48 protein-coding genes and 1 pseudogene are annotated in these 54,471 nt (G+C 33.7%); 23 read left to right on the plus strand and 26 right to left on the minus strand.

The features are described from left to right. Positions 1-269 precede the first annotated feature (269 nt). On the minus strand, positions 270-860 hold the full coding sequence (locus tag OK414_RS28805) for a recombinase family protein (protein ID WP_205664439.1): 591 nt from the start codon (positions 858-860) through the stop codon (positions 270-272). Between the two features lie 870 nt (positions 861-1,730). Between OK414_RS28805 and OK414_RS28810 the strand changes: the two genes are divergently transcribed. Further along, entirely contained in the window at positions 1,731-1,904 is a 174-nt protein-coding gene (locus OK414_RS28810; protein WP_205664438.1) for a hypothetical protein, read from the plus strand. A gap of 115 nt (positions 1,905-2,019) precedes the next feature. Here OK414_RS28810 and OK414_RS28815 read toward each other — a convergent pair whose 3' ends face one another. Beyond that, on the minus strand, positions 2,020-2,379 hold the full coding sequence (locus tag OK414_RS28815; protein WP_263046176.1) for a hypothetical protein: 360 nt from the start codon (positions 2,377-2,379) through the stop codon (positions 2,020-2,022). Between the two features lie 268 nt (positions 2,380-2,647). After that, complete coding sequence (locus OK414_RS28820; RefSeq protein ID WP_205664437.1) at positions 2,648-3,121, minus strand: stress protein; 474 nt, start codon at positions 3,119-3,121, stop codon at positions 2,648-2,650. A gap of 789 nt (positions 3,122-3,910) precedes the next feature. On the opposite strand from OK414_RS28820, the gene OK414_RS28825 reads away from it, so the two are divergent. Continuing rightward, positions 3,911-4,066: a hypothetical protein gene (locus OK414_RS28825; RefSeq protein ID WP_263046175.1), complete on the plus strand. Its 156-nt coding sequence runs from the start codon at positions 3,911-3,913 to the stop codon at positions 4,064-4,066. Between the two features lie 91 nt (positions 4,067-4,157). On the opposite strand, the gene OK414_RS28830 is transcribed toward OK414_RS28825, so the two are convergent. Both OK414_RS28830 and OK414_RS28835 read right to left on the minus strand, forming a co-directional pair. Then, positions 4,158-5,684, minus strand: a complete 1,527-nt coding sequence (locus tag OK414_RS28830; RefSeq protein ID WP_263046174.1) for a Ppx/GppA family phosphatase — start codon at positions 5,682-5,684, stop codon at positions 4,158-4,160. 61 nt (positions 5,685-5,745) lie between these two features. Further along, positions 5,746-5,898: a hypothetical protein gene (locus tag OK414_RS28835; protein ID WP_263046173.1), complete on the minus strand. Its 153-nt coding sequence runs from the start codon at positions 5,896-5,898 to the stop codon at positions 5,746-5,748. 266 nt (positions 5,899-6,164) lie between these two features. Here OK414_RS28835 and OK414_RS28840 point away from each other — a divergent pair, with 266 nt between their 5' ends. The 3 genes from OK414_RS28840 (at position 6,165) to OK414_RS28850 (ending at position 10,912) form a co-directional block, all read left to right on the plus strand. Then, a complete protein-coding gene (locus OK414_RS28840; RefSeq protein WP_263046172.1) occupies positions 6,165-8,387 on the plus strand; it encodes an RNA degradosome polyphosphate kinase in 2,223 nt (740 codons plus the stop codon). Between the two features lie 721 nt (positions 8,388-9,108). Further along, positions 9,109-9,513, plus strand: a complete 405-nt coding sequence (locus tag OK414_RS28845) for a GNAT family N-acetyltransferase (protein WP_263046171.1) — start codon at positions 9,109-9,111, stop codon at positions 9,511-9,513. 178 nt (positions 9,514-9,691) lie between these two features. Next, positions 9,692-10,912: an esterase-like activity of phytase family protein gene (locus tag OK414_RS28850; protein WP_263046170.1), complete on the plus strand. Its 1,221-nt coding sequence runs from the start codon at positions 9,692-9,694 to the stop codon at positions 10,910-10,912. 394 nt (positions 10,913-11,306) lie between these two features. On the opposite strand, the gene OK414_RS28855 is transcribed toward OK414_RS28850, so the two are convergent. Together OK414_RS28855 and OK414_RS28860 are read right to left on the minus strand one after the other, a co-directional pair. Next, complete coding sequence (locus OK414_RS28855; protein ID WP_209151433.1) at positions 11,307-11,519, minus strand: alpha/beta-type small acid-soluble spore protein; 213 nt, start codon at positions 11,517-11,519, stop codon at positions 11,307-11,309. Between the two features lie 200 nt (positions 11,520-11,719). Then, the gene (locus OK414_RS28860) at positions 11,720-11,872 is read right to left on the minus strand and encodes an FbpB family small basic protein (RefSeq protein ID WP_263046169.1); all 153 of its coding nucleotides are present in this window, start codon (positions 11,870-11,872) and stop codon (positions 11,720-11,722) included. 212 nt (positions 11,873-12,084) lie between these two features. Here OK414_RS28860 and OK414_RS28865 point away from each other — a divergent pair, with 212 nt between their 5' ends. The 3 genes and pseudogenes from OK414_RS28865 (at position 12,085) to OK414_RS28875 (ending at position 13,720) form a co-directional block, all read left to right on the plus strand. After that, positions 12,085-12,747, plus strand: a complete 663-nt coding sequence (locus OK414_RS28865) for a sigma-70 family RNA polymerase sigma factor (protein WP_263046168.1) — start codon at positions 12,085-12,087, stop codon at positions 12,745-12,747. Positions 12,748-13,167: 420 nt separating this feature from the next. Beyond that, a pseudogene (locus OK414_RS28870) lies at positions 13,168-13,487 on the plus strand (YbjQ family protein). Between the two features lie 2 nt (positions 13,488-13,489). Next, positions 13,490-13,720, plus strand: coding sequence for a hypothetical protein (locus tag OK414_RS28875; protein ID WP_263046167.1), 231 nt, complete (start codon positions 13,490-13,492; stop codon positions 13,718-13,720). A 709-nt stretch (positions 13,721-14,429) separates the two neighbouring features. Here the strand turns inward: OK414_RS28875 and OK414_RS28880 are convergent. Continuing rightward, complete coding sequence (locus OK414_RS28880) at positions 14,430-14,777, minus strand: winged helix-turn-helix transcriptional regulator (RefSeq protein WP_263046166.1); 348 nt, start codon at positions 14,775-14,777, stop codon at positions 14,430-14,432. A gap of 197 nt (positions 14,778-14,974) precedes the next feature. Here OK414_RS28880 and OK414_RS28885 point away from each other — a divergent pair, with 197 nt between their 5' ends. The 3 genes from OK414_RS28885 (at position 14,975) to OK414_RS28895 (ending at position 19,768) form a co-directional block, all read left to right on the plus strand. Beyond that, positions 14,975-15,838, plus strand: a complete 864-nt coding sequence (locus OK414_RS28885; protein WP_263046165.1) for an SDR family oxidoreductase — start codon at positions 14,975-14,977, stop codon at positions 15,836-15,838. Positions 15,839-16,565: 727 nt separating this feature from the next. Beyond that, positions 16,566-18,257: a M20/M25/M40 family metallo-hydrolase gene (locus tag OK414_RS28890; RefSeq protein WP_263046164.1), complete on the plus strand. Its 1,692-nt coding sequence runs from the start codon at positions 16,566-16,568 to the stop codon at positions 18,255-18,257. Positions 18,258-18,346: 89 nt separating this feature from the next. Beyond that, positions 18,347-19,768 (plus strand): amino acid permease, encoded by a 1,422-nt coding sequence (locus OK414_RS28895; protein ID WP_263046163.1) that lies wholly within the window; start codon positions 18,347-18,349, stop codon positions 19,766-19,768. Positions 19,769-19,937: 169 nt separating this feature from the next. Here OK414_RS28895 and OK414_RS28900 read toward each other — a convergent pair whose 3' ends face one another. Further along, positions 19,938-20,588 carry a GntR family transcriptional regulator gene (locus OK414_RS28900; protein ID WP_263046162.1) on the minus strand — a complete coding sequence of 217 codons (651 nt, stop codon included), beginning with the start codon at positions 20,586-20,588 and terminating at the stop codon, positions 19,938-19,940. A gap of 201 nt (positions 20,589-20,789) precedes the next feature. On the opposite strand from OK414_RS28900, the gene OK414_RS28905 reads away from it, so the two are divergent. The 3 genes from OK414_RS28905 to OK414_RS28915 all read left to right on the plus strand — a co-directional run bounded on the left by OK414_RS28905 (position 20,790) and on the right by OK414_RS28915 (position 24,100). Continuing rightward, positions 20,790-21,467, plus strand: a complete 678-nt coding sequence (locus tag OK414_RS28905; protein WP_263046161.1) for an RraA family protein — start codon at positions 20,790-20,792, stop codon at positions 21,465-21,467. A gap of 89 nt (positions 21,468-21,556) precedes the next feature. Then, positions 21,557-22,861: an MFS transporter gene (locus OK414_RS28910; protein WP_263046160.1), complete on the plus strand. Its 1,305-nt coding sequence runs from the start codon at positions 21,557-21,559 to the stop codon at positions 22,859-22,861. 54 nt (positions 22,862-22,915) lie between these two features. Continuing rightward, a complete protein-coding gene (locus tag OK414_RS28915; protein ID WP_263046159.1) occupies positions 22,916-24,100 on the plus strand; it encodes an aminotransferase A in 1,185 nt (394 codons plus the stop codon). A 419-nt stretch (positions 24,101-24,519) separates the two neighbouring features. On the opposite strand, the gene OK414_RS28920 is transcribed toward OK414_RS28915, so the two are convergent. The 7 genes from OK414_RS28920 to OK414_RS28950 form a co-directional block, all read right to left on the minus strand. Continuing rightward, positions 24,520-24,987, minus strand: coding sequence for a GNAT family N-acetyltransferase (locus OK414_RS28920; RefSeq protein ID WP_263046158.1), 468 nt, complete (start codon positions 24,985-24,987; stop codon positions 24,520-24,522). An 806-nt stretch (positions 24,988-25,793) separates the two neighbouring features. Next, positions 25,794-25,982: a hypothetical protein gene (locus tag OK414_RS28925; protein WP_263046156.1), complete on the minus strand. Its 189-nt coding sequence runs from the start codon at positions 25,980-25,982 to the stop codon at positions 25,794-25,796. Between the two features lie 114 nt (positions 25,983-26,096). Next, on the minus strand, positions 26,097-26,660 hold the full coding sequence (locus OK414_RS28930; RefSeq protein WP_263046155.1) for a hypothetical protein: 564 nt from the start codon (positions 26,658-26,660) through the stop codon (positions 26,097-26,099). A 72-nt stretch (positions 26,661-26,732) separates the two neighbouring features. Continuing rightward, positions 26,733-26,954, minus strand: a complete 222-nt coding sequence (locus tag OK414_RS28935; protein ID WP_263046154.1) for a helix-turn-helix domain-containing protein — start codon at positions 26,952-26,954, stop codon at positions 26,733-26,735. A gap of 10 nt (positions 26,955-26,964) precedes the next feature. Then, complete coding sequence (locus tag OK414_RS28940; RefSeq protein WP_263046153.1) at positions 26,965-27,444, minus strand: DUF2975 domain-containing protein; 480 nt, start codon at positions 27,442-27,444, stop codon at positions 26,965-26,967. A 608-nt stretch (positions 27,445-28,052) separates the two neighbouring features. Next, on the minus strand, positions 28,053-28,775 hold the full coding sequence (locus tag OK414_RS28945; protein ID WP_263046152.1) for a hypothetical protein: 723 nt from the start codon (positions 28,773-28,775) through the stop codon (positions 28,053-28,055). A 15-nt stretch (positions 28,776-28,790) separates the two neighbouring features. Then, on the minus strand, positions 28,791-35,408 hold the full coding sequence (locus tag OK414_RS28950; RefSeq protein ID WP_263046151.1) for a DNRLRE domain-containing protein: 6,618 nt from the start codon (positions 35,406-35,408) through the stop codon (positions 28,791-28,793). A 190-nt stretch (positions 35,409-35,598) separates the two neighbouring features. On the opposite strand from OK414_RS28950, the gene OK414_RS28955 reads away from it, so the two are divergent. The 6 genes from OK414_RS28955 to OK414_RS28980 all read left to right on the plus strand — a co-directional run bounded on the left by OK414_RS28955 (position 35,599) and on the right by OK414_RS28980 (position 42,432). Then, positions 35,599-36,795: a hypothetical protein gene (locus tag OK414_RS28955; RefSeq protein ID WP_263046150.1), complete on the plus strand. Its 1,197-nt coding sequence runs from the start codon at positions 35,599-35,601 to the stop codon at positions 36,793-36,795. Continuing rightward, complete coding sequence (locus tag OK414_RS28960; protein ID WP_263046149.1) at positions 36,792-37,733, plus strand: CPBP family intramembrane glutamic endopeptidase; 942 nt, start codon at positions 36,792-36,794, stop codon at positions 37,731-37,733. Before OK414_RS28955 ends, OK414_RS28960 begins: the two co-directional genes overlap by 4 nt. Before the next feature lie 22 nt (positions 37,734-37,755). Further along, positions 37,756-37,902, plus strand: coding sequence for a hypothetical protein (locus OK414_RS28965; RefSeq protein WP_263046148.1), 147 nt, complete (start codon positions 37,756-37,758; stop codon positions 37,900-37,902). Between the two features lie 490 nt (positions 37,903-38,392). Beyond that, entirely contained in the window at positions 38,393-39,352 is a 960-nt protein-coding gene (locus tag OK414_RS28970) for a glycosyltransferase family 2 protein (RefSeq protein WP_263046147.1), read from the plus strand. Then, positions 39,339-39,725, plus strand: a complete 387-nt coding sequence (locus OK414_RS28975) for a GtrA family protein (RefSeq protein ID WP_170943855.1) — start codon at positions 39,339-39,341, stop codon at positions 39,723-39,725. The genes OK414_RS28970 and OK414_RS28975 overlap by 14 nt, the downstream gene beginning before the upstream one ends. 91 nt (positions 39,726-39,816) lie before the next feature. Further along, a complete protein-coding gene (locus OK414_RS28980) occupies positions 39,817-42,432 on the plus strand; it encodes a YfhO family protein (RefSeq protein ID WP_263046146.1) in 2,616 nt (871 codons plus the stop codon). 122 nt (positions 42,433-42,554) lie between these two features. Here OK414_RS28980 and OK414_RS28985 read toward each other — a convergent pair whose 3' ends face one another. Beyond that, entirely contained in the window at positions 42,555-43,556 is a 1,002-nt protein-coding gene (locus OK414_RS28985) for an acyltransferase family protein (protein ID WP_263046145.1), read from the minus strand. Positions 43,557-43,957: 401 nt separating this feature from the next. Between OK414_RS28985 and OK414_RS28990 the strand changes: the two genes are divergently transcribed. The 3 genes from OK414_RS28990 to OK414_RS29000 are packed head-to-tail and all read left to right on the plus strand — an operon-like array spanning position 43,958 to position 46,094. Beyond that, positions 43,958-44,257 (plus strand): hypothetical protein, encoded by a 300-nt coding sequence (locus tag OK414_RS28990; protein ID WP_263046144.1) that lies wholly within the window; start codon positions 43,958-43,960, stop codon positions 44,255-44,257. A gap of 11 nt (positions 44,258-44,268) precedes the next feature. Then, positions 44,269-45,402: an FtsK/SpoIIIE domain-containing protein gene (locus tag OK414_RS28995; protein WP_263046143.1), complete on the plus strand. Its 1,134-nt coding sequence runs from the start codon at positions 44,269-44,271 to the stop codon at positions 45,400-45,402. Then, entirely contained in the window at positions 45,399-46,094 is a 696-nt protein-coding gene (locus tag OK414_RS29000) for a hypothetical protein (protein ID WP_263046142.1), read from the plus strand. The genes OK414_RS28995 and OK414_RS29000 overlap by 4 nt, the downstream gene beginning before the upstream one ends. 148 nt (positions 46,095-46,242) lie before the next feature. On the opposite strand, the gene OK414_RS29005 is transcribed toward OK414_RS29000, so the two are convergent. The 9 genes from OK414_RS29005 to OK414_RS29045 form a co-directional block, all read right to left on the minus strand. Next, positions 46,243-46,467, minus strand: a complete 225-nt coding sequence (locus OK414_RS29005) for a helix-turn-helix domain-containing protein (protein ID WP_047933701.1) — start codon at positions 46,465-46,467, stop codon at positions 46,243-46,245. Positions 46,468-47,314: 847 nt separating this feature from the next. After that, on the minus strand, positions 47,315-47,932 hold the full coding sequence (locus OK414_RS29010; protein WP_075422781.1) for a hypothetical protein: 618 nt from the start codon (positions 47,930-47,932) through the stop codon (positions 47,315-47,317). Positions 47,933-48,093: 161 nt separating this feature from the next. Further along, positions 48,094-48,963: a hypothetical protein gene (locus OK414_RS29015; RefSeq protein ID WP_263046141.1), complete on the minus strand. Its 870-nt coding sequence runs from the start codon at positions 48,961-48,963 to the stop codon at positions 48,094-48,096. A 71-nt stretch (positions 48,964-49,034) separates the two neighbouring features. Then, positions 49,035-49,754, minus strand: a complete 720-nt coding sequence (locus tag OK414_RS29020) for a hypothetical protein (protein ID WP_263046140.1) — start codon at positions 49,752-49,754, stop codon at positions 49,035-49,037. Between the two features lie 72 nt (positions 49,755-49,826). Further along, positions 49,827-50,594, minus strand: a complete 768-nt coding sequence (locus OK414_RS29025; protein WP_263046139.1) for a plasmid stabilization protein — start codon at positions 50,592-50,594, stop codon at positions 49,827-49,829. A 107-nt stretch (positions 50,595-50,701) separates the two neighbouring features. Then, positions 50,702-51,988 (minus strand): replication protein, encoded by a 1,287-nt coding sequence (locus tag OK414_RS29030; protein WP_263046138.1) that lies wholly within the window; start codon positions 51,986-51,988, stop codon positions 50,702-50,704. A 941-nt stretch (positions 51,989-52,929) separates the two neighbouring features. Continuing rightward, complete coding sequence (locus tag OK414_RS29035) at positions 52,930-53,421, minus strand: hypothetical protein (protein WP_047933794.1); 492 nt, start codon at positions 53,419-53,421, stop codon at positions 52,930-52,932. After that, positions 53,418-53,678, minus strand: coding sequence for a hypothetical protein (locus OK414_RS29040; RefSeq protein ID WP_263046137.1), 261 nt, complete (start codon positions 53,676-53,678; stop codon positions 53,418-53,420). Before OK414_RS29040 ends, OK414_RS29035 begins: the two co-directional genes overlap by 4 nt. Positions 53,679-53,937: 259 nt before the next feature. Beyond that, positions 53,938-54,288 carry a LuxR family transcriptional regulator gene (locus OK414_RS29045; protein ID WP_047933791.1) on the minus strand — a complete coding sequence of 117 codons (351 nt, stop codon included), beginning with the start codon at positions 54,286-54,288 and terminating at the stop codon, positions 53,938-53,940. Positions 54,289-54,471 lie beyond the last annotated feature (183 nt).

Consider the following 54,471-nt stretch of genomic DNA (forward strand, 5'->3'; position numbering starts at 1 on the left):
TTTTCCAGTAAATAACATTCGTTACTGGTCTAGTTTCGTGATGCTTTTTTTAAGTAAATTGCCCTTTGATAACTTTACGTTCTTTCATTTTTCAGTTGACATACTACCGCAGGTCTTACATAAATACTTTTTATCATTTACCGTTTGTTTTAAGCTTAATACTCTATTTTATAGTGACCATCCACTATATTACAACTAAATAGTTAATCCTCTTTACTTTAATCGACTATAGATAGCTGTTTATGTAGTGAAAAATAAAATTCTTTCTACTATTCTCCCGTAGACACCGCATTTTTTAGTTTCTGATATTCTCTCCACCGACGATAAAAAGTAGCTTCACTTATATTTGTGATTTTACAGATTTCCTTTACAGGCTTATTAGTGGTTTCATGTAGTTCGATAGCATGCCTTACTCCATCATGCTTTAACGTAAATTTCTGTTTCTTTCCTTTATATATACCTTTTCTTTTTGCAATGGCAATTCCAGCTTGTTGCTTTTCTTTAATCATTGTCCAATCAAGCTCACTAAATGCTGACATAACTGTTAAGATGAATTTTCCTGAAGGTGTTCGTGTATCGATACCTAAATTTAAAATCACTAAATGAATACCTCGTGCCTCTAATTCTTCAATAAGTTCCAATAATTGTTTCGTATTTCTTCCTAGACGATCCATTCTTGTCACCATCAACGTGTCACCTTTTACTAATTGATCAAGCAATTGTGTTAATTCTTCTTTTTGATGGTGAATACCAGATACTTTTTCTTGTACAATTCGATCGACGTTTGCCTCTCTCAATTGTTCAATCTGCGAATCTAAAAGTTGATCAAAGGCTGAAACACGTGCATACCCAAAAATCATAAAAAACCTCCTCAAAATCAATAATTAAAAGACAAGTCTATATGATAGTTAAATTATACAGTAAAATCAACCCTCTCCTCAACTATCATTTAGGCATACCCTATTGATTGGTTAATAACTAATTATCTCTTTATATTGAGGCACATTCTTATTTATACAAAATTATTGACGGTCTCGAGTACAATGAAATAAATGACTTCAAGATTTACTTTTAAAGCGTTAGGTTGTCTTTATATTTAATTTCGTTGTCACTCTAATTTATTCCTGTGCAAAAAAGAACCCTTAAAGTAGAACAGGGACTGACCGGTTCTACTAAGGATTCTTTTTCCGGAGTATGCAACTTGTTATACATTTTTAGTATACTAACGTCCTCTTCATAGGTGTATGAAAAATCCATGTATAAGAAGTGCACCCTTTATAATATGTTTGTATGGCAAAAAATAGTCTTTAGGAGAAAAACATGTTACGATTTACTTGCGGTTATACTTTGGTACTTTATAATTGTCAATCCTGATAAAAACTACCTCGCTTGCTGGAGCGTTCTATATCGAGGTAGTTTTTATTGTGTTATCCATTTCAATTATCTCTATATTTTTTAGTCTTCAAAATTTTCGTAGTGGCCCAAACTATAACTCCACCTACTAGTACACCTCCACTAAGAGCTAAAAGATGATAGATATAGTCCCCCCCAATACATACAAACTTCACCTCTACATTTTCAGTGGACTTAATTATATCTATCCTACTACTTTTCCAGTGAAATACTTGTAGTAATTTGGATAAGAAATAATAGTTAGTCATTTTTTCCTAAGGGTATATATAAAATATATTGTATTGTTATAAACTGCTTATGAGAAAAGAGGACTGGTTATGCTAGATGAATATGAAGTGCTCTTATTTACAAGGGAACTTTCAAATTTAACTAAAGACTATCCTACTTGTACAGATTCGTTAACGAAAGAAAGCATATATCAGCAAATCGAACTGTTACGTGAGGTTATTCGCTTACACTATCATAGTGAATTCAAATCACCTTTACAGTGATTGTTTATTTAATAACAGGATCTGCCATATATCGCTCTTTACTTAATTAGCCTAAGACTCTCTAATTCATTAGAGAGTCTTTTAGGCTAATCATGAATTGTATCTATAAGATGTATTATTGTTCTTTAAGATGAAGAATATAATCTTCTAAAACTTGCAATGAAAGGGATTCTTTGTAATCGAACTTGTTATCTTCATCTGCTATTTCATAATGAGACCAAGGAATGGCTTGATATACTTCATTTATGAAATCTTTAGATCCTGCTAGTACAATCTTAGCTGTACCAGGCTGGGTAACAGCGAGATAAGCTAGGCCACTTTTTTGACTAAGAGTTTGGAAAACTGTGTAGCTTTCTTCAGTTGCTAAGTCAGCCAACTTAGCAGGATAGTAGACAACATCATTACAGGGCGTAGGTAAAGCAACGAATTCTTTTGCGAGCGTAGATTGAGTTACACCTTTTGTTATAATTTTCATCACCTCTTCTATATTAGATTTAGCTTATGATTCTTTATACTATCATCTATTTAGTATTTGTAAAAATAGTATAGATACCATTCAATGCAATTATTACTCGTATAGTAGTGACTTCTACAGCCCCAGGCACCCGTCACAAAAACAATCATGTTTGTGATATTACATGGTAAAAACTTATTTAACAAGAAGATCCTTTACCATCAAGGTGAAGGCTCTTCTTATTATTTGCTCTAATAGATTCTTTTACTATCTTCATCTTTATATTAAATTAAGGTCTATGAAAATTGACGGTTTTCTCGTCATCTCCTGTGCGTTCAAACCATCCTCTAAAGGCCCAGTTATCATAGCCTCCATCACCTTCATTAATAAATGTTCCTTCTTCAAATATCCAGACTCCATACGTAATACCATCGTAATCTACGGTATCAAAGTATTGTACACCTTGTAATTGATCTGAATTATAACCTTGACTCAAATTCATCACCATTACATTATATTGCTGACCCGATTCAAAGAATGCTTTTTCCATCGCTCCCTTGACGAACCCACTTCGGTTATCAGCTGATTTTTTTGCGTCATCAATAGCCTGCCCAATCGCTACGGGATCAACGGTGACTTCTCCTCCAACCTCTGCTGCTTGTGCCGAACCAGTATCATCTCCTAAAGACGGTAGAGTTAGGGGTGTCGCTAACACAGCTAGCCTTAATGCAGAAGCCACAGCAGCTTGTTTCGCTTTTTTCATTCTATCTCCTCCTCATTTTTAGATGATCCTTAGAAAATTTACCCTATTCATCCAATGTTAAACAAAAAAATAAGGAAATGATAAGTAACGTACTGTACATGGTTCATATCAAAATAAATATTCATATAAATTTTGTTTACATAAAGTTATTTATGTATAGATCCACTTTCTACTATATCATTAAGTAATATCAAACGTACTCTATTAAAAATAGTTTTATTATTTATATACTTTGTAGAAAAACTTCTTATTTGTCGTCATCTAGAGTAAATGGTGAAACTTTAATTTTTATAATTGAGTTTATTCATTTGCTTTTTTATATAAAGTAAGTTAACTTTGTATTTTTTTATGGAATTCATCTTGTTAAAAATATATTAACATTGAATACTTATAGATTTTCTGTCGAATTATAGTTGATATGAAAATTTCTTAAAAGGAGAGTAGAAGATAGATTGGTATATGATAAGAAGCAAAATACGAGATTTTTCTACAGAGAATGTAATAGGTGTAACTTATTTTGAATAAAGGTATTAATCATTATATTTGCGCCTAGTATTGTCCTTATGTTAACTATAAATCAATATTGTGTAAATTTATAATTTATCCTTGGCGAAAACGCTTCCTGAATTATACAATAATCACAGGGGTGAATTTCTATTTTGTCGCCAAACCATTTGGAATCCTTTGCTCTTTGTAATGTTTTTAAGTCATCATGAGTAGTTAACCTATATTTAAGCGTTTTTTACTAGGATGATAAGATGAAAAAACATAGGAGGTTTAAGGATAGTTATGACAATTCGTAAAGATGACACAGAGGTTTTGTATATGAACAAACGCTTTAAAGTTATTCATGTTTATAATTCTGGTTATTGTGAAATTCGTAAAATTAGTAACTCTTATCAAGTAGAACTAGCTTTGTTAACTGATTTGGTTACCGTAAAATAAACATTTTTTATTATTTATAACCATACTTTCCGTAGAATTATGTAACCTCCACTGGTTTAGGTGGAGGTTTATTTAGAATACTATAGCAAAATTATCGATTGAAATTAGGAGTTAAGGAAATTTTTAATGCTTTTTCTAGGTGTTTTTTTTGCTTTTCCATTCGATGCTCTTCAGGCTTATAATCACCATGACATCGTATCTCCATGACCCAACCATCATTTTTAGAGGAAATTTTTATATCATCAACCACATTACGTTTAGTGATGTTTAAGCTCTGAGCTACTTTTAAGATAGAACCTAGTAAACACATCTTTTTTTGTTCTTCTTTTGTGTACCAATCTTTAAAAGGCTCTATATATTGGCGAAAGGTTCTCTTTCCTTTATACGAAGCTACAAGAGCGAGTTTCACACGCTCTCGATGAGATAAACCTAAAATTGATCGATTAGAAAGTAAATAGAAAGTATGATGGCTACTGGATTCTTCGTTCAAGTATTTTCCTAGGTGGAAAATACTTGCTGCTTGCTCTAACAACATTCTATCTTGTTTCGTTATGTACCCTTCCATCTTGTTTATTTTATTAACTTGTTCCACGATGACATTCGCTATTTTGAACATTTGTCTACTATTATCGATATTGATATGGAAATCATAAATAATTTCTTCAATACCTATGTCTACTAAGGATGTGGAGCTATCATCTTGTTTGTCGATTTTGTTGTATAGAATTCCTTCTCTTAACCCTTTTTTGCTTATGATAAATTGGGTCGCTTTAGATGAATTCAGTAATATATCAAATACTTCTATAGAGGGTAATATCGTGTCAGCACGCTCCTTAGACAGACCTTCTAACTTTTGCAATTCAGTCAATGTTAACGATTGAAGTTTTTCTTTTATTTCTTGAATAGTTAATACATTCATTTCATATTGATGGATACCGGATAGAGGATAATTAATTAAGTGTTGATGAAGTTGTGCAAGATTTCGTGCACTTCCTCCCATTCCAATAAGAGGGGCCGTTTTATTAAAAATCCATGGAAATCCTTCAAGTTGCGCTCGTACATATTGACGAAGTTGTTTTTTCTCCTCATCATTAGGAACCGAACCCTTCACAAAATCAAGTGTTAAAGACAAAGATCCAAATGGAAGGCTGCAATATTCAATTAGTTCACGATTGTGGAAATAGGTTATTTCTGTACTTCCTCCCCCCATGTCAACCGTGATTCCTTCTTTTATATCAGTAGAATGAGTAACAGCTGTATAACCATAAAAAGCTTCTTCATATTCGTTTAAAAGTGTGAGACTAAAGCCTGTCTTCTCTTGAACGATATGCAAGATCTCTTCCTTATTTTTTGCCTGACGAATGGTTGCAGTAGCTACGCAAGTTATATCTGTCACTTTATAATGATGAAGCAGTGACTGGAAACTATGAAGAGTGTCTATTAATAAAGAAATTCCTTCATCACTTACTATTTTTTCATCATTTAAATACGTTCGTAAACGCACACCCATTTTTATATTTTCTACCTCTTTGAAAGGTACCCCCTTCTGTGGCTGTACATATATAACTAGTCTTGTCGTATTAGAACCAATGTCGATAATTCCAACTTTTCTTTTCAATTTATCTATCACTCTTTTCATTAGAAGTTTATGTGTATCTTGCATGTGAAATGTGAATATTCTATTTGGTATAGTCTTTTAACTGAGAGTGATGAACCAGTTCCACTTTATAGTAACGTTCTTTTTGGGCATCTCTTACTTCCCAATAACCTGAAGAATATTTAAATAAAACAATGTATTCCGTTTCGTTATATAATACCCTCTCTCGTTTCATATAACCACTTCACCCCGCATTTTTTATTGTTATTAAGGATAATCAAAGACACCGTCTAATTGTTAAAATACACATATTATTAACATAAAATTTACAATAATACATGAACTGAACAATTGTTAACAGAAGTAACACTTATCCATTAATTGTAATTATAATTTACAAATTTACATTATCTTTACAAAAAAATCACTTTATATTCATATAATGGTGTTATTTTCTAAATATACACATAATGATACTTGGATAAGGGAGAGGTTTATATCATGGAAACATCAAGTACAGACAACAAATTAATGGATTTAGAGAGTCCTTCTTTTTATAATAACCGCGAACTAAGTTGGCTGGATTTTAATAAACGTGTATTAGAAGAAGCAATGGATGAGCGAAACGCTTTATTAGAACGATATAAATTTTTATCTATTTTCAGCTCGAATTTAGATGAGTTTTTTATGGTCCGTGTAGCTGGTTTACTGGATCAAGTAAAAGCTGGATTTAATCTACCTGAAAACAAGGCTGGGTTAACACCCAAAGAGCAACTAAATGCTATCTCTGAGATAACGCATACTCTTGTAGACAAGCAAGATGACGTATACATATATGAATTAGCCCCTATATTAGCGAAGGAACATGTGAAATTTGTATCAATTACAAAAATAACCTCTACAGCATTATCTTTTTTAGAAGCCTACTTTGATAAGCAGATTTTTCCTACTTTAACTCCTATGGCTATTGATGCCTACCGGCCTTTTCCTATGCTCTTAAATAAATCTTTGAATCTTGCCATTCGGATTGAAGAGAAGATGCAAGAGAGCACAGGCGATACAGCGTCTAAGATTGAAAAGTTAGCAATTGTACAAGTTCCTGCAGGACTAAATCGTTATATCGAGTTGCCTGGAGATGAGGGAACGAGAACCTTTGTTTTAATAGAACAAGTTATCACCCAATTTATTCACAAATTATTTAAAGGCTATCAGGTTAAATCTGTAACGCCTTTCCGTATTACGCGTAATGCAGACTTAACCATCCACGAAGATGAAGCAGAAGATCTTCTAAAAGAAATAGAAGAGGAACTAAAGAAACGTAAATGGGGAGCTGCTGTAAGATTAGAAGTACAAAAGCACTGCCACGATCAGCAAATGGTTAATTACTTAAAAGACGAACTAGAAATCCATGATAAAGATATTTATTACATTCAGGCACCTCTTGATTTGACGTTTCTTTTTTCATTCTATAAGTCTATTCAATCGACTCATGAACATTTAGTTGCCCCTTCATTTATCCCTCAACCCCCTCAAGACTTAGAAGGTGAGAAAGATATTTTTGAAAAAGTACTTAACGAAGATGTTTTACTTCATCATCCGTACGAGTCCTTTGAACCTGTCGTTAATTTTATTTCACAGGCTGCAGATGATCCAGACGTATTAGCTATCAAACAAACTCTTTACCGGGTAAGTGGAGATTCTCCTATTATTAAAAGTCTGGAACGAGCTGCAGAAAAGGGAAAACAGGTAACGGTTCTTGTAGAACTTAAGGCAAGGTTTGATGAAGAAAATAACGTACAATGGGCCAAGGAATTAGAAAAAGCAGGGTGCCATGTACTATATGGAATGACCGGTTTAAAAACGCATAGTAAAATCACCTTGGTTCTGCGCCAAAAAAAAGGGGTAATTCAACGATTTGTCCATCTAGGAACAGGTAATTACAATGATGCTACGGCAAGGGTTTACACAGATTTAGGTTTAATTACATCAGACGAACAGATAGGAATTGATGCAACCAACTTTTTTAATTACTTAAGTGGCTATACGGAGAAACCAGAGTATCATCATTTATCGGTTTCTCCATTTGACATAAGAGATACATTTTTAGACTTAATCAATGAAGAAATTGCTTATCATCATCAATATGGAAATGGTTATATTATTGCTAAAATGAATTCCCTAACAGATAAAAAAATTATCATAAAACTTTATGAGGCATCAAATGCAGGGGTGAAAGTTGATCTTATCATACGTGGAGTTTGTTGCTTACGTCCAGGAATCAAAGGGGTTAGTGAAAATATCAAAGTCCGAAGTATTGTAGGGACATTCTTAGAGCATACGCGAATCTACTGTTTTCACCATAACGGAGAACAAAAAGTATTTTTATCATCTGCGGATCTCATGACACGGAATATGGAAAATCGAGTAGAAATTCTCTTCCCTATTTTAAAAGATCATTTAAAGAAACGAATTTATACGTGGCTAGATCTCATGCTAAAAGATAATTCAAAGGCTCGTGAACAAGATTCACAGGGACAGTATCATTACGTGGAGCGAGGGGGTGAAACAGAGGTAGTTAACAGTCAAGAATTACTTTGTAAAATGGCTTATACAGCAAAGAACTCTAAGGAAATGAATAATCGATCAGTAAATGAATTTAAGCACAAGTTAGTTAAAATAGGTAGTGCCTCGTTAGGTAGCTTACGTAAATTAATGATTTTATAACTTTATAGCCCCTTTAGTCAAAAAAGGATTGCGATTCTCTAATCGTAATCCTTTTATTTTTTCTCCTTTTACACCCTACTAAAAATTCACATATATGTACAAATTATAAATTTGTATGACAAAAAGGCGAAAATATCTAGAAATATAATGTGAAATTGTATACAATATTGTAAAGAATGTGTAAATAACATGTAAATTTATTGTAAATTTGTACTTTCTAAGGGGATTGGTTATGAATTAATATAGAAAAGGTGTTATAAAATGGATGACTTTTTTAATGGAATTGAACTTTCGTTTCTTTTATTAATGGTACTTATTGTGTATATATTAGTTTGGCATCTCCCCCTTTATGGATCGCAAATCATGATGGTGTATTTTATAGCGATGTTTATATATACAGTCAGTAAGTTTCTTTTAAACCCCCAATTCAGGCAATTTCCTCTCATTAAAAGCTTGATTACCATTTTATTCGTTTTAATCTTTTCAGAATATCTTATAATCTATGATTATCATTCAATCCACATTTCTTTTCTCCGATCTCTCATTGAATACATAAGTAATTTAGATATGTATTTAATTTTCACCACTAAATAAGTTAGAGTAATTAATTCTTTCATATCATTAAGGATGCATAGTTGATTTAATTTATTGTTTATATGCATCTGCATAAGTATAGAGAATCCTAATTTTATAAAAAGCTAATAAAGGTAGAGGTGAGCATATGATTACTAAAGCTAATGAAAATGATTTAGAAGAGATTATAAGTAATGCTGTAGATGCGGTTCAAGAAGCGACTGCTTACACTTATAAACCTTTTCAGAGACAAGTAGAATACATCATTCGAACAACTTTAGATCGTGGGGGATATTACCTTATATTGAAAGAAAAGAGCTGTTTAAAAGGTTGGATATTAATAGATATCAGTAGGGATTACTTCAAAAAGCAAAATATTGGTTTTATTTATGAGGTATATGTTCTACCTAAGTATCGAGGAAAAGGTTATTCTAAAGAATTAATAAAAGCAGCCATAGATGAACTATCTATGCGAGGCTGTAATGAAGTCGAGAGAAATATTCGCAGCACAAACTTTTATAAAGAATTAGGGTTTGTACATCATCAGAGGTAAACAATTCTTTAATTATTTCTATAGTCAAATGAGGCTGTATTCTAAGGATGTATCACGAGATACATCCTTACTCAAACTAACTTTACAATGGATTAATGTTCCTTTAAACAAAAATTCACGTCTGATTGCTAACGTATTATATGTGTCTCATCTCATTTTAAAAATTCGGGAGGTTATTATGAATAAGCAAAAATCAGGCAATTGCTTTAAAGTCTTGAGTATTATGGCATTAGGTTCCTTTTTAGCTATATCTACTCCTGCGGATGCAGCTAAAAATAATAAAGAAAAAGCTGGTCAACCGTTCCAAAATAAAAAGTGGGAATACAATATAAAAGAAACACATAATATTGGAATCCTAAAAATGATTGGGGAGCAAAGGATCCCTTTTAAGAAAGAATTTCAAGGTACTGTTGTAGGAGGGCTATCAGGACTTTCCTATAACGCTAAGCAAGGTACATGGATGATGATAAGTGATGACAAATCGGATAACAGTCCTGCTCGTTTTTATACAGCTCAATTGAACTATGATAATAAGAATTTTAATTCGGTTACACTGACAGGAATGGACTTTTTAAAACAAGCCAATGGTACAAACTATCCTAATCAAACGCAATATGCCATAAAGGGAGGAGAAGTACCAGATTTTGAATCTATACGTCTAGATCCAAAAGACGGAAGTGTTTGGTATACAAGTGAGGGGAGCCGTTCTCTTGGGCTAAATCCTTTCATAAAGCATGCGAATGGGGAAGGGAAATATTTGGCTACTTTACCTTTAGCGAAACAATTTAACATGATACCAGAACACGAGATTGGACCACGTGATAATTTAACCTTTGAAGGAATGACCTTTGCAAACGACGGTAATTCCTTATGGGTTTCCATGGAAGCCCCTTTATATCAGGATGGGCCTGTACCTACAACAACTAATGGAGCGCTCTCACGAATTACACAATATGACCGTAAGGGAAAGCTATTAGCACAATATGCATATCCTATTGATGCCATCCCAGCGAAGCCTGGTCCTGGTAAGTATGCAGATAATGGAGTATCAGAAATTTTATCTGTAAACAAACACAAACTTCTAACTATTGAACGTTCTGGTGTACAAAGTGCGGATGGAACATTTAAAAATTATATTCGTATTTATGAATTAGATACGCGCGGGGCTAGTGACATTAGTAACATTCATTCATTACAAGGACAAAAATTTAAACCTGTGAAAAAGCGTCTTGTTCTGGATTTGACAACATTAGGTTTATCGGTACTGGACAATATTGAAGGGATATCTTGGGGACCAAAGCTCCCAAATGGACATGACAGTTTAGTTCTAGTTTCAGATGACAATTTCAATGGTAATCAAGTAACCCAATTCCTAGCATTTGAAGTATTGCCAAAATAGAGATTCTAGTGCAGAAAATACTCTCTAGAAACATAGGGTGTTAGTTTCATATGATAGATCTCACTAACTTCAAAGGGAGAGTTTCTCCCCCTGAGAACGAGGATGCTTCCTCTACGAAATCATACAATCTTTCTAACGAGAACTTAAAGGGTTTCTCATCAGTCTGAAAAGCAGGTTAATATTGGTTAACCTGTTTTTTTATTATTATTGATTATGACAATATATATGAGAATTACCTGATTGTTCTTCATGTTCTACTTTCTTTACTTTCACACAGGAAAAAGGAACATATTTTCTTTTATAAGTGAGAGTGAAGAGAAATGCGTAACAATAAGAAAAGAAGAAATGGAAACCCATTTCTTCTTTGTATACACATTTAGTTAGAAGAATCACATTATCGGTTACTATTGCCACCAAGCTGTTGTTCCGCCATTTGTACAAGGCGTTTTGTAATCTCTCCACCTACTGATCCATTTGCACGGGCAGTTGTATCAGGACCAAGATTGACACCAAACTCACTAGCGATTTCATATTTCATTTGGTCAATTGCTTGTTGAGCACCATATACTAACAGTTCATTTGTGTTGCTATTTTTATTGTTGGCCATTTTATGCAGCTCCTTTACATTTTATAAAGTTAAAATGTGTCAAAGAAGGGCTGTTTATTCATAAGATTAGAAATTACTTTTAAAAAGTAGTCTAGTTCATAAATTTTTATAGAAAGCACAAAAAACTACTATTTGCTCGTGAACTTCTTCTCAATCGTTTGACAAAAATTAATAATTGAAGCTTCAATTACAGGTGGCTTTTATTCTTTATGTTTTGTGTCTCTTTGTTTTATGGCATGCTCATGACGATAGTCAATACGTTCATCAATTTGATCCATTAACCTTTTGTCTTGTTGAATCTTGTTTTTATTTTCATTAATGAGATTTTGAAATGAGGGTTTTAGCTTTCGCATAAAGGCACTTCTCTCTTTTATATATTTGTTTGTAAGTCAGATGTAATTATAATGAATATATAAAATAAAGCAACATATGAGGTTTTGTGTAATGTCTCTCTTCTTTCTATCTACATATTCTTTTTACTCATTGCTTTTTCGACATTTTTTATACCTTCTCTTTTTTATAATATAAAGTGTACAGAAAGCATAAGAGAAGAGGAGGAACGCAAATGAACATATTAGCTGACGTAAAACCAAGAGAAGAAGAGACAATTTTAGGTGATGAAGAGATTGTTCAAGCGTTTCAACTGGGCGACGAGGTTGCTTTCAACTTACTAGTAAAGAAATATGAGTATTTAGTCTGTTCGAAGGTAAAAGTATACTTCCTATTAGGAGGAGATCGAGAGGATCTCTTACAGGAGGCAAAGTTAGGATTATATAAAGCTGCACGAGATTTTAGAATAGAAGGGAAGAGTTCATTTAGAGGCTTTGCGGATCTATGCATTACACGTCAGCTTATTACAGCTATAAAGGCAGGGAATCGTCAAAAACATTCGCCTTTAAATAATGCTCTTTCTTTAAACACATCTAGAAATTCAAAACGAGCAGAAGACGACATAACCCTTATGGAGATACTTCCTCATCCTTACGCAGTAAGTCCGGAAAAGGCGGCTGTAGAAAGCGAGAATAAAAAAGAGAGAGAATACATCCTGCAAGAAATGTTATCAGCCATCGAACAAGAAGTGTTTACCCTATATATGGAGGGTCTAACCTATATGCAAATCTCTAAAAACCTAGATATTCCTCAAAAAACAGTGGATAATGCACTTTGCCGAATTAAGAAAAAGATGAGGTATCAAATGAAATACCTTTATTTACAGGAATCATCCTGACAAACACGGAATAAAAGCATGAAGTTGCTACAAGTAATGATATCTAAAGGTGGAAAATACCTAGTACGTAGATATTTTTTTCTTTACGTGTTCTTTTTATTTATCATAAAGATACTATTGAGTAAGCTAACAGAAGGTTATGGGAATGAAAGAACAACAATGGAGTACAACGTTTAATTCCACCTTCCTAACAATGAAAGGTTAGAAGGGCAACCAATTGTTAAATAGGTTTTAGGAACAGTGGGTTTTCCTTCTTTAAATAGAGAATATATTAAGTGAAAAACCTGTAGAAAGAACAGCTTTTGTAGCAGTAAGTTCAGTAGAGCTAAAAGTTTATTATATTTAATTACTTATAATTATATCTAAAATGTTGATCTATCAAAAGGGAACAGGGAGCATGAATGATAGGAGGAATGGTTGATGATTATTGTTACAACTGAAAATGTCCCAAACTATAAAACAGTAGAAGTAAAGGGTCCTGTATTTGGATTAACTGTACGAGCAAGAGGAATTGGTAATGATATTCTTGCTGGATTAAAGGGACTCATTGGGGCGAAATTAGTCAATATACAGAAATGCTTGAGGACGCAAGGAAGCATGCGTTAGACCGTATGGTGAAAAATGCCCAAGTGATGGGTGCCAATGCAATAATTATGATGCGATTTGATTCTGGTGAAATTGGCAACAACATGAGTGAAATCGTGGCATACGGAACCGCAGTTATTGTAGAAGAGATGTAAAAATGATGAATTTAATCATTATTTATTATATAGTGATGAGTGTTGGTATTTTGATTTTAGCTATATTATCATGGCTTATTTGGGATAAACGCTTTCGAAACCGACATGGCCAGGATATACCGAATGGATTTATCCACACAGATGAAGTTACGGTTGATCCAACGACAAATAAAAAATTGCGCGTATACTACAATCGTCATACGGGAGAACGGTTTTATAAGGAAGAAAAATGAACTCTATTTCTACTTCACATAATGGATTTTCTAGAATGATCCAAAGGTTTTTGAGATAGCCTATGAGAGTGGGAAAACTAATGTTGTATGATTTTATCAGTTTCAGTATATTCACCTTCTTTGTTTTAAGTAACTTGCCTATTTAGAATAAAGATTTTATATGATGAGCAAACTACTCAAGATGCCTGAACGGCGTCTTCCACTGCAACCTTATGAAAAAGAAAGCTGTCCTCCCTGACAGCTTTCTTTTTTTTTGATTATTTAAGAATAAAATTCATTAGTTTAAGCAAACTACCCAAGACGCCGTGAGGCATCTACGAAAATCCTTTAGCAATAGAGCAGAAAAAACCTACCTCTTTGGATTGGGAAGAGATAGGTTTTTTTCTGTTTTCAGCCTGTATATAGTATACATAAGTAGTTAACATAATGTCTCTTTCCGGAACACACACCAAAAAAGAACCCTTGTCGCAGAACGGTTCCGCCGAGGGTTCTTTTTCCGAAGTATGCAGCTTTTTATACATCCTTGATAGACCAACGTTTTTTCAGTAAGCGATTAGTGAAAGAATGAATAAAAAGTGCACCTTTTATTCATATGCTATTCCTTATAAAAATAGTATTTTTTAGAATTTACGCTATGCTATATAGTGGAACAAATTTCATATTAAGTTTCCTTTGTAAGCTAACTCACCTGACGACCTGAGGTAACTTTTTAAATTTGGTTCTTTAAATATTTTTTGCTCCATTCTCCCATACTATGCAGGATAGGAATGAAACTTTGTCCTAACGATGTTAGCGAGTATTCTACTTTTGGAGGAACTTCTTTATATACTTCTCTGTGAACCATTTGATCTTCTTCCAGTTCTCTTAACTGACGTGTCAAAATCCCTTTTGAAATATCAGGTAGAAGTTTTTGAAGTTCATTAAACCTCCTAGTTTCTATGCTTAAATGCCATAGAAGAATGATCTTCCATTTTCCAGCAATAATTTCTTGTGTTTGTGTAACAGGACAAACTTCTTTATGCTGCTCTGGAGGTTCACCGATCCAATTTCTTGCCATAATAAATGCCTCTCTTTCTTAATGGTTCTATTTTTGTGACTATGTCATAAAAAAATGACTACTTTTAAAAAAACAGTTAAGACTATAGTATTATATTATCCCGTATAAATAAAATCTCTTTCAATAGACCTTATTTTATACATTAGTTGTAACCGAATTGGTTATAACGGAAAAATATAAAAATGGAGGAATTATTCATGAAAATGTTAGTAACAGGTGCAACAGGGAAATTAGGAACAAAAGTGGTAGACACTTTATTGAAAACTGTACCAGCGAACCAACTAGCTGTCAGCGTCCGAAATCCTGAGAAAGCTGAAGGACTTCAAGTTCAGGGAGTAGACGTTCGTCAAGGTGATTTTGATCGTCCAGAAACATTGGATGCTGCTTTTAAAGGCATCGATCGCTTATTACTCATTTCTGCGGATGGAGATAATGAAACAAGAATTCGTCAACACACCAATGCAGTAGCTGCCGCAGAGCGTGCTGGAGTTAAATTTATTGCTTATACTAGCATAGTAAACGCACAGGAAAGTAAAAACTTCCTTGCTCCAACGCATCAGGCAACTGAAGAAGCTATCTTGAAAACAGGTATTTCCTACTCCTTCTTACGTAACAACTGGTACTTGGAGAATGAAATTTCAAGCATTCAAGGTGTACTAGCAGGAGCCCCATGGGTAACTTCTGCAGGAAATGGCAAAGTAGGTTGGGCACTTCAACAAGATTATGCAGAGGCTGCTGCTACAGTACTGTCTGGAAATGGTCATGAAAATACAATCTATGAACTTTCAGGTAAGCTATTGAGTCAAGACGAACTTGCTTCTGCTCTTAGCAGTGTATTAAGGAAAGAAGTGTCTGTACAGCTGGTTGATGACGCTACTTATGCCGATATTATGAAAGGTGCTGGCGTACCTGATTTCCTTATTCCTATGCTTGTTGACATCCAGAAAGGGATTCGAGAAGGCACACTAGAAATCGAAAGCAACGATTTTGAAAAACTTCTTGGACGTCCAGCTACACCAATTAATGAGGGGTTAACTCAAATCTTTAAAGCTATTTCTTAAACAGCATAATCGAACTTAATTAAAAACCGACCTCTCAAAATGAAACAGAGGTCGGTTTTTAAATTCAAGAATTATTAAAAATATCAGAAGTCTATAGAAGAGAATCAACTATAAAACAATGCCCCACAAATTCGTTGTCCAATGAACATGTTAAGGACATGCAAATTATATGCTACTAAAAGCCCTCCAAATAAGGCTACTCAGCATTTAATTTCCTTTAAATTACATCACATTAACTAAAATTAATATAGGATTTTACATACTTTGAATGTATTATAAGCAATGTAATTAAATTATGCTAGTATCGACATTTATAAAAGCTCCTTTACTCATAAAAGTAAGGGAGTTTTTATGTGCCTAAATTTACTATATAGAGTCAATATTACGCAAAAAAATTTGCGCTAACCTGCCAAAAAAATAAAAAATAATAAATTTTTTGGCAGGTTTTACACTTAAATATTTCTAGTGAATAGAAATATTCATCATATATTTTTCTTGTTTTATTAATATTTATACCTTCTCTTTAACATAAAAATTTAGATTATCTTAAATTGGCATAATATTTGCATTAGAAGTAACAAACAGTGTTGTATACTTACATGTATACAACAAAAGTATTTTATTGTTTCAAAATATTTCCCAATTTTACTGAACAAGATAACATATTCAATTTAGATTACGTTATTTTGACTTAACTAACTATCTAATTACGAGTGGAGGAACAACAATGTATAACCAAATTAAAGACATGTCAATGGACGAGAGAATAGAAAATATCACAAAAGCTCTCATTCAGATTAAAAGCATTAATGGAACATCAGGAGAAGTGGAAGTAGCTACTTTTATTAAAGATACACTTTTAAGCTTTCCTTATTTTCAAAAGCATCCTTTCTATGTATGGGAACAAATAATTCCCAATGACCCACTTAATCGAAAAAATATCTTTTGTTTTATAAAAGGAAAAAGTGATATAAAAGAAACTATTCTCTATCATGCACACTTAGATACTGTAGGTATTGAAGACTTTGGACCTTTAAAAGACAATGCATTAGATTCAGATAAATTAGTAGACTATTTCTCCGCGTATACATTTAATAAAGAGGTGCAAGAAGACGCTCAGTCAGGTGAATGGATGTTTGGACGAGGATCCGTAGATATGCAAAGTGGTATCGCAGTACATATAGCAAACGTTTTACATTTTTCTGAACATCTGGATGAGTTACCTGGCAATATATTATTTATGGCTAATCCTGACGAAGAAAGCCAGCATGCCGGCATCCTATCTGCTATATCAGAATTAAAGCTTCTAAAAGAGGAGCAACATTTAAATTATGTAGCAGCAATTAACACAGATTTTATTACACCTTTATATGATGGAGACTCCACTCGCTATATTTATACAGGGGCCGCAGGGAAGCTTCTGCCTTGTTTTTATATTTATGGCCGCGAGGTACATGTAGGAGATACATTAGCAGGTATAGACCCAAATTTAATCGCCTCCGAATTGACGAGAAGAATTCATAATAATATTAGCTTAGCTGAAAATATTGACGGAGAATTAATTTTACCTCCATCTTGTTTGTATCAACGTGATAATAAAGAAGCTTACAATGTTCAGACAGCTGTGAGCAGTTATTTATATTTTAATTATTTTATTTATGAAAAAACAGCTAAAGAGGTAATGAATCAGCTAATTGATATTTCAGTAAGTGCTTGTAAGGATGTAGAAAAGAAACTTTCTAATTATTATGAAGAGTTTTTAAATCGCACAAGCTTACCTAGAAAGGAGTTGTCATGGAATATTGAAGTTATTAGTCTGGAAAATTACATGGAGGAGCTAGCACACAAAGGGATTGACCCTTCTAAATGTATAGCAGAAACCTTTCAACAATATAAACATCTTGAGTTACGAATGAGATGTTTTAAGGCTATAGAAGAATTACAAAAATTAGACCCTCAACAACGAGCAAGGGTAATTGTTTTTTATGCGCCACCTTACTTGCCTCATAATTATTTAAAAGAAGATAGTCTACGTGATCAAGAGTTATTAGGCGTAGTGAAACAGGCAGTAGAAGCAGTAGCAATGACAACGGGAGAGACCTTTTCGTTCAAGAAATTTTTCCCATACTTAGCCGATGGAAGCTTTTTATCACTACACGAGACTGATCAAGAAATAGAAGCTTTTACTCGTAATTTCCCTGGTTGGGATACTATTGGAACAATTCCTTTTCAGGAAATACGTGAGCTAAATATTCCTTCTATTAATATGGGTGTCTACGGAAAAGATGGACATAAATGGACAGAGCGAGTATATAAGCCTTATTCATTCAACGTTTTACCTATGCTTATTCAGCAAACCACTATTCATTTATTGAAAAGCTATTATTCAGCTTCAACAGATACACACTCTATGTGTTAAGAACTAAAAGTGAAATTAAGAATATATAAGGTTATTTTAATGTTATAGCTATTCTTGATTACGAAGGATTAAGACAAGGTGGGGAGTTTATGGGCACAGATAATAAACAGAATGAATTACAGCGTACCATGAAAAGTAGACATCTTTTTATGATTGCGTTGGGTGGGGTCATTGGAACAGGTCTATTTCTAGGTTCTGGTATTACAATTAGTCAGGCTGGACCAGTAGGTGCTATTTTAGCCTATTTACTTGGCGGTTTTTTAATGTATTTAGTTATGTTATGTATGGGAGAACTTGCAGTTGCCATGCCTGAATCTGGATCATTCCAATCCTACGCAACAAGGTACTTAGGCCCGTCTACAGGCTTTATGATTGGCTGGCTGTATTGGTTTAGTTGGGCTAATACCGTAGGTTTAGAGTTTACTTCTGCAGGACTTTTAATGCAAAGGTGGTTCCCTCATATTCCTATATGGGCGTGGTGTCTAATTTTCGGTGTCGTTACATTTTCAATAAATGCATTGTCCGCACGAAGCTATGCTGAAACAGAATTTTGGTTTTCAAGTATTAAAGTAACGGCAATTGTGTTGTTTATCGCAATAGGTGGAGCTGCTGTGTTTGGCTTAATTGATCTTCAAGGAAATCATCCAGCACCATTCTTTTCAAATTTCACGACAAGTGAAGGCTTGTTTCCAAACGGCATCCTCTCCGTTCTGTTTACTTTAGTATTGGTTAATTTTTCATTTCAAGGAACAGAGCTTGTAGGAATAGCTGCAGGAGAAAGTGAAAATCCTGGTGAAACCCTTCCGCGTTCCATTCGTAACGTTGTTTGGAGAACGTTATTTTTCTTTGTGTTAGCTATGTTTATACTAGTAGCTATTCTTCCTTATCAAACAGCTGGTGTTCTCGAAAGTCCTTTTGTATCTGTATTAGACAAAATCGGAATTCCTTACGCAGCAGATATTATGAACTTTGTTATTCTAACAGCTATCTTATCGGTTGCTAATTCAGGTTTATATGCTGCATCTAGGATGATGTGGTCACTTTCAAGAAGTGGTATGGGACCAGTACGCTTAACGAAGTTATCTAAAAATGGGGTTCCTATCAATGCATTATTAGCTACCATAGTAATTTCAGGTGGTTCATTAATTACGGGTGTAGTAGCTGCAGAAACCGTATATCTATGGCTTATTTCTATCTCTGGAATGGTCACGATTGTTGTATGGATGTCTATTTGTGCCTCTCAATTTTTCTTTCGAAGAAAATTTATTGCTCAGGGAGGCGACCTAAAAGAGTTAAAGTTTAAAACGCCCTTATATCCTATTGTTCCAATCTTAGGGTTTGGGATATATGGACTTATTTTAATTAGCTTAATCTTTATTCCTGACCAACGTATCGGTTTGTATTGTGGTATACCACTTATCGTGTTTTGTTATGTGTATTATCATCTTGTTGTAAAAAAGAACCTTAAGAACAAAACATTTAATAATAATATAATCGACAAAGCACAATGATACATGAAGAAGTAGTTTCCATTAATTGATTTAACAAGAAATTGAAAGAAATCATTGAGAGTATTTGAACGGAGAAAAAACTAAATTATTAAGGTGAATAAGCTTACATATGCTTGATTTATAAAGCATATGTAAGCTTATTACATTGAAAAAAAATAGCCAGAATACATTATAAATCTAAAAGGATTCGTCTTCCTTTTTCCAAGTGTTCTTCCATATAGTGAACAGCTGATTCCACATTACCTTTTTCTAATTCGGTCACGATTAAAAGGTGTTCTTCATAAGTTTGTAAAAGTCTATCTATTTTTTTAGTTAATACTTTTTGTCCATAAAAACTAAGTTTTGCTTCAATGCTTTTAAACATCTCGTACATTTCTTTGTTTTCTGCTAGTTCCATAATTTTAAGATGAAATTCTGTATCATATTTTAAGGATAAATAAATGTCTTGCTTTTGAATTTCTTCAAATTGAAGCGTTAATATATCTTGCAATGCCTGTATCTGATGCTGTTTGATAGCATGAGATAGTTTTCGTATTGCAAATGTCTCTAATACAGATCTAGCTTCGTAAATTTCATTTACTTGTTGTATAGAGATATCACAGATGTAGATTCCTTGTTTGGGATGAATTCGAACAATCCCCTCATGCTCAAATCTTTGAATGGCTGATCGAATAGGAGTTCGGCTCATTCCTAATTCTTCACTTAAATATCCTTCAGAAAGAAATTCTCCGGGGGATAGTTCGCCTCTTGTTAATAACTCTTTAATTTTATTATAAGCTTGATCTTTTAAAAATTCCTTTTTAGGTAGTGTTTTTTTCATTTTATCTATCCTTTAGGTTTTTAGTATTTAGACTCATTTAAAGTAGTTTCTATTTTAACATCTTAGGTTTTTATTTCAAAAAGAAATAATTTTCAGAATATATTGACTTTTAAATGGAATAATTGTTTAATTATGTTGTATACATGTTGTATACAACATAATTATAAAAATATTTATTATTAATTAAAGGAGCGAAAAGGCATGGTGAAAATTAATTCAGTAATACAAAGACCAAACCCGGAACTTTTAAAAAAATTGGGAGGCGTATCACCAAGCGATTATGGACATCGTTTAAATTTCCAGTTAATTCATTCCAGAAAAATTAAACCTCTTTTCCCATTTAAAGAAAATTTTGCAGGCCCAGCTATAACAGTTAGGATTCCACCAAATGATGGTTCATTAGTGTATAAGACCCTTGAACTTGTTATGCCTGGTGATGTAGTAGTAATTGACATGAATGAAGAAGAACGGTTTGCATGTTGGGGAGAAATTACAACAAGAGTTGCTATGGAAAAAGGAGCATTAGCTGTCATAATAAACGGGCCAGTTACAGACACAGATATAATTAAAGAACTAGGGTTTAAAGTATTCTCATATGCTATATCGCCTCTAACGACAAAAATGTACAATCTTGATGGTGATGTTAATGTACCAATATCAATTTCAGGCTGTATTATAAAACCTGGTGATATTGTTGTTGGGAGTATGGATGGCTTACTAGTAGTACCACAAGAAGATATTTCAACTTATTTAGAAATAGGTGAGGAGGAAGCAAAAGCTGATCAAGAACGACGCGATGATTTAAAAAGGTTAGGGGTAGAAACATATTTAGATCGCTTTAATCCTTTATGGAACGACATAGTGGAAAAAACTAAGTGAAAAATCCCACAAAAAGGCGTTATTAAACTATATTCTATACCTTTGAACAGTTTATCTATTTTCTATCCTACAAAGGAAGTGAATGAACAATGGAAAAGTTAAACGCTGAAAAACAAGGAAAGATAGATGTATCTTCACAAGTAACAGAAAAACGAATAGGTCTACGCTGGGGACTAGCCGTAATTTTCTTTATTGTAGGGTTAGTGGCTTATATGGACCGAGCTAACATTTCTGTAGTAGCGCAACCCATGATGGAAGATTTACATATGAATAAAGTCGAATTTGGTCTTCTATCATCTCTATTTTATTTAGGTTATTGTTTTGCTCAAATTCCCGGAGGAATTCTATCTGAAAGATTTGGGTCTAGAAAAATAATTACTCTTGCCGTTACATGGTGGTCTATATTTACTGCGATGACAGCCGCGGCAAGCTCTTACATTTTTTTATGTATTGTTAGATTCTTATTTGGGATGGGGGAAGGACCGATGTATCCGGGGAATGCAGTATTTAATTCATACTGGTTCCAAAAACATGAAAAAGGACGCGCGGCAAGTGCATTATTAGCCGGTTCTTTTTTTGGACCAATTATTGCACCCGGTATTTCGGTTGCAATAATGGCTGCTTTCGGGTGGCATGGAGTCTTTTATAGTTTTGCATTCATTGGTATTATCATCGCTGTTGCTTGGTATATTATAGGGCGAGATAAACCTGAACATCACCCATGGATTTCTGAAAAAGAAAAAATTCTTATTATAGAAAATCGTAGTGTGACCAGTGCTGAAAAAAGGTCTGCTCCATGGAAACAGTACTTAAGAAATATTCAATTCTGGGCAGTCGGAATACAATATCTTGTTGTTATTTACATGAATACATTTTTCTTAACCTGGTTACCTACGTATTTAATGGAGGCACGGAATTTTTCTTTGAAAGAAATGGGATTTGCAGCTAGTTTTCCGTGGATAGCCATTTGCTTCAGCGTTTTAGCTGGTGGGGCCATTTCAGATGTGATATTACAAAAAACAAACTCTCGTATGATGGCCCGTGGTACCTTGGCTATTCTAGGGTTCATCTTTTTTATAATAGGGCTATATTTCGCAGCTTACTCCACAAGTTCATGGTTAAACGTCCTATGGTTAACGGTAGCTCTTGGTGCGCTTGGTCTTCCTATCGTTGCTTCTTGGGCTATTGCTAATGATCTAGGTCAAGAATTTTCAGGTTCTGTAAGTGGTTGGATGAACTTGTGGGGAAGTATAGGAGGCGTCACATCTCCTATTCTTTGTGGATGGTTTGCACAAGAACTCGGTTGGAATACTACACTACTAATTAATATTATACCAATTGGACTTGCTATATTATTATGGTTCCTTATTAAACCAGACCGTCCATTGGTTTAATAAAATAAGGGATCGCAATTTAGATAATTTAATCTTTATAAAGGGGAAGTAAAAATGCAAAAATTGATAAATAGAGAGGTTTCAGCCATTCAGGTTCCCGGCATAAGAAAATTTTCTAATATGGTTGTCAATTATCCTAAAGCAATCAATCTTACTCTCGGTCAACCTGACTTTCCAACACCAGAACATATAAAAGAAGCTGCTATTTTAGCTATAAAAAGAAATCAAACTACTTATACACATAATGCTGGGCTATTATCTCTTCGAAAAGCAGCTAGTAATTTTGTTTATGAAAAATATAACCTCTTCTATAATCCAGAAGATGAAGTTATTGTTACTAATGGGGCTACTGAAGCAATTGATATTGCATTACGAACCATTTTGAAGAAAGGAGACGAGGTAATTCTTCCTGTACCTATCTATCCTGGATATGAACCTCTTATACAGCTATGTGGAGCTATTCCAGTTCATATTGATACTTCACAAAATGAATTTAAAATTAATGCAGAGATGATTGAACGAAAACTAACAAAGAAAACACGCTGTATTATTCTTTGTTCACCATCTAACCCAACTGGAAGCATGTTAAATAAAGAAGAGATAATTGAAATTGCTAAAATGTTGAGGGATAAAAATATTTTTGTTATATCCGATGAAATATACAGCGAGTTAGCATATGAACAAAAGCATTATTCAATTGCCTCTGTTCAAGAGATGAGGGATAAAACGATTGTTGTTAATGGACTCGCTAAATCTCATTCAATGACAGGGTGGAGAATTGGCTTTACATTTGCTCCTAGTTTTTTATCTAAAGAAATGCTTAAAGTCCACCTTTATAATTCAGTTTGTGCAACTACTATCAGTCAGTATGCTGCAATTGAGGCTTTAACACAAGGTATCAATGATCCAGCTCTAATGATGCGAGAATATAGGAAGAGAAGAGATTACGTATGCAAAAGACTTAATAGCATGGGGCTAGATGTAGTGAAACCAGAGGGAGCTTTTTATGTATTTCCTTCAATTAAAAATACAAAAATGTCATCATTTGATTTCTCACTAAAATTGCTTCGTGAAAAAAGTGTTGCGGTTGTACCAGGTGATGCATTCTCTAAATACGGGGAAGGGTTTATAAGAATATCCTATGCGGCCTCAATCGATTTAATAGAAGAGAGTTTAAATCGAATAGAACAGTTTCTTGATTTCACAGATAAAGAACGACGTATTAAAGCTAAAAATTAAATGTACTCTGAAATTTAGTCTGAATAATGTCTAATTTTGCTTCCAATAATCTTAAAGAACTGTTAAAATACAACTTGTATACAACCGTTTTGTTTTTATTCATTTTTTCGAAGGAAGAGCGATGTAATTTATTACTCTTCTTTTTTTATGATGCAAGATACTTTTTACTACCTAGATAAGTGCGGTTGATGTAATCAGGAAGAAGAAACGGTAAAACTCCCCTTAGATAAACAGATTTTTATTTTTTATCTGTCTACCTAACGGGGAGCATATCAGCCGAGGTAGCTTTTTATTTTGCTTACCTTTTGACTGGACAAATTATAATCTAATACTATATTTTAGATATGTACATGTATATATTTCACTTTTATCAACTATTAAAAGCAGCTATGATCAACCACACATGTAAGAAAAAGACCTTAAACTTTAAGGTCTTTTTCATTTTTAATAATTTGTTTGTCTAATGGCTTTGAAAAGCCCGTACTTTTGTCTTTATAGCCCCTATTAAGATAGAACTTATGAGCTATCTTTCTCTCATCTCTATTTCCACTGTTTAATATGATATAAGTTGCTTCTTGTCCTATCGCCCATTTTTCTGCCTCGTTCATTAATTTCTCGCCAATTCCTTTACGCCTATGGTCAGCGTCTACAATAAAAGCGACAATTCTTACATAGGAACTATCATACTCATAAAACAAGTTATGACATAACCCAACCATTCCAACTACCTTGTTATTCAGTTCAGCTACTAATGTATGATAATTAGGTTGAGACTGGATATTGCTAAATCTACTCTCTAGCTTTTCCAAAGAAGTTGGATAGCCAAGCTGATCCATTAAATGTACTAATTGAGGCATGTCTTCTGTTTGAAACTCCCTTACTCTCATAATTTTCTCCTTTAACACTTTAGTCTTTGTCCGTAATAAATTCTATAGTCTTAATTAGAATCCTCTGAGACTGACCTATAGGATATACAAGGTTAGTTACCATAATTCATTTTATCGGAAACCTGAGGAACAAACATTTTATAAAAACTTAATATCTAATTTAATATACTTTGAGCATTTGTAAGAACAATATAAAAAAATATAGGATAGACGATTACAAATGAGAGAGTTAAAATTAAATGTCTAATGTAAAATTTATCTTTTACATTTCTGCAAACACGAATAACTAACCAAATTAAACACAAAAAATTAAAGAAAAATAAAATACCTCCTATTCCCCAGCCTAAAAAACCTAAAATAAAGAAAAACGGAAATATGTACCCGATAATAAAAAGGAAAACAAATATCCAACCAGCTATTGCAAAATTACGTGTGATTGTTCCTATAGTTTTTTCATCCACTATTTATTTCACCGCATTTCTAATGAGTATTAATTTATTTTTAATTATAATGGAGTTAGTATAACCTTCATTATAATTAGCGAAAACGACTCAATCGATTAACGAATGAGTCCCCTTGTTTAAAGTAAATATGAATCTTTAATTACTTTCAGATTCTCTATAAAAGGCGTTAGCAGCATAGTCAACATCTTTTGAGTGCTTACCTTCAGCAAAATGTGAATAAATACTTTTCCCTTTCTGTTGTGTATGACCGTTCATAATATCCTCTATATTCTGTAGAATACCCTGGGCATCAGATAGTTTTTCACCCTCTAGGCCTTTAAATAGAATTCTTTTAGGTGGTTCTTATCTAATATGGTTAGCATAGGGGTCATATATTCCGGTTAGCAATAGAATACTGATGGTTAAAGTTATTGCACCTGCTAATAACAAGATATTACTTATGATTTTTTTCTTTCGTTTGTATAAGAATAACCCTGATAAAGTAAAAATAATTGCTACAAATATTAACATGACTCCTAAACCAATATTCAACGTCTTATCCTCCTGTAATATTGTGGTATATATTCAAATTTAACAAAACAATTCCTTTAGAAAGAATAAATTTAAAAATCATTAAATTAGATAAGACCTTGCCAAAGGATAATCTTATTTCAACTCTATTTTTTTAAACCAAAACTCTAGCGCATCCATTGGTTCCTCTCTTGTATGAGCGTAATAAATTCTTACATCGTCTCCACTCACGCCATTGGGAAGGATAAATGAAAAACTGAACTTTTTTGACGTCTCTATATCAAAGATTTGTGCGGAGGATTTAGGAGGTTTCTCTTTTTTTATCCATTCCTTAATTGATTCTTCTAGGAAATTCTGGTTCATGTTCTTATAGTCTTTGACTCTATTACGTTTCACATAAGTTATTTCTGCATTATCAGGAACATAGAAGATGATAAAATCAGTAGGAAATCTATAGGCATCCAAAGGCTTTTCCCAAACTCCCTTCACTATATATACCTGATTTTCTTTTTGAACTGAAAACTTTAATGAATTTGGATCAGTGTGATACCAAGAATTAAAAACTACATACCCTATAGAGAGTAACATTAAAAATCCAGGAATTAGTAAGACGAGTGATATCCCTCGTCTTGTATTCCACCATCTAATTCCTAGTATGAAAAAGCCGATAAATATAATGATTACAAGGATAATTGACATTTAATTGCTCCTTCTAAATCTTTAGCTATTTACATAGCTTTTTTTCTCAGCAAATAGCCGAAGCCTTTAGTGTTATTCTTGTTTATCTTCATCACATTTGTATTCTAAAATATCTCCAGGCTGACATTCCAAAGCCTTACAAATTGCTTCTAAAGTCGAGAATCGAATGGCTTTTGCCTTAGCATTTTTCAATATAGAAAGGTTAGCCATTGTGATTCCTACTCTCTCCGAAAGTTCTGTTACGCTCATTTTTCTTTTAGCTAACATCACATCGATATTAATTATTATCGCCACATTACTCACCTCAGACCGTTAAGTCATTTTCTGATTTTATATCAATCGCCTCTTTTAACAGTTTTTGAAGAACAGCAGCAAAAACCGCGATAACCAATGAAGCAAAAATGATGATGAGTTCCACTAATCCAATAGGAGGGTCAATTTTTTTCGCTATAAAATGAAATAGTGGCCAACCTAGTACATACAGGCCACTAATTGTAATCGCACAGTACTTTATATTCTTTAACGCCATTACAGATAATTCTGAGAATGCTTTGCTTCCGTCAATGTACCGTAAAAGATTGAAAGCCTGATAGAGAGCAAAGTAAAAAGGCAGAGCTGCTCCATACATCACGATAAAAACGAGAGATTTCATATAAGTCATATCTGGATACAATTCTCCAGCAAAATTCCCAATCTTAGGCACCAAGAAGATACACAAAGCAAGAACTGGGATTCCAATAAGAATTAAAGCTATCTTTAAAAAGAGGGTTGTTCCTTGTTTCATAAAAAGCACCTCACCTATTTATTATCTGTTTGAATTTACCATAACATTTATTGTTTTACAATAAATTTTTATTCTTTTTATTCATATTTTTATCGTTGATTAACACTTTTAAAAGAGCATTCCTCATTATAGAGAAATGCTCTTTTAAACTTAAAACTATCTAATTTACGACTGGTCCAATCGGATAAAAGTTCGTAAAAGTATACCTTTATGAACTTTTATTTTATGCAAGAACTCTATAATTTTTATCGTTTGTTTAAGTTAGGAAATAAATTACGAACGAACACTTGAATTCAATCACTTTTACGAACGTTTTTAATAGAATAATAGAAAGAAGATACAAAAATACTTTACGACAAAAATTTGAACATATAAACATGATTTATCAAGGGGATAAACGAGCAGAGGTCCTTTAAAATAATTTATGTTTTATCGGCAAACTTACTAAATGAAATATGAGTTGTCTATACGAGAACACGTATACTAACTTCAAGTAAAATATTTTTCTAGGGACTATTATTTCAATAAAGTCCTTACACACAATAATGAATTTATATAAAGTTAAAAGGCTGCCTTTTGTAAAGGCAGCCTTTTAACTTTATATAATTTTATTCTTCCTCTCCACAACAAACATAATCTACTTGCTTTACCTCTTCTATAGCAAAGATATTCTTTATCTTATTAAGAAAATCGCCTGTTTTAGAGTAATCTTCTTTCTCAAAAACTTGAATATTGTCTGCATCATAAGAGATTGATATAACGTATTCTTTAGCACCTAAGACTACAGGCAAAGAGTAATTCTTTATCATCCTTGTTGACATAGTTGGTAAAGTAAAACAAGGCATGCTGTCTAGCCATATTGTAACTAACTGATTATCCGTTGCAATATGAAATATAAAATTCTCAAATAACGAAGAGAACTTTCTTATATCTTCAAACTTTATCATTATAAAAGAAAGTTGCTCGTATTCTGACTTAGTCGACAGCTGAACATAGCCTTTTTCATTTATTACTTGATATTTTACTTTTTGTGTATCAAGTTCTTGTATAAACATTTCATATCCATTAAGGTTTGTTATTGATACCAAACAATAACATGAGTAATCCGAACTTAATCCTTCTAATAGCTTAGGAAGAAACTCAACATTATATTCAACAGGATTATTATTACTCAGAGTGTATTCCTTGTTTATATTACTTTCAAGAAAATAGCGATCATCAGTTTGCATACAACATTCACTTTGGAAATTGTTATATAAAACAGCCTCATTTATTTCTTTTTTTAAAAAGGAATTCCTACAATGAGCATACTCAATAGAAATTTTATTCATGTTTCTCCTCCAATCCTAAACTAATTTATAATTTTTATCTCCTTTAGGTAAATACCATCCATGAGGCACTGACCAACGAAATACATAGTGAACTGCTGGATTTTTAATATGATAATGCCAAACTTTTGGTTTGTATCTCTTTCCTTTTTTATTATATAAAGTTATTGGATGATGATCTAAAGAAAATATTCTACGATCTCCTTTTCCTTTTTTCTTTCTAACTTTTACAATACTATTACCTACATTCGTCTCGATAATATAGTTTTTACTAAAGCGATTTAATTGATTTTTAGCAAATCTAGCAATAGATCTTGCCGCACCCCATCCATATTTTCTAAGGAGTGGGCCAGCAAATCTAACTATTGCCATACAAACGGCAATAATAGCTGGGTTATTTCCATCTGGATCACTATACATTACAGGATTATTATTAGTGTATGTGTATCCATTTTGTGAAATTGGATTATCATTTTCACCAGGCTGAGGATCTTTAGATAAGAATACACCTTGGTTAGGTTGATAATAACGAGCAATTAAATAATACATTCCTGTTTCTTCATCTTGCATATAACCTGCATAAGTAAACGGACTGTTTGGATCATTTTCACCAGGTGTAAGATATTTAGTTGAATTCCCCCATGCATCGTAAGTATATTTAACCACGATTTTCCCGGTCTCATCTGTTAGAGCTATAACATCTCCATGAGAATTGTAATGGTAATAGTAATTCGCTCCATTTGTTTCCATGGATAATCTCATGCCATTGTCTGAATAAACATAAGATCTAATTACATTTCCATTTTCATCAGTTTCATATAAAGGGTTTATATCTTCTCCATCATAGAAGAAATGTGTAACCTTATCATTGACTTTCTTTTCAATACGCCTATCATTGTTGTCATATTTATAAGTAGCAAATGCTTTAGTCTCGCCTATTTTCGTAATACTTGTCAACTGGTTTGCTGCATTCCAAGTATATTTATACTTTCCATCGGTCAAGCGATTACCATTCTTGTCATAAGTAATTTCCTCTAATCCATACTTGACAAGTTCATTTGCTGTATTGAATTCTGCATTTGTTTGCTGGGCAGCTTTCCCAGTCTCTTTTACTGTAACGGACGTTCTATTACCAAATCCATCATAAGTATACTCTTTCGTTACTCCATTAGATAAAGTTTCCTTAATCAATTGATCAATAGAATCATATTCGTAAGACAAGGTGCTATCTAATGTTCCATCATTTTTATAGGTGTTAACTTCCGTTTTATTATTATTTTCGTCGTACTTATAGCTTTCAGAAAGTATATTGTCATTATTAGCTGTCCCTATATCTAAGCTAATTAATTTTCCAGCTGCGTCATAAGAATAGGTAGAGCCTGAATCATTTCCTGTTGAGTAAGTACGAACATTTCCCTTCTCATCATAATTAAAACGATAATGTTTGTTCTTTGAATCAACCACTTCAATGTTTTGATCTAGAGAATTATAATAATAATTAGTTTTCTTAGATATCCCACTGTGACTAAAAGATAACTCTACTAATTTATCTGACCCACTCTTATATTTCCATTCAAAAGAGCCACCACGATCTTTCATTCCCACTAATTGTCCTGACTGATCATAGGACTTGGTTCGGTTGGTATTATTAATTACATCAGATACTTTTGTTTCTTGACCATTAGCATCATATTCATATGTGAATGCTAATGCTCCATCTCGTTTTTCATTGGTAACACGATCTGCAGTATCATAGCCCCACTCTATACTATGATTATCTGGAGTTACCATTTTCACTTGGTTTCCATTATTATCATATGAATAGCTTGTTTTATTATTTAAAGCATCTATAGAGGCTACTAGATTATTTTCTAAATCATATTCATAGTTTAAAATTTGTGTCTTAGTTCCTGATTTTATAATCTTTTTGGCCATCTCTCCATCTGGATTATATTCATACTCTATAGAAGTATTAGACGAATTAACTTTAGTGAGTTGATTATCTAAATTATATTGATAATTTTTTATTTGGCCTTTTGGATTTATTTCTGCAGTTTTATTACCATACTCATCATAACTAAATTGTTGAGTGTTTCCCTTTTCATCCGTTATCTTGTTCAAATAGTTTTTATTAGAATCATAGGTATAACGAGTTAGTTGATTATCTTCCAGAAGACGAATGTCATCAAAATAAACTTTTCCCGTAAACGCATTTCTAAAAATAGCATGTATACGAATTTTTTGTATTGATTTATTTAAATCACCACTATTAATAGTAACTGCGCTCCGACTCCAATCATGGGTTCCCAAAGGAAACATAGCCTTATAGTTTCCTGTTGAACCATCCTTAAAAGTGACATATGCCCACAAGGAGTAGTCTTGGCTTAATTTGTTATCTGAATTCTTCACATTTTCGGCTTTTGACAAACCTGTTAAGGTAATGTTACGCGCTGTGGTTTGATTTAACGTAATGTCTTGTTGAATATTAACTGTTGCTTGTCCTGTAGATGTACGCTCTAAAGAGATGCTTTGTTCTCCACCAAAACCTTCATTCTCAATAGCCCACTTAGTTGGCCCCTCTGCTGAAGAACCTATTGACTTTACCCAACCAGCATCGTTTTGTTCAAATCCACTGTTTGTCACTACATTAAAGTTTGAAGAAACAGGACCCTCTTCTACTTGGATGTTATCAAATAAAGCTGCTCCACTTACAGGACCTTTATGGCTTTCTACTTCTAAATAAATAACAGCCTTAGTTGTACCAGGATCTGTTTTAAACGTGAATTGTCTTTCTTTCCATTTCGTATTTCCAGTAATTTTGTTAAAACGACTAGACTCTGAACCTGCAAATTCAGTTCCTTTATATTTATACACATTGAAAAAGGCATAAGCATTTTTTAACTGATCGCCTTTTACTAAAGCACTTAACGTATAAGTCTTTCCACCTTCTAAGCCTGTAATTGTTTGAGTAGCTGCAATGTAAGAATGTGTACCTTCAGCTGCATCTGTTTTACGCTGAGGTTGAATACTTAGGACTTTGTCTCCTGAAAAACTTCCTGGAGCTGAGTCTGTTACAGCACTAAATGAACCATCGTCTGCACTACTCTTCTTTATCCATTCTGTATCTAATGATGCTTCAAACCCTGGATTTGTCACAAGATTGTTTGCTGTACTTAAATCATCACTAGTCTCAATAATATTTCCAAAGGAGTCATAATTAGATATTGAAGATGTTTTTGCTCCTTGATCCGTTTCAGAAATTGCATTTACATTATCATATGCAATAGTGGACTCCTTTTTGTCTTCAGGACTATCACTATTTGGATCGCCTTCTTGAGAAGTGATTTTTACAATATCATTATTCTTATTATACTCATATCTTTCCGTTCCATAAGCATCAGTTGAAGTTAGAACATTCCCACTATTATCATAAGTATATGACGTAGTTGGGCTCGACTCTTGTTGATCCTTTGGATCAATTTGCTTTATAAGGTTATTATTATCATAATCGTAAGTAGTAGTTAATTTTAAATTATTAGAGTCAATAATTGTACTAAGTGGATTACCGTCTTCATTGTACGCATAAATATCTTTACTACCTTTAGGATTAGTTACTGTTGTCTTGCGTGCGTCAGTGTCGTAAGACACAGATGTTACCCTTTTTAAGGTATCCGTAACCTTAATAAGTTTGCCAACATTATCGTACTCATACTCTGTAACAGAAGGTTTATCTACTGTATGTTTAGGATCGTAAATGAAACGTAATTTCCCATCTTCGTATCCATATTTATATGTCCTGCCATTAGGTGTTTTTGATTCTATTAACTCATCCCCATTATATGTGAATGTTGTAACTTGATTTTCATAAGTGATTTTAGAAACAAAATTTCCTGTATAGCTAAGAGAGACAGAACGAGCAGATGCATCCGTAATACTTGCTATTTTCCCATTCACGTAGCTGAATGTGGTTTTATTTCCGTTTGCATCTTTTTGGTAGTCTAGTTTACCATCAGACCTAAATGCAATAATATCTTGATTCGTGCTTTCGAAATAAAAACCATTACTATCCTTAGTCAAAGTTAAGTAAATCCCTGTAGGTGCCTGGTATTCATCTGCTTGCTTTCTAAATCGATGAATTCGCTTATCCTGCTCAATTAGAAGAACATCTCCATTACTCTCTTCTTTGACTTTGATATCTAATGAACTGTTCCATCCTTTTCCAAATATACCTATATCCTTATCTAGACTATTATAAAAACGAGAAATATTAATTCCTGGCCCTCTGCCACTTAATGAAAAATCTGTTTCGTCGAATACAAAGTTTCCATTAAAAGCATTAACAGTACCACCTAATATTTCAAACGAAGCCCAAAAATCTTCCATACCTAGATAGTTAGCTTCTAAACCTGGCATTTTAGGCATAGCAGGACTAGATAGTACACTTTCACCTTGGGATCCATAAGCAGTTACACGAAACCAATAGTTTGTGTTATCTGGGTATCTCCCACCAGAGTTTTTATAAACCTGGGAAGGATCTTTTGCTAATTCCGTACCTTTTCCATCCGTATGAAGAAGGTAGCGTCCAGAAGTAATTTCATCAGCAGTTGGCCAGATTCCTTTTCCCTGTGTTGTCCACGTAGTAATATTTCCTACATCAAACGATTCATAATTTTTACCGTTATAAATCCATACTTTATAACCTGCTGCATTTGGATCTTCATCCCAAGATAATTTTACGTATCCATTATCTCCGCCAGTAGAGTTAGCAAATGGTGTAGCTTTTGGCTGATTTAACGGCATAATTGGTGTGTAAGCTTCGGAATTATCTGATTCTCCTCCCGGGAAAATCGCACTTACACGAAAATAGTATAAACGGGAATTAGCATATTTTGTACCAGCATTACTATATACCCCACTTGGATATGTAGATAATTCTGTCCCTTTTCCATCACTATGCAGTTGATACTTACCTGCTGCAATTTCATCAGCTGTTGGCCAGATTCCTTTTCCTTTTGTAGACCAGCTTGTAACGTTCCCTACATTAAACGTCTGATAGGTAGCACCATTAAACATTTTGATACGGTAACCCGTTGCACCTTTAACAGCATTCCAACTAAGGTTTGCGTAGCCTGACCCATCATTATTTGAAGTTACTGTTCCTGTTGGAGCACTTAGTGTTGGATAATGATAATCAACAGCTAAATAAGGTTTATTTACACTGTTCTCTGAAGCATAAAACTTCTTCCAATAAGATTGACCATTTCCGTTCTCGTGTAGCTTAAATCCATAGTTTGGCTTTGTACCAGCTACCCAGTCTTTTACTGTGTTTAATACATCAAAACTCGCCATTTGATCTTTAGCCGTAGACGTTGTAGCAATGTTAGTTGAACCAGGCTTCGTATTCCATGTAACAGAACCTGGTGACCAATTTCCATCTACACGATCTAACCATACATTCGTTGCTGCTGAAGAATATGAATGAGCTGTATAAATATTAAATTTAGCTGAATCAACTATGGATCCTTGTAGTTTCGAAATATCTGGCTTTACATACGAATAGTTGGTGCCAGATGAACTATCATATTTACCTACTTTTAATGAATAATAACCAGAAGCTGACTCCCAGAACTTATCATAGTTTGTGGTAGGGTACGCATCAGATACAAATGTATCATCACTTGCACCTAAGGTAAGCGTAGGATCGATATAAACCGGGTATGTACGATCATTAGATGTTAACCAATCTTTATTTGCCACCACAGTTAATTGATAACCGTTGTCTTGTTTCTTAAGTTCATAATGAACATCGTAAGAAATTTGAGGCTCTCCTGAAGCTTTATCAACTTTTGAATCAGTCATATAAGGCTTTGGAACGCTAAATACTGTACTTCCTTCTTTATTTTTAAACGAGATACTCCCATTTTCATTAATTATTGCTTCTAAACTTGTAGCAACTTGAAAACGGAACTTATAAAAGCCCTCATATTTTTGAAGAATGATATCCTCTTTAATTGATTGATCAAAAACTGTATTTCGTAATTCAACACTAGGTAGAACATTTTGATAGAACACTTGATTCTCTTTATGTTCAGCTACTACATCGGTTGAATTAGTAAAAGGTTGATCTCCTTCTCCACCCTCTAGCTTATATTCCACTTTACTTGTATCATCTTGTACAGTTACATATGAACCTTCATCGGTTTTTTGCTCAAAGGCAACGTCAATAGCTGCATTTTGAGGTTCAATTGTTTGTTCCTTTTGATTAATTTCTAGATTGGTAGAAATATCTTGCCATTTATTTTGTTCGTCTTTTCGTTGAACAGGATCTAGATATACTTTTTTAGTGTAATCTCCTGCTGCATTTTGAGTAACCTGAATGTTTTCTTCTTGTTGAGTAGGTACTGTACCCTTCTCAACTGGATCAACCGGAGGTGCTTGTACATCAGGTTGTTTTTTTTCGATTTCTTGATTAATACGTTTTGCATCTTGTCCCTCAGTTAATGGACTTGTTTGTTCTTTGTTCTGCTCTGTAGTTGTTTCAGCCCAATCTTTCATTGGAAAGCAACTGACTACTAACGTAAAAACAATGAGCCAACATATCCATTTAGACGTTGATGTTAGTACTTTTTTACTCATGAAAATCCTCCTTATATTCTAGTGACTTTGTAATCTTAATGTAATATTTCTCACATTTCAACACATTTTTATAGTACTATATAGGTTGTTCAGGGAAAATATCGTAAAGGTAGCAGGTATCGAAATCGCTCAGAGACACTACTGTTACAACGATAAGAACGAATTAAAATCTGGTAAAAGGTGAAGAAAAATGAAGAAAAAAATATTTATTTGGGGAATGATAGGATACTTTTCAGTACTCTTTCAACTGCTTTCAGTGCAGAATGCCCAGGCTTTAACACAAGAACGAAAAGTAGATTCTACCGATAATTTTAGTTCTTCTTCATCAGAAGAACTGAAATTGAAATTTAATAGTGTTTATGAGGAGGCATATAAACTAGGTGAGGAAGACGGATATAAAGGGAAGATATATGAAATCCTTTATGCTAATCAATTTTCCAAATATACTTCTCAAGAAATAGATTGGTTTAATATAGGATATATAGTTGGATATGAAAAAGGTAAGAGAAAAAGGAAGGAAGAGATAACTTTCCTAAATGAACAGGAGAAAACTGCAGGTGAGCAAGGAGGCTATCAGCAAGGACTAGAGGACTATAAGCATGCTACAGTTGCTTATAGTCCTCCTCAAACACCTGCCAAATCAAAGGATTGGAATAAAGGTTTTTCCCTTGGCTATACGAAAGCAATTGAGATTATGAACCTATCCGTCAAAGCGAAAAAGGATGGGCATCTACAAGGCTTAGAAGGAGAATCACTGAATATGCCAGAACTCTATAGCGCAGATGAGATCACAAGAAAAGCATATGAAGAAGGATTCCAAAGTGGGCTACAAGAACAGGTAGAACAATTAAAGAAAGAATATAAGCAAGAAGGATATAAACAAGGTTATGCCTTACAGGCTTTATCAGTCCCTTCAGGCTTATCTCCAGAAGTAGCAGCAGCATTTGAAAAGGGCTACTCCCAAGGTGAAAAGCAAAAACAAAAAGATGTGAAACAAGAAGGGTTCAATGCAGCTTTTACATATCTAACTTATCATTCACCTTCAGCATATCGTACAAATACAAGGTTACTAGAATGCTATAAGGAAGGGTTCCAATCCAATAAAGCAGCAAGTCGTTTAAGAAAAGAGGCTTATGAAGAAGGATGGAAACTCGGAGATAAAATCACCATTCCGACTACATATAAGCATAATAAATCAGCCATAGCAATGTATAAAGACTACTATGAACTAGGACAGAAAGAGCAAAAACAAACGGTACTTGAAATATTTGTAGGGCTACTCGTCCTAATAAGTGGAGTAGGTGCTTATACATTGTTTCGACGGAAACGAAGCAGAGAAGAAGTATTTGATTTAGAAGAGAACGCTGAAGGAGTAGGGGTAAAATGAAGAACTATCTAGATGTGGAAGAAGGAAAAAATGGCTGGAAGCGTTATTTAAGCACAACAATACTTGCTTCCGCGTTCATGTTATTAGGATCCATTATTTATATTGTAGCTGAAATGGTTATGGTTGCAGCAGATGAAAGTGGAAAAGCATACTTTGATTTTGATAGTGGAATGGCTGTAGGCGTCAATGCTAACCTTGACTTTCTTTTATCCCATATTGTTCATCTGTTTTGGATTTTTGGTCTATGGATTGGAATTCGCTTTATTCATAAAAGAAGGATGAAATCCTTAGTAACAGCGAATAAAAGGGTCAATTGGAAACGAATAGTATGGTCCTTTGGTATGTTTTCAGCTATATTAATTGTTACACAACTCATTGATGTGATATTTAACCATGGTGATTATGCATGGAACCATGTAAGTTTGAAAGAATATATTCCTTTAGTTCTTATTACATTCCTATTGGTACCTATACAAACCACAACAGAAGAACTGTTTTTTAGGGGGCTTCTTCTTCAATGGGTGAGTAAGAAAGTAAAAAAAACTATTCTACTTGCCATTATCGTTGGACTAATGTTCTCGGTGGGACATTTTGCTAATCCTGAAATGAATAAATCAATTGTATTAGTCGGGCTAGATTATATCGTAGCTGGCTTTGCTCTTACATATATCGCAATTAAAACGAAAAGTTTAGAGATTACCATTGGGGCACATGCAGCAAATAACATGTTTTTGGCCCTTTTCCTTACAACTGACGATTCTGTTTATGGGTCTATCCCAAGTTTATTTAAGGCATCTAACCCTGAACCAGGAGCTAACCTTATCTGGACGACTATTACATTTATTGTTTTTTATATCTTATGTAGAAGGAAAATAAAAAAAGAAGAAGTAACTAACGAAAATCAGCTTATTGCGTTAATGATGAGAATATATAATTAAATCAGATGGGAGATGTAACATAGTGAGTGGAAATAACGATGAAAAGCAATCATTAACTCGTGCAGAAATGAAGCGAGGCCACTTATCTACTCAACATCGCATTTTAAACGTGCTCATAGTCCTTGCATCTATTGCTGCAGTGTATCTAACTATAAAAACAATATTTTAAAGGAGCAACCCTTAAGGGTTGCTCCTTTATATTTGTATTTACTTTTAACAAAAATAGAGATCTTTAGATTTTATAATTTCATTATAAATATCTAGGGATTATTGAGGTGAAAGATTTCATAAGTAATAAAATACCTTAAATTTCATTATTTTACCATATAAAATTTATTTTTAGTAAATTTATAACCGTAAATTGTAATAAAATGTATAATTAAGCATTTTTTTATATTGAATAATAATAAATAAATAGTAAAATGATAACAGGCTTTCAAAAATAGTTCTTTTCATACATACATTGGGGTTAAAAGATCTATATAGCTTATTTGTAATTTTGTGTAATAAGTATGAAAAAATCCATAAAATTTGTATGGTAATCATAATAATTATTCTTTTGTGGACTATAGATTAGAAAATATTAAAACTCCGAATGAGTGTATTATCTTTATCTGTGATTTAGTGGTGATTCAAATAAGTACGTTAGGTGGAATGGTATGCTTTTGTCAGTTGTGGTTCCTTGCTTTAATGAAGAGAAAAATGTTCATTCTTTTTATGAATATACAACTAAAATTTTAGCAATGGAAAATTTCAATTATGAATTAATCTTTGTAAACGATGGAAGTTCTGATAATACAATTGATTGTTTGAAAGAACTCTCCGAAAAACATGAAGAAGTTTCTTATATTTCTTTCAGCAGGAATTTTGGTAAAGAATCAGCCATGTTAGCTGGTTTAAGTTATGCAGGAGGAGACGCTGTGATTTTAATGGATGGAGACTTACAGCATCCACCAGAATTAATTCCCCAAATGGTTCATTATTATCATCTTGGATACCATCAAGTAATCGCAAAGCGAAATCGAAAAGGTGATGCAATCGTAAAATCATCTTTATCTAAGCTTTATTATAAGCTTATGAATAAGTTCGTAGATGTTTCCTTAGTAAATGGTGTAGGAGATTTTCGTTTATTAAGTAGAAAAGCACTTAACGCTTTGCTTTCCCTAAACGAGTATAATCGCTTTTCAAAAGGATTATTTTCTTGGATTGGCTTTAAAGAATATACGATTAACTATGATAACGTTGTACGTGAAGAGGGAGAGAGTAAGTGGACACTCGGTAAGCTGTTTAACTACGGAATAGATGGTGTTATCTCATTTAATAATAAACCTTTACGTATATCAATTTATATGGGGTTAAGTGTTACACTGTTAGGCTTTATATATATACTTACAATGCTTATTCAAATTTGCTTTGCCGGTATAGATGTTCCGGGCTACTTTACTCTAATTTCTGCAGTTTTAATTATTGGTGGTTTGCAGTTGACCTTTTTAGGAATTATTGGTGAGTATATTGGACGTATCTATTATGAATCCAAAAAACGTCCGCATTATGTTATTGAAGAGGAGAGTTTGACATCTAAACATGAAATACATCAAAAGTGGCATACCCATGCTTAATACTCAGTTTGTACGTTTTGTAATTGTAGGATTTCTTAACACATTTAATTACTATGTTATTTATTTAATTTGCAATTATCTTTTTCATTTAGAATACTTAGTTTCTCATATTATTGGTTTTTTAATTAGCATGGTTGGTTCTTTCTTTTTAAACTCTTACTTTACTTACAAAGTTAAACCAACTCTTCGGCAATTCTTTCAATTCCCTTTGACATATGTAGTAAATATAACAGTGTCAACGAGCGCTCTTTACCTATTAGTAGATCTAATGCATATGAATGAAACGATATCCCCTATCCTAGCGTCTGTAATTGCGATTCCTTTTACTTTCGTTATTTCAAAAAAGATCTTGGTTAATAAAGCAGCAAACTAATATAAGTAAATGTAGAATCTGACAATTCACCATTTTGTCAGATTTTTACATTTTGATCAATTGAGAAAAGTTAAAGGCAGGTAACGTATTTATGTTTGATTATAAGAAAAAAGGGATGCATTTTTTTGCAGCGCTGATTTTTATCTTAGCAATATTTAGCGTTCATTTTTATTTCTATTTATCAGGTGGCTACATGACCACGAGAAATACAGATGCAACTGTACAGCTATTATTTTTTCGTTATTTTTTACATCATCAATTCTTGAATGGAGATTTCTTTTGGTCCTGGAAATATGGATTAGGCGGAGATGTTTTTTCAAACTTCAGCTATTATTACTCAACGTCTATATTTTTCCTTATTACTTTATTCTTAAAGTTTGACACATTACAAGAGGTACTACACCTAAATATTATTATCAGTTCTTTAAAACTATTTAGTGCCATGATTTTTATGTATGCTTTACTCCAATATAATAAGCGTTCATATACTGCATCTATTCTAGGTGCATTAATTTACGGAGGGTCTACCTTTTTTGCAGGTTACTCAGAGCGATTTGATTTTATGGCTGAAGCATTTGTATGGCTTCCCTTGTTAATTTTAGCCTATGATCGTTTTGTAGATGAAAATAAGAAAGGTTTCTTTATTTTCATGGTGTTTATAGTAATCACCACTAATTTTTATTTCGGTTTTATGAGTAGTGTATACTTAAATATTTATGCCGTTTTCAAGTATTTTCTTACTTCTCAGCCGTATTCACTTAAAAGTTTTATAACTTATTATATAAGGTTAATTAAATATTATATTGCAGGATTTTTATTATCTGCATTTGCGTTCTTTCCTACAGTTTATTCTTTTCTTCATGCTGGAAGATTCGATAAAGATTATGATATTCCATTACTTTATACAAATATTTTTTATCATAATGTCGTTTATAACTTTTTTTATCCATATTCGGCTTCACAAACGCTTGGTATGTCAATTGTAGGGTTAGTAGCTATTTTATTAAGCGTGCTTTATATTAAGCAAAAAGAAATGCTTGTAAGGTTATGCCTATTAATTTTCATGATCTGTCTATATTTCTTTCCATTTGCTTATTCCTTCTTTAACGGCTTATCTGCTATGCAACCTAGATGGATTTACATGCTCATCTTTACGTGTGGAATGGTTGCTGCATACGCAATTGATTTCGATAAAAAGGATTCAAAATATCGTAGCTTCTATTTAATACTGATATTTGCTGCCTTTTTATTATATGTAACCTACGTGCCATCACCTAAAGACTTACTCTATGATAAATTGCAAATCGTCTTTTTTGCTGTGTTGATAGGTGCTTTTCTACTTCGCTTTAAAATTAAACGAGTATTTTTTCTTATATGCATCATTATCGTAGCCATTTGTAGTATCGGATACAATAACTTTATGATGTTTACTCAAGATTTAGGCGATTATCAGACTCAGAAGGCTTCGACACTTCAAACCTTTTCAGGAAGTGGTTACGACAATGAAGCAGACAAACAGGTAATTCAATATATCCAACAATCAGATTCTTCTTTTTATCGGATCATGTGGAATCAAATAAATAAAGAAAATATCCCGTTATATTACAACTACAATGGGTTTAGCAGTTATCAAAGTCTTATTCCTAATAATGTACACAGCTTCTTTAAGGAAACTTATAATATAGCTCAAATGGATTCACCGAGTCGTTATAGTAATTTAGATCATCGTCTCTACTTGGAAACAGCTTTAATGAATAAATACTATATAGTAAGAAGTGGTGCTTCATTTAGCCCATACGGTTTTACATTATTAAAAGAGTTAAATGGGTATAAGATTTATAAAAATGATAATTATCTTCCTGTTGGCTTTATGTATAATCAGGCTGTATCAGTTGAGCAGTTTAATCAATTGGATGAAGTACAAAAAGATCAGCTTATGTTGCAAGCTGCAGTTGTAGAACAGGCAGGAAGTTTAGAAAAGTTCAATACTAAGAAATTAAGAAGTGAAGTTCTTTTCAAAGGAATGGATAATGTAAAACTTGAGAATATTGATAAAAATGGCGATGTATACACAGCAAGGCCCAACGCTTCTATTCAAATTCCATTAAATAATAAACAAGTAAAAGCTGGAGAGACGATTCTAAAGATGAATTTAAAGAACCTAACAACGGGCTCATTGATGCTTAATATTAATGGAACTAACTTCGAAAAGCGTTCAGTAAATAACATTTATTCTTATCCAAAAGACAATTATGCATTTAATGTTCAAAACTTACAAAACAATAGAATGATCAATATTAGTTTGTCCCCTGGCCAGTATAGTATTAAAAATGTTGAAGTTCTGTTTAATTCTTATGAAAATTACACTAACTCAGTTAATGAAATAAAGCGATCTGAATTGAAAAATGTTCACTATGATGAAAATTCATTGCAAGGTAAAGTTAATGTTAGAAAATCAGGGTTGTTATTCCTATCTGTTCCATATAGTAAAGGTTGGCATATTAAAGTAGATGGGAAAGATACTGATTTTGAACAAGTAAACGGAACGTTTATAGGTGTTAGATTACCTAAAGGTAAACATGACATCTCCATGCACTATGTGACGCCATATTTTAAAGAGTCAACTGCTATTTCTATATTCACAGCTATCGGGATAGTGGTTGTATACTTAATAAAAAGACGTAAAAAAGTAAAAAGTAGTACCTAAATAAAAGAAGCTCTTCTTAAGCTAGAAGAGCTTCTTTTATTTTTTATGCATTCAGATAAACGGAATTCAACTAGCAATGGGTTATTTTTTAAAAGTATATAACCGTATTTGTTTACTATAGCTTATTTAGGGCTATCAGCTATGGTGTGACCTGTTCCTTGTAACTTTAAAGAACTTCTCTTTTTAGTGATACCAAAAAACATAAATCTTGTAATAAACGAAAGCTTAAATAACTGATGAATGCTATATGAAATTAAGATGCCTATAATTCCTAACAAAAACCCATTATTGGTATATTTCAGACCTAATATGTATATAGGGATATGTAAAAACATAATGCTCATTGAAGCCATTCCAATACTCTCCGTCGTTTTCTCTAACCATCTATACGTTAAGTTATTACTTAAATGAAACAGAAGAACAATACATGAAATCGGTATAATTATATCAAGGTACAAATGATTATACACACCAGCTTTTAGGTCCAATTCGTAATTAAGCCTCTGCATTTGCTCTAGAATAACGATTACACTAAATACAACTATTCCTAGCGATAATATTAATTTTTTCTTTAGTATATGGACAATATTGCGACTATAATACCCAATAGCATAGTATGGTAAAGCAATTAGGACAGTGTTTATGCTCCAAGGTAACATGAGCTGACTGATTCCCTTTACGTGTGCTAGCCCATAAAAAACGGTCATTATAAAAATTATTAGAATTTGTGAACGAAACATATACGTTATTAATGCAAACGTTAACTGTGTAACAAGTAAGCACGTTACGAACCAGAAAACTCCATAGTAATAACCAAGTTTTCGTCCACCGTATAACAGGGATTCAATCGACCAATCTTGATTCTGTATAATGATAATTCCAAGGATACATAAACCAAAGAAAATATAAGGAATCATTAACCTATTTACTTTTTTAAAAGACCAGTTAAGTAACTTTTTAAATTCGAGAGTTGGGGCGAAGAGATAACCACTTATTATAAAGAATAGTGGCATATGAAACCAAAAGAAATAATGATGGGTAAATTCATTGCCTGTGTGCCCTAATACAACAGTAATAATTCCTATTCCCTTCAATCGATCAATCCATTTATTATATTGCTGCATGTCCTATCCCCTAAATAATAAATTTCAATGCTGTAATTTCCATTATAAGTCTGTATTTAATAATCCAACAACATTAATTTTAAATTTTCAAAAAGCATGTCTTACATCACTACCTATTCCTCCCCTACTGCAGTAAGGGCTCTTTTTTATTTTTTGAGTGTACAGGCAAGCTTACTGTAGTAGATACATAGTATCTAAAGAATCATAACTCCATTACTTAATCAGTAGCTAGTTCAGTATCGCTACCGCGTTAATACAAGCTTTATACGCCTCATGAAGCCCTTTATCGAATCTGTAAGGGAGCTGAGCCGAAGAGGCGAAGGGGGCGACCGAATGGGTTGAGCTGAAATAACTGAGACATGAAAGGCGAAAAAATAAAAAGAATGAAAGTAGGTACCAGCATGAGAAAAACACGATGGTTTGACTTTCGAAACTTCTTTCATAAACCTTCTTTAACCTTCTCAATAAAACCTCGTCCTTTTAAAGCTTATTCGTTTGTTCCTTTTAGTCCACTTACCATGCTTGATCCTACCATTCTAACCATAGGAGGTATTGTCTTAGGAATTGCATTAATTGAACAGATATTAGAGGGATTGGGTGTAATGGATCTTGCTGGTCAGTTTGAAAAAGTGATGCGGTTTATCTTGCCCGTCACCTTTTATGGAGCCTTACTTTACTTCTTTGCGACATTTATGTTTTGAGGAGGGGTTAGATGTTTGAGAAACTAAAATTGCGTGGAAAGCTTATTAAAGCGTTTCGTACAGCAGAAATTTATCGGGTCATAAAGCGTGGGGATCGTACCTCCTATCAATTTCCGAAGATCCATCAGATCGATCACCAGAATAACTATACTCGGTATGCCTTTTCTTTACTTAATGGCATTGATCCTGAACTCTTAACGAAAAAAAGATGGGCATTACGACAAGTATTAGGCAGCAATATTGAAGTGAATGGCAGCTTAAAAAACTTTAGTATTACCGTTCATCACAAAGACTTACCTACCATGCTTAAATATGATTATGAAACAATCCATCCTCACATTGAGAAAATGGAGCTGCCTGTCTGCATTGGTCAAGAAATCTATGGAAACTTCATTTCGTGGGACTTTGCGGATCTGGAAACCTTGCTTATAGCTGGTGAAATTGGAGCAGGAAAAAGCAGTCTCATGCGTGTGATCCTCACAACATGGGTGAAATATGCCTCTCCTGAAGACTTGCGCTTAGTGTTGGTGGATCTTAAACGAGCAGATTTGGGGCTATTTCATGGGATTGAGCATGTGGATGCGCTTTGTTTTGAGGCAAAGGACATGAGAAAACCTTTTGCTTTATTACGAGCTGAAATGTATCGAAGAGGCGATTTATTGTTAGAGCACGGTGTGACGCATATCAGCAGGCTCCCTTTTAAGCTGCCTCGTATCGTTGTGGTAATTGATGAAATGTCCATTGTAAAAAGAGAAACGGATCTTGTAGAGATGATTCAACAATTTGCGAGTCAAGGTCGTGCCCTAGGTGTTCATACGATTATTGCCATGCAGCGTCCAGATGCGGATTTATTAAATTCAGCACTCAAAGCAAACTTACGAGTTCGGATCTCTGGAAGGCAGGCCGATGCGATAAATGCAAAAGTAGCCGGAGTCATCGGTGCCGAAGAAATTGATGCCGCAGCCAGGGGTCGTATGAAAATTAAAATTGATGAAGTGAAAGAGTTTCAAGCCTACTTCTTAGATGAAGGAGCTTGTAAGGAAATACTTTCACCTTATAAAACGCTCGTAAAAGACCCTGAACCAGAACTAGAAGTGGTATCACAGTCTATTTTTGGTTTATTAGAGAAGGAGGAGCAGCGATGAGTTTCCGGTTATCTCAACGTGATAAAGACATCATAGCGTTTATTAATCAATTTAGAGCCGTGGATCGAGACTCATTAGTGGACCTGATCTTTAAACAACTGAAATCGCCCGTAAATGCATGTAATAGCGTGATGGTACGTTTGTATCGATTAGGGCTCATTGAACGCACACAGCAGTATTCTCCGACGGTCTATTTGCCTGTGGATGCAAAAATCAAAAAGAACTCTCAAAAAATATTACATTTCCTTTCTATCTTGGATGTCTATAAACAAATATGTACGTATAGCACACCTAAACAGATTATTGTCGAAGATAAGCCCACTGGAAGAAAAGGAGGCATTGAACCGGATCTCTTTTGTATTTTTAAAGGCTCTCCGTTTTGGATTGAAATTCAACGAAATCAGTATTCAGAACAGAAAATGCAAGCGAAGATTAACCTCTATGAAGAGTTTTTCTTTTCGGATGAATGGCAGGCGTTACATTGGCAGCCTCAGGACCGATCAGCTATTTTCCCTTCCATAATTTTGATTACGCCCGTTCGTTATGCCATGTCTTCAGACCATATCCGTGTTATACAGGTAGCAAGTATTCACGAACTGATGGAGAAATACAAAAGTCCTGTAAAATCGCAAAAAGAAGCAAGATCAAGAACCAATGTTTCTTCTGGTGGAGTTAAGATCAAATTGACATAATTATCACGGCTGCATTAGAAAGTATAAAGATTAAGATTATACACCTAAAAAAGATTAGAGGATTAACGTTTAAATAGAATCACTGGAACAAAGCTTATTCTTCAATAGAACCATAACCTCATGTTATAACTAAATAACATGGGGATTTTTAATTAAAAAAGTCATTTATATCTTTGTTTTTATCAATTTTTTTTACCGTATCTATGATTTTTTTTAGTATCTTAGGTGTTGGTATGTAATCTTTCTTATTACACAAGCGCCAAACGGTATTACGTGAAACCTTTGCCCGTTCTGCAAACTCTGTTTGCTCAATACCTTCTCTATCTAGCCACTTGCCGAATTTGCTACGTTTTGGATTATTCCATGGTAACATTTCTACATCACTCCTTTTCTATTATCCTGTCCAATTTTCACCTACTTTAACCTGCTTTCATCTAGGTGAAGCAAAAAGTGGGCATAAAGAGGTGAATTTCGAATAGAATAGAAGAAATTAAGCCAATTTGTGTATCCTGTCGATATTTTTGGAATAGTCATATAGCATGAATACAGTTAAGACCGCCTTATACACTAATACATAATGGGCGGTCTTTGTTATGGTTATGTTTTGATTTTTAACTATTTAAAAGATAGAAAATCTTACTTAAAGGAGAATCTCCTTCTGTACAATGATGAAAAATAATTAAAAAGCTATTTTTATATTGGAATATTTTTTTGTTTTTTATATTTATTCCAAGTAATCATACCAAATATACACAAAAATATGATTAATAACTCAAGTTGAACTTAATAGATTGTAAGTTAACCTTGAGTTATAAGAAGCACCTTTTGATATCGAATAAGTGAACTTAATAGATTAATGGGTTTAACTAACAATAGCAAAATCTTTGTTTAATCTAATTCATGTTGAACTAAAGGTTAACTAAAGCGGTGATATATCATCGTTATGCTATGCGTATAACGCTATAATGGTTGTAACGGGTTATGCTATAAAATATCATTAAATGTTATTTAAACAAACTTCATTAACCGACACATCGCTATAACGAGTAATTTTTAGCGAAAAAACAGCTCTTAATCGCTATAACGTAGAAAAGAATATTGTGCTAGTATAAAAAAACAAAAAACCTCAGATTGCCTCTGAGATTTAAAAAGGGGTTATGAAACGTATTTTAGATTTTATATTTAACTATGCAAGTAACAAAAGAGGTTTTACCGTTCCCTTATGTTCTCCCAAACAAACGAGCGATAAAACCTTGTTTCTTTTGCTCTTCTAATTTATCTGTAGCAGCTGCGATAAGTTTCATGGATTCATTCTGTTCTTCCCGTTGCTCTTGAAGCATTCTTATACCTTCCATAAGCCGATTATCGCGATCCATTAACCTTTTATCCTGTTCTTCAAATTTCTTTTGTATATATGTATCACGTTCTTCAAGACGTTCTGATAATAACTTAATGAACTCAGTCTGTTTATTAATCAGTTCTGTTTGTTCATCTATACGTTTGGACAACGCTGCCATATCACCATTATGCTGGTCATTTTGTGTTTGATTTGCTGTAACGGGTACTGCTATACCTTCTCCTTTAAGTATTGGTACGAGTTCGTTTGCAGCTTGTTCTAGCGTCATGCTAGTGTTAACTTTAGCACTAATTAATCTTCGAATCGCCATAATGTCTTTATCACTATATTGTCTATGACCTTGATCGTTTTTACCAAAACTCCATCCGGCTCTTTCAAGCTGATATGCATACTTTCGTAAAGTAGATTCTTTTATAGCTAGCATAGCAATCAAATCGCTTGGTGAATAATACACTTTTGAGTAATTATCTTCACTGGACATAGCGACCCTCCTTTGATTTCACTTGTTGTTTGTTTCGCTATAGCAGTAGTACAATCCTTTCTATCATAACAAAATAACAACTATATAGAGTAGTATTTTAGTTTGTTAGTAATAAAAAAAAGACCTATTACAAACTTGACAATAGGTCTCCAAAATTTCTCTTAAATTTTGGAATGTAAAAGAGGAGAGACAATGCGCTCATTTGATAGGTATGTCTTTTCCTTTGAGAATAGCTTTAATCCCATAATATCGGGATGAACCTGTACAGTGACGGAACGATAATGTAAGCCGGAAACTTCTACACTAGGAAAATCATTGTTGAGCTTCTTATTGTACTCAGGTTTGAAATAATTGATCAGAGCTGCTTCCGTTGCGTCTAAGATTTGATTATCTAATTCCAGAGGAAGATTCTTTGTGATCTCCTGTAGTTGAACCAGATCTTCGTCCTCACTGTCTATTTCCTCTAATAACTGTGATTTGAACTCCAATAGTAGAAGGGCTAGATCTTTTTCAGGATAGTTACGTAAAATATCAGCTTCTACCTTCTGCAACATAGGATCAGACATTAACTCTTCAGCAGGAAGGCGCTCTCCATTTTCTCCAAATGCTTGCCCAATATAAACAATCTTTGTATCTAGGTAATACTTTGATTCCTCAAGGTAGACATGAAGGAGATTTAACTCGACAGGGCCTTTCTCCCAACCTGTGAATACCATCGCTTTACGTGGCTTCTCATAATCAAATTCAAACTTTCTGTGATCAAATTCTGGCATATCATCCGAAATAATAGAAATATCCAGTGTCTCTCTAGAAGTATGTTCTCCTGTCCCAACGATTACGTCAAAACGTATATAATCTTCAAAGAATTGAACAGAATCTTCATCTATACTTAATTTTGGGGTAAGTGTAGCCACGTAAATATTATATCTTCGATCATCTGGCGATAAATAATTTAAATCAAAAGGGTAGCTCATGCTTAGATGATAAGCCCATGTTTGCAGTCCATAGTCTGGCATATAGTTAGTATTCATAGCTGCCTTCATAGATAGTACGTTATTTCTGATAATCATAGACAACTGGAACTTTATCCATTTTTACAGATTTATCTGAAGAAAACCTTATTAAGCATTTGTCTAAATTTTGATTTGTGCGATTCATTTGTTTGAATCTGTGATAGTTCTTCTTGTATTTCTAACAAAGAAGTTTCTATATTCTCTAGGTCTTCAAAAGTTCTATAGGGTTCACAACGTGGATTATAGTCCAATTCATCTGCAAGGTATGCTGCACACGAATTAGGATTTCCTACATAATCCTTTAAAATTATTCCCATAGCTTTTGCCCTTTTAAATAGGTCAGTCCTTTTGGGATCAGGCGTATAGACCTTTACTGTAGCATAAACCAAAGGAATTCTAGCTACTTTTGCAAACAATACACGATGATTTCCATCACCAATAGAAAATTTCCCTTTATATTCACTGAGTATAATTGTATTCCCGCCTAGGCCAAACCCATTCATCTTTACACGTTGCTCTGGAGTGCTTTTCATGTATTTTAAAAAATAACTAGGGTCATCTAAGAACTTCCTACAACGACCAGGTTGATTTGACTTTTCAAAAGCTTCTATAAGTGAATGATTTGAATACTTAGAGTGACGTGTATTATTGATGTGCTGTGGATTAACCAACTTTTCTACTTCAGTTTTTGTACAACAGAATGATTGAAACTCTGGCCAATCATTCATTTTTTTAAGTAGATAATCTTTTGGGTTATTCCTATCAATTTCTAGCTTTTGATAAAATTCAGCCATATCCTTTGTTTCCATAGGACTAGACAACTCCTTTGATAATTCTACTAAAATAAGTCCAGATTTAATTTCTGGTTTTTAAAAGCTCAATTATTTTTGATATTCGTAGACCACAGGAACTTTATCCATCTTCACAGTTTTGGCTACAATATAACGACGATATCCATCTTTTAAGACTTTCGATTCTTTATCAATTGTTAAAGGCTTGTCAAGGTGTCCTGTACGCTTCACAAACTCAATGACTTCTTCTGTTTTCGCAGGGTTTGGACGTGTCTTTAAGAAGGCTTCAGGAACGATAATGTCCTCAAAACTTACGACATCCTTTGTCCCTTTGGGCTGTATAGGTTGCTGCTTCTTTTGTGGCGCAGCCTTTTTCTCTTGAACAGGTGTTTCTTTCACTTCTGGCTGTATAGTTTTCGTTTCTGTTGCTACAGGCTGAGAGACAGAATCTTGCTTTTCCTCCTGCTTAGTAGCTGCAACCTCTTGTTGAGCCTTAGAAACCTCTTGTTGGGCTTCTTTCTTATCTTTTGACTCATTGGCTTCTTTATCGTTTTTATTCGGGAGAACGGTAATCTGGAAGCAGATGATACCAATTTCTCCAGGGCACTCGTCAATAGGAATATCTAACGTTGGTTCCCCTTGAACTAAGATCTTTTCATGCATAATACTCTTTTTTGTCAGTCCGGTTTTATTAAAGGCTTTCTTGGCAACAAACACCGTATACGAAATAAAGGTGCTCTTTTTCAGACCTTTAGGCGCAGAAGGTGAACCTTTTTCACGCATATCAAAGGCAACGTAGCGATCGTATTCTCGTAAGGGACCTGTCGCAGATCCTGTTAGGGTCATTTTATGGGGCATCGTGATCTCCTCCTACATAGATTTATATATTAATTATTTAGAACATATTTCTAAATAATAATACTCTTATTAAACATCAGCTACCAAGGGATTTCTTCACTTTTTGATTACGAAACGGTGCCTTGTAATTGGGCATGTTCGTGTAATAAAGCCTGTTCTTCAGGTGTTAAGGCTTGTCCTAGATCTTGTTTCAATTGCGCCATTTCTAACGAACTGTACGTAGAACTATGCTCTTTGAGTAAGTTTTCTTCTTCTGGCGTTAGTTCTTGCCCTAAATCTTGCTTTAATTGAATCATTTCAAGCTGTTGATCCAGAGAGATAGCTGTATCTTGTATAGGCTCTTTTTGCTCCTGTTCAGCTTGTAACCAAGCAGGAACCAATTCCTTACGAATGATATGTTTAGGCGTAAATAGAGCTGCTGTTTCAGTTTTAGTATGTATGTCTGACTCAGATGGTTGATCTTCTGTATTTCCTTTTAGTAGATTACTAAATTGATTATAAGCAATTTGATAAACTAAACGGCACATTTCATCCAGTGATAGGGTAGTACCCTTATGATTCGCCTCGTGGACATATTTATCTAAGCCTACAATCGCTGTATAAGCGACTTCATGAACTTGCTCTTTAATAATCTCAATCTCTGTATCTCGTTTTACTGCTTTTGCAGCATTTTGAATACGAGCATAAAAATCTTTTAGTTGATGACCATATTTACCTGCATACACATTATTTACTTTCTTAGGCACACCTTTGATATAAGCAAATGACTGGGAAGCAGATATTAAATGATTCTTTAAATGCTTTTTAGGTAAATCAAGGTTAATAAAGGAGGACGATTCTTTTTGGCCCTCAAAGCTTGGTGTATCAACGTTTTCGGCACTTTCTGGACTTGTCACAGGAGTTGTCACAGGAGTTGTCATTTCTTCTTGTTGAAGCGTTTGGACACCAGTTGTATCATGGGCAAAAAAGATTTCATCACAAATTTGATTAAAATTCTTATGGCTTTTAAGGACAAATACATAGCTGTCAGGATGAGCACCTGTTGTATCCTCTTTAATGTAACGTGCCACAAGTATAAAGGGTGTATCTTTTAATGATTTCACAAATCGGGAAACCGTACTTTTAGATACGTTAAATTTTTTCATCAGTGTTTCTGAACGGATCGCTTGAATACCCGTAGCTACAAGATTATAAATTACATAATCTAACATTTCCATACGTTTTTTAGGGAACTCTTTATGTAAGGCCAATTGTTGTTGTTTAAAATGAGTACGAAGTGTTTCTAAAAACGCTTCTTTCTTTTTGCGAAGGGTCGGTTTTTCTTTCCATAACCATGTGAATCGTCCATTGAAGGTATTTACATCTTGTAAATAGCAGGTAAAGAGCTTTGTCATTTGTTCATCTTCTCCTTTAAGGAACACAAAAAAGACACTGTTTCCCTGAAGAAAGGAAAACAATGCCGTGATTTTGATGAACTAAGCCCTTGAAATAGATGTCAATTTCGTATAAAATAAAGCCATAAGTTTTATTTTATACAAAACTACACTATTAACAAGAGACTTCGACAAGTGTTTTCCCTACCGTAACTAGGGGGAACGGTTTAAGAGTGCTGATACACTACTTAAACAGTTGAAGTCTTTTTTCTATCCGCACGTTTTTGTTAGTTTTATTATAGCGTTAACTAGTCTCATAATTCAATAAAAATTAGCAAAATATATCAAAACAAGTATTTTTAGCTACGATCCGTTTGTTATTTCTTTAGGAGTCGACTTCATCATAGCTGAATTTGTGGAATCTGGGGAGGGGTATTTTTTTACCCCTCCCTAAATAGTTAAAAGTGTGATATAATGCTCCATTTTTATAACGTTAAAGATCTGGTAATTTGTATACTTTTAATGATAAGGGTAAATAGCTATTCTGGGTAGGGTGATTTTTTCTAGTCCTTTTTTGGTAGACGGGGTGAGAAAAAATCACCCTATTCAATATGCTCATAATATGATAGGGGTAGCTTTTAACTATAAAGGCAGAGGGATAGTTCTGGCTTCAAAGATCGTACAGGAAGTTCTTATGCTTTGTATAAGCTTCTTTAATGTCTTCTGAATAGTTTTACACCTTCTTTATCCTTAGAAGCTCACAACGGCTGTTAAAAGTGTCAGCAATGAACTATACAGTTTGTTTCTGATAAAACAAACGTAATGTATCTATCAAGGCATAGGTAAGAAAGCTATTTTTACTCATTAATGGCCTTATTAAACGTAGCTACTACAAATCTGCATCTCATTATATTATAAAAACAGAAAAAGCAGGCTAAAGCCTGCTTTTATAAACGCTACGATTAATCTTCAAATAAATGGTCCATTTCTTCTGCAGCTTCTCGTTTTCTTTTTTCCCTGAACTGCATTTTTTCTTCTTGAATCTTGTGTAGTGCAACTCTTTTGGCCTTCTTAGTAGCCTCTGTTTCACCGAACTGTGTGGACTTAAACTTTTGAATATTTAAATGGTCATATAAATTATTAACGAGTTCCATTAATACCCGAGTGTCTATTTCTGTGTTCTTTGTCGTTTCTTTTATCTCACTTAACTCATCGTCTAAGTACTGATAAAATCCACTTGCTCTTTTCAGGTAAGCTTGACCTATTGCGTCAATTGTAGCAGCATCTAAAAATGTTTCATCAGGTTCATTATTTTTTAATCGTTCATATTTTCGAATGATATCTGCAATGGCATCCCCTGGAAAACGATAGCCTCTTTCTTTCATATGTTTATGAAGATATTCATCAGCCTCTTCACTTAAAGAAATCATTCTTCTGTGTTTGCTTGCTGTCATTCTTCTTCATCCTCTCCAAAGAGTTTATTGAATGTGCGATCCATATTTGCCATCGCATCTGAGCATCTTTGCATTGTATCTATCGTTCGATCATACAAATCATCAATCGCTTGTTCTCTCTTTTCTACTTCTTCCATAATCGATAATGTTTCAATTTGTTCTTTCAAAAAAGCTTGTCGAGAAAGACCTTTTTCTTTGGCTAAACGATCTACTTTACTTACAGCAACCGGACATACATTTCTCACTTTAATCTCCATGTTTGTTCTCCTTTTCTGTGTTTTTATTGCATCAACATAAAAAGCGTAAAAAACATCTTGAAGAGCATAAGGGGTTTTTGCCCCCACAGGGTGTGTGGGGCTAGGCAGAGCCTAGCTTCACCGTGATACCACGAAAGTTGCTTAGGTGCACACCTTAAGGTTCCTTTCTGGGTATATAGTGTGGATATAAAGTCTCCTTTACAGGTGACTCTTTGTGTATATTCTGACGATATGAAGTCCCTCTGCAGGTCACGTCAGTTTATTGGGATTGAAGAAGTTTTCTTGATGATTCGTACTCTAAATGTTGAAATTTTTTAACAGCTTCTTTCATGGAGGATACACCTAATTTGCGTATAATCGTTTGTCTTTGTGATTTGATTGTGGCTTCTTCTTTAGACAGAATTAACTGCATTTCCCGTCCAGAATATCCATCTAAAGCAAGCGCAAAAACTTGTTGTTCAGCAACGGTAAATTGATTAAGAAATACTTTTTCTTTCAGGATTTTGCATTCTTCTTCTACACGTTTTAGTCGAGCAACTTCATCAACTAAATCAGATGCTACACTCAAAATATGTTCAATTCCCATTAAAAGTTTTTCGCTTTGTTCCATAATAAGACCCTCCTGTTTTTTGAGGGCAACCCATGTTATAATAGAGGTCCTTACGAGTTCTACATGGGATGCTTTCCTGGCAGGGAAAGTGCCCTTTTATTTTGTTTTTTTCCTTACTTCTTTGAATCTTTAAAGAGTTCTTTCTCCAAAAGTTGAACAAGAAATTCTTTTTTGCTCACACCC

The organism is Priestia sp. JV24 (assembly GCF_025910025.1).
GTDB classification, from domain to species: Bacteria; Bacillota; Bacilli; order Bacillales; family Bacillaceae_H; genus Priestia; species Priestia megaterium.

What these genes read in the sequence shown, in the direction of transcription:
- OK414_RS28805 (WP_205664439.1), bottom strand. Translation starts at nt 860, where the DNA reads ATGATTTTTGGGTATGCACGTGTTTCAGCCTTTGATCAACTTTTAGAT.
- OK414_RS28810 (WP_205664438.1), top strand. Translation starts at nt 1,731, where the DNA reads ATGCTAGATGAATATGAAGTGCTCTTATTTACAAGGGAACTTTCAAAT.
- OK414_RS28815 (WP_263046176.1), bottom strand. Translation starts at nt 2,379, where the DNA reads ATGAAAATTATAACAAAAGGTGTAACTCAATCTACGCTCGCAAAAGAA.
- OK414_RS28820 (WP_205664437.1), bottom strand. Translation starts at nt 3,121, where the DNA reads ATGAAAAAAGCGAAACAAGCTGCTGTGGCTTCTGCATTAAGGCTAGCT.
- OK414_RS28825 (WP_263046175.1), top strand. Translation starts at nt 3,911, where the DNA reads ATGACAATTCGTAAAGATGACACAGAGGTTTTGTATATGAACAAACGC.
- OK414_RS28835 (WP_263046173.1), bottom strand. Translation starts at nt 5,898, where the DNA reads ATGAAACGAGAGAGGGTATTATATAACGAAACGGAATACATTGTTTTA.
- OK414_RS28840 (WP_263046172.1), top strand. Translation starts at nt 6,165, where the DNA reads ATGGAAACATCAAGTACAGACAACAAATTAATGGATTTAGAGAGTCCT.
- OK414_RS28845 (WP_263046171.1), top strand. Translation starts at nt 9,109, where the DNA reads ATGATTACTAAAGCTAATGAAAATGATTTAGAAGAGATTATAAGTAAT.
- OK414_RS28850 (WP_263046170.1), top strand. Translation starts at nt 9,692, where the DNA reads ATGAATAAGCAAAAATCAGGCAATTGCTTTAAAGTCTTGAGTATTATG.
- OK414_RS28855 (WP_209151433.1), bottom strand. Translation starts at nt 11,519, where the DNA reads ATGGCCAACAATAAAAATAGCAACACAAATGAACTGTTAGTATATGGT.
- OK414_RS28860 (WP_263046169.1), bottom strand. Translation starts at nt 11,872, where the DNA reads ATGCGAAAGCTAAAACCCTCATTTCAAAATCTCATTAATGAAAATAAA.
- OK414_RS28865 (WP_263046168.1), top strand. Translation starts at nt 12,085, where the DNA reads ATGAACATATTAGCTGACGTAAAACCAAGAGAAGAAGAGACAATTTTA.
- OK414_RS28875 (WP_263046167.1), top strand. Translation starts at nt 13,490, where the DNA reads ATGATGAATTTAATCATTATTTATTATATAGTGATGAGTGTTGGTATT.
- OK414_RS28880 (WP_263046166.1), bottom strand. Translation starts at nt 14,777, where the DNA reads ATGGCAAGAAATTGGATCGGTGAACCTCCAGAGCAGCATAAAGAAGTT.
- OK414_RS28885 (WP_263046165.1), top strand. Translation starts at nt 14,975, where the DNA reads ATGAAAATGTTAGTAACAGGTGCAACAGGGAAATTAGGAACAAAAGTG.
- OK414_RS28890 (WP_263046164.1), top strand. Translation starts at nt 16,566, where the DNA reads ATGTATAACCAAATTAAAGACATGTCAATGGACGAGAGAATAGAAAAT.
- OK414_RS28895 (WP_263046163.1), top strand. Translation starts at nt 18,347, where the DNA reads ATGGGCACAGATAATAAACAGAATGAATTACAGCGTACCATGAAAAGT.
- OK414_RS28900 (WP_263046162.1), bottom strand. Translation starts at nt 20,588, where the DNA reads ATGAAAAAAACACTACCTAAAAAGGAATTTTTAAAAGATCAAGCTTAT.
- OK414_RS28905 (WP_263046161.1), top strand. Translation starts at nt 20,790, where the DNA reads ATGGTGAAAATTAATTCAGTAATACAAAGACCAAACCCGGAACTTTTA.
- OK414_RS28910 (WP_263046160.1), top strand. Translation starts at nt 21,557, where the DNA reads ATGGAAAAGTTAAACGCTGAAAAACAAGGAAAGATAGATGTATCTTCA.
- OK414_RS28915 (WP_263046159.1), top strand. Translation starts at nt 22,916, where the DNA reads ATGCAAAAATTGATAAATAGAGAGGTTTCAGCCATTCAGGTTCCCGGC.
- OK414_RS28920 (WP_263046158.1), bottom strand. Translation starts at nt 24,987, where the DNA reads ATGAGAGTAAGGGAGTTTCAAACAGAAGACATGCCTCAATTAGTACAT.
- OK414_RS28930 (WP_263046155.1), bottom strand. Translation starts at nt 26,660, where the DNA reads ATGTCAATTATCCTTGTAATCATTATATTTATCGGCTTTTTCATACTA.
- OK414_RS28940 (WP_263046153.1), bottom strand. Translation starts at nt 27,444, where the DNA reads ATGAAACAAGGAACAACCCTCTTTTTAAAGATAGCTTTAATTCTTATT.
- OK414_RS28945 (WP_263046152.1), bottom strand. Translation starts at nt 28,775, where the DNA reads ATGAATAAAATTTCTATTGAGTATGCTCATTGTAGGAATTCCTTTTTA.
- OK414_RS28950 (WP_263046151.1), bottom strand. Translation starts at nt 35,408, where the DNA reads ATGAGTAAAAAAGTACTAACATCAACGTCTAAATGGATATGTTGGCTC.
- OK414_RS28955 (WP_263046150.1), top strand. Translation starts at nt 35,599, where the DNA reads ATGAAGAAAAAAATATTTATTTGGGGAATGATAGGATACTTTTCAGTA.
- OK414_RS28960 (WP_263046149.1), top strand. Translation starts at nt 36,792, where the DNA reads ATGAAGAACTATCTAGATGTGGAAGAAGGAAAAAATGGCTGGAAGCGT.
- OK414_RS28970 (WP_263046147.1), top strand. Translation starts at nt 38,393, where the DNA reads ATGCTTTTGTCAGTTGTGGTTCCTTGCTTTAATGAAGAGAAAAATGTT.
- OK414_RS28980 (WP_263046146.1), top strand. Translation starts at nt 39,817, where the DNA reads ATGTTTGATTATAAGAAAAAAGGGATGCATTTTTTTGCAGCGCTGATT.
- OK414_RS28985 (WP_263046145.1), bottom strand. Translation starts at nt 43,556, where the DNA reads ATGCAGCAATATAATAAATGGATTGATCGATTGAAGGGAATAGGAATT.
- OK414_RS28990 (WP_263046144.1), top strand. Translation starts at nt 43,958, where the DNA reads ATGAGAAAAACACGATGGTTTGACTTTCGAAACTTCTTTCATAAACCT.
- OK414_RS28995 (WP_263046143.1), top strand. Translation starts at nt 44,269, where the DNA reads ATGTTTGAGAAACTAAAATTGCGTGGAAAGCTTATTAAAGCGTTTCGT.
- OK414_RS29000 (WP_263046142.1), top strand. Translation starts at nt 45,399, where the DNA reads ATGAGTTTCCGGTTATCTCAACGTGATAAAGACATCATAGCGTTTATT.
- OK414_RS29005 (WP_047933701.1), bottom strand. Translation starts at nt 46,467, where the DNA reads ATGTTACCATGGAATAATCCAAAACGTAGCAAATTCGGCAAGTGGCTA.
- OK414_RS29010 (WP_075422781.1), bottom strand. Translation starts at nt 47,932, where the DNA reads ATGTCCAGTGAAGATAATTACTCAAAAGTGTATTATTCACCAAGCGAT.
- OK414_RS29015 (WP_263046141.1), bottom strand. Translation starts at nt 48,963, where the DNA reads ATGAATACTAACTATATGCCAGACTATGGACTGCAAACATGGGCTTAT.
- OK414_RS29020 (WP_263046140.1), bottom strand. Translation starts at nt 49,754, where the DNA reads ATGGAAACAAAGGATATGGCTGAATTTTATCAAAAGCTAGAAATTGAT.
- OK414_RS29025 (WP_263046139.1), bottom strand. Translation starts at nt 50,594, where the DNA reads ATGCCCCATAAAATGACCCTAACAGGATCTGCGACAGGTCCCTTACGA.
- OK414_RS29030 (WP_263046138.1), bottom strand. Translation starts at nt 51,988, where the DNA reads ATGACAAAGCTCTTTACCTGCTATTTACAAGATGTAAATACCTTCAAT.
- OK414_RS29035 (WP_047933794.1), bottom strand. Translation starts at nt 53,421, where the DNA reads ATGACAGCAAGCAAACACAGAAGAATGATTTCTTTAAGTGAAGAGGCT.
- OK414_RS29040 (WP_263046137.1), bottom strand. Translation starts at nt 53,678, where the DNA reads ATGGAGATTAAAGTGAGAAATGTATGTCCGGTTGCTGTAAGTAAAGTA.
- OK414_RS29045 (WP_047933791.1), bottom strand. Translation starts at nt 54,288, where the DNA reads ATGGAACAAAGCGAAAAACTTTTAATGGGAATTGAACATATTTTGAGT.